Origin of the sequence: Streptomyces sp. NPDC079020 (genome assembly GCF_044542225.1) — a bacterium.
Classification (GTDB): Bacteria; Actinomycetota; Actinomycetes; order Streptomycetales; family Streptomycetaceae; genus Streptomyces.
The window spans coordinates 338947-396617 of sequence record NZ_JBITUB010000005.1 but is presented as its reverse complement, the minus strand read 5'-3'; the positions used below and the strand labels follow the sequence as shown (position 1 = coordinate 396617).

Here is a 57671-nt window from a genome sequence, read left to right as displayed (position 1 = left end):
GCCTTCCAGCGCGGCGATCCGCTGCTCCAGGACGTCCTGGGTGGGGTTGTGGATCCGGGTGTAGATATTGCCGGGCTCGGCGAGCGAGAACAGGTCGGCCGCGTGCTGGGTGTCGCGGAAGACGAACGACGACGTCTGGTAGATCGGCACCGCACGGGCACCCGTGGCCGGGTCGGGGGAGGCACCGGAGTGGATCTGCTTGGTCTCGAACGACCAGGCGGGCCCGGCGTCCTGCCGCTCCTGGTCCTCGGGGGTGTGCCCTGCGGTGACGGAGTCGAGGGGCTGGCTCATGTGTTTCCTCGCACGCTGGTTCAGTGGCTGATCGGCAAGAAGCACGCGCTGGCGACGGGCTGATTACGGACCGTAGAGGCGTTCGCGCGGTCCGGGAAGCGTGTCGGCCGCTTGGCCATGAACCTGCAATGCACAGGCAACACAAGGGCGCCGGAGGCTACTCCTGGGTGAGCATCCCGCTGCGCAGTTTGTGCAGCATGCGGCTGAGCAGCCGCGACACATGCATCTGGGAGATACCGAGTTCCGCGCCGATCTGCGCCTGGGTCAGCTCCTGACCGAAACGCATGTCGATGATGCGCCGCTCACGGTCGTCCAGCTCCCCGAGCAGCGGGGCGAGCGTATGCAGATTCTCCACGTTCTCCATGGCGGGGTCCGGCTCACCCAGCACATCGGCGAAGGTGCGGCCGCCCGCGTTGTGGCGTCCCGACGGCGAGGTGTCGGTCGGCATGTCCAGCGAACCCGCGGTGTAGCCGTTGGAGGCGACGATCCCCTCGGTGACCTCCGTCTCCTCGATCCCCAGGTGCTCGGCCAGTTCGGGCACGGTGGGGTCCCGGTCGAGATCGCCCGCGAGGGATTCCTTCGACTTGGCGAGATCGACCCGCAGCTCCTGAAGGCGCCGGGGCACATGAACGGCCCAGCTGGTGTCCCGGAAGAATCGTTTGATCTCACCGACGATGTACGGGACGGCGAACGAGGTGAACTCGACTTCGCGGGACAGGTCGAACCGGTCGATCGCCTTGATCAGACCGATGGTGCCGACCTGGACGATGTCCTCCATGTCGCCGCTGCCCCGGTTGCGGAACCGTCCCGCGGCGAACCGGACCAGGGACAGATTCATCTCGATGAGCGTGTTGCGCGCGTACTGGTGCTCCTGCGTGCCCTCCTCCAGGACCTGGAGCCGGTCGAAGAAGAGTCTCGACAGTTTGCGCGCGTCCTTCGGGGCGATCCTCCCGGCGTCCTCGATCCACGGGAGCCGGCCCGGGGCGCCCGCCCGTCGCGCCGTGACCGGCAGTTCCGCGGTGCCGGTGACCCCGGTGCCGGTGACCCCGGTACCGGTGGTCCGTGCGGTGTGCGCCGTCATTTCGTCACGCTCCCCTGGTCGTAGGCCATGAGGTGTTAGCGCCTGCCCCGGGGCCTCTCTCCCATGCGCGCGACGAGCGTCGAGCCAGTCAAAAAGGCGGAATTGGCCGAAAGGTGAGGGGTTAGGTCCTGAGTCGCCGTCATGTAGGGGCGAGGGCGAGGGCGAGGGCGAGGGGCGCGGGGGTGAGGCTGAGAGGTGACGCGGCGTGGCGGCCGGGCGGGAAGCGGCGTCGTCGGACGCGCAGAACCGCCCCACCGGTACGGGGGAGCCCGGTGGGGCGGTCGGCACCAGAGTGCCACAGCCGGGCGGCTGTTGGGGACCGACCGGCGCGTATTGACCGGTGGTTGAGTCGATTTCGACGGTTGCCCGGCTCCGTGTACGCGTGTCAACGGTCCAGGTGGACGCGTGCCGGTGTCCGGGGGCACGCGGGTCAGCGGTCCGGGCCTGCGCCGTCCTCCGGGTCCGGCACCGGGACGCGGTGTGCCGGGCGCGCCGTTCCGCGGAACCGGCGAGGGCGAGGAAGCCCGTACCGGCCGCCGGCGGCGCGCGCGACCGGAAGGACCGTTGATTGCGCGCGCGTGAACAGTTCACCGGCCCGGGAATACCGGGCGGCCCCCCTGGCTTCTGGCTGCTGTCGGCGGCCCGCGGGCCGCCGGAAGGCGGGCGGGACGGACCGGAACGAGGAGCTCATGGCCAAGGCGTACATATTCCACCGCTACGGCGGACCCGAGACGGAAGCCTTCGTCGACCTGCCGGTGCCCGTCCCGGGCCCCGGCGAGCTGCTCGTCGCCGTCCGGGCGGCCGGGGTCAACCCCGTCGACTGGAAACGACGGTCCGGCCATCGCAGGCCGGGGAGCGATCCGGCGCCACTGCCGGGTGTGTTCGGCAGCGAGGTGTCGGGGACGGTCGAGGCGGTCGGACCGGACGTCGAGGGCTTCGCCCCCGGGCAGGCCGTCCTCGGCTCCCCGCTGACCGGCGGCTACGCGCAGTACGCGCTGCTGGCGGCCTCCGCCACCGCCCACAAGCCGGACGGGCTGTCGTTCACGGACGCGGCGGTCCTGCCGGTGGCGGCGGCCACCGCGTACGACGGACTGCGCCAGCTCGACCCGGCTCCCGGGGCCACGCTCCTGATCACCGGGGCGGGCGGCGGTGTCGGGGTGGCGGCGGTGCAGCTCGCCCGGCACTCCGGGATCCGGGTCATCGGCACCGCGAGCGAGGCGAAGAAGGCCCTCGTCGAGTCCCTGGGCGCCGTCCATGTGACGTACGGACCGGGAGCCGCCGACCGGATACGGGCGGTGGCTCCCGAGGGCGTCGACGCTGCCTTCGACCTGGCGGGCGGCGAGGCGCTGACCGCCGCCGCGGGCCTCGTGACGGACCGGAAGCGGCTGATCAGCGCCGGGTCGCCCGAGGAGGCCGCGGCGCTCGGTGGCGCCGCCGTGCGCCGGAGCCGAACCGCGGCCGTGCTCGACGAACTGGCGCGCCTCGTCGTCGGCGGCGCCCTGGACACGCAGGTGACCGCCACGTTCCCGCTGGCCGAGGCGGCGCGGGCGCTGCGTACCGTGGAGAGCGGCCACGCACGCGGAAAGACCGTGATCGAGGTGGCCCGATGAGCCGGCCCGCCCCCGTCCCCGGCCACGCTCCCGCCCCCTCCCACGCCGCCACTGAACCCGAGACCGGAAAGGCGCTCCCGCCCGTGCATTCCCCCGGCAGCCATCTGCCCCACCAGCCCCATCCGCCCCACCCTCTGGACAATCCGGTCCGCTCCTCGCTGACCGGCCCGCACGCCCACTTCGCCGAGCGCCGAGGCCGCATCCTGCGCTACCCCGTCGACGTCACCCCGTGGCTCGCCCTCCCGGATGCCCCGGACGACCAGGACTGGGCCGATGTCGCGGCACTCGCCGGCCCCGGCGCGGCGGTCACCCTGACCGCGTTCCGTGAGCCGCCCCCCTCGGACTGGGAGATCGTCTTCCACGCCGAGGGCGTCCAGCTCGTCGACGAGTCCGTGGCCGCGGCACCGGACCCGGAGGCTGTCGCCCTGGGACCGGCGGACGTCCCCGAGATGCTGGACCTGGTGGCGCGCACCCGGCCCGGTCCCTTCCTGCCGCGCACCGTGGAACTCGGCACCTACCTGGGCATCCGCCGCGAGGGCGTCCTCGTCGCGATGGCCGGGGAGCGGCTGCACCCGCCGGGCTGGACCGAGATCAGCGGAGTCTGCACCGACGAGTCCGTGCGCGGTCAGGGACTGGCGGGCCGGCTCGTCCGGGCCGTCGCCCACGGCATCAGGGAGCGGGGCGGGACTCCGTTCCTGCACGCGGCCGCCTCCAACACCAACGCCGTCCGGCTCTACGAGGCACTCGGTTTCCGGCTCCGCCGCCGTACGCAGTTCCTGTCGGCCCTCGTACCCCTGACGGCACCCGGCCTCGGCGCCGACGCGGGCCGGGAGCCGGTGGCGGTCCCGGGCCGGCCGTAGGCCCCGCGCGGACACGAGGACCTTCGGCCCGGGACCCAGGGCCGAAAGTCCCGGGCCGAAGGTCACGAGCGGGACCTTCGGCCCGCTCCCGGGGCCGTAAGCCTCGTGTGCCGACGCCCCGGTCCCGGTCCACTGGATGAAGAACCGTCCTGAGGGCTGTCCTGTCAGGGAGCACAGGGAGAGCCCTCGGTGACGGCCGACCAGGACCGAGGACCGAGCAGGAGGCACACCGTGGCCATGGGGCTGCAGCGAGCGGCGACGACGCGCACGTCAGAGCTGTCGGGAGCGGACGCCGGCGAGGCGGCGGCGGCCGCTCCCCGTGTCGGGAACTGGCCACTGGCCGGCGGGCTGGCACTGCTGACCCTGGCGATCGTGCTCCTGCATGTCTTCTCGGGCGACGACTTCGAGGTCGCCCCGCTGCTCGTGGTCGTCCCCGCGCTGGCCTCCGTGTTCTGCACGGTCCGGCAGACCGTGGGGGTGGCCGTCTGGATCATGGTCGTGGTCGTCGGCTCCCGGCTGGCCTCGGACGGGTCCTTCTGGGACCTGGTGCTCGGCATCGGGTTCACGGTGCTCGCCTGTGCCCTGGGTGTCGGTTCCTGTGCGGCGCGCATCCGGCACGCCACCCAGATCGCCCGGCTGCGCTCCGCGGCCGTCGCGCTCCAGCGCCAGATACTGCGCCCGCTGCCGGTGCTGACCGACCAGATCTTCGCGTACGGGCTCTACGAGCCGATCGAGGAGGACCGGTTCGTCGGCGGTGACATCTACGAGGTCGTCGAGTCGCCGTACGGCACCCGGGTGATCATCGGCGATGTCCAGGGCAAGGGGCTCCCCGCCATCGGCGCGGGATTCGCCGCGCTCGGCGCCTTCCGCGAGGCGGCCATCCGCGAACCCACGCTCACCGGAGTGGTGGCCGCGCTGGAGGACGCGGTCGTGCGGCACAACGAGTTCTCCTCCCAGACCGGCGAGACCGAACGGTTCGTGACCGCGCTGGTGCTCGGCTTCGACGGCGGGGACCGGGTGCAGGCGGTCAACTGCGGCCATCTGCCGCCGCGCCTGCTGCTCAACGGCGAGGCTTCGATGATTCCGCTCCGCCGCACCCACGTCCCCCTCGGCATGGCCGAACTCAGCGAGGAGGAGCGTACGGGGGAGTGGTTCGGCTTTCCGCCCGGCGCGACCCTGCTGGTCGTGACCGATGGCGTGACCGAGGCCCGTGACGCCTCCGGCGCCTTCTATCCGCTGGACGACCGGCTCGGCGCGTGGGCGCGGCGGGGACCGCGCGAGGTCCTGGACGCGCTCCACACCGACCTGGAGAAGTTCTCCGGCGGTGTCCGGCGCGACGACATCGCCGCACTCGCCCTGCGCAGGGCCCCGTCCGACAGTGGGCCCGGCCCGCGCCCCTCCGAGGGGGTCCGCGAAGGCGCCCGCCGGGCCACCGAGCCCCTGCGCGACCGGTAGCAGGCGGGCGCGCGCCCCCGCGGCCGACGCGCCCCGCCCGGTGGCCGACGCGCCCCCGCTCCGTGGCCGGTACGCCGCGCCCGGCGGCCGCGGCACACCTCCGCGACCCCTCGCACAATGTCCTCCTGGGACTACTGTCGCGTGGGGACATTTTCAGGTGTACGGTGCAACTATGAATCCGGAACGGAAGACCCCGGAGAGGCGCAGCCGCAAGGCCCGCCGGACCCGGGACACGCTGGCGCAGGCCGCGTTCGAGCTGGTGCTCGACCGGGGACTGCGGAACGTCACGGTCGAGGAGATCGCGGAAGCCGCGGACGTCGACCGGCGCACGTTCAGCCGGTACTTCACGAGCAAGGAGGACGCCGTCCTTGACTCCGTACGGGGCGACGGCGACCGGATCAACGACGCCCTGCGGGTCCGCCCCGTCGCCGAGTCACCCCTCACCGCCTACCGGCGCGCCGTGCTCGACTGGCTCGGCGACCCGGTGGCGGAACCCTGGCACCGCCGCCCCCGGATCTTCGAGCTGATGGTCGTCGCCGAGCGGGAGCCGACCCTCTACGCGGCCTTCCACCACATCCGGGTGGACGCCCAGGAGGACTCGGTCACCATCCTCGCGGACCGGCTCGGCGTCGACCCCCGGCTGGACATCCGCCCCGCCGTCACGGTCGCCGCGGGGGCGGGCGCGCTGCTCGCGGCCCAGGCGGCCTGGGTACGAGGAGGCCGCCCGGACGCCCTGCCCGAGCTGGTCGTCCAGGCATTCGACGCCCTCACCGCGGACCTGCTCACCCAGCAGCGGGCCGGGGCGGCGCCGCACAGCGGGGCCGGGGCGGCGCCGCACAGCACCACAGAAGGAAAGGCAGCATCATGAGCAACAGCACCCCCACCGACGCGGAGTTCGCCGGCCGCACGGCCCTCATCACCGGCGGCGCGTCCGGCATCGGCCTCGCCCTGGCCCGGCGGCTCGCCGCGAGCGGAGCCGCGGTCGTCGTCGCCGACTACGACGAGGAAGCCGCCCGCAGGGCTGCGGCCGAGCTGGAGAGCACCGGCGCGAAGGCCGCCGCGGTCGCGATGGACGTGACCGACCCGGCCTCGGTCGAGGCGGCCGTGCGCTTCACCGTCGACACGTTCGGCGCACTGCACCTCGCCGTCAACAACGCGGGTATCGGCGGCCCCAGCAACCCCACCGGTGAGTACGCCGTCGAGGACTGGAACCGCGTCGTGGCCACCAACCTCAGCGGTGTCTTCTACTCCATGCGCTACGAACTGCCCGCCATCGTCGCCGCCGGCGGCGGCGCCGTGGTCAACATGTCCTCGATCCTCGGCACCAACGGCTTCGCCGGTTCGCCCGCGTACGTCGCGGCCAAGCACGGCGTCGTCGGCCTCACCAAGACCGCCGCCCTCGAATACGCCGCCCGGAACGTCCGGATCAACGCCGTCGGCCCCGGCTTCATCGACACCCCCCTGCTGCGCAACACCGAGGGCCCGGCCCGCGACCACCTGATCTCGCTGCACCCGGCCGGCCGCCTCGGCACGGCGGAGGAAGTCGCCGAACTCGCTGCCTTCCTCCTCTCCGACAAGGCCTCCTTCATCCACGGCAGCTACCACCTGGTGGACGGCGGCTACTCAGCCTCCTGAACCGCCCGAGTGGCGGACCGGGGGCACGGGGGCGAGAAAGAGAACAAGGAAGACCGAGGAGATCCCATGAAAGCCGTTCAGTACCGTGCAGTCGGTTCCGCTCCCGAGGTCGTGACCGTCCCGGACCCCGAGCCCGGCCCCGGGCAGGTGCTGCTGAAGGTCACCGCCGCGGGCGTCTGCCACTCCGACATCGCGGTGATGAGCTGGCCCGCCGACCAGCTCCCCTTCCCGCTTCCCCTCACCCTCGGCCACGAGGGCGTCGGCACGATCGCCGCACTCGGTGACGGTGTCACCGGCTTCGCGACCGGCGATTCCGTCGCCGTCTACGGCCCCTGGGGCTGCGGTACGTGTGTGAACTGCGCGGCGGGCAAGGAGAACTACTGCCTGCGCGCCAAGGAACTCGGCATCATGCCGCCCGGACTCGGTGCCCCCGGCGCCATGGCCGAGTACATGATCGTCGACGACCCGCGCCACCTGGTGCCGATCGGTGGCCTCGACCCCGTGAAGACGGTGCCGCTCACGGACGCGGGGCTGACCCCGTACCACGCGATCAAGCGCTCCCTGTCCAAGCTGGTGCCCGGTGCCACCGCCGTGGTCATCGGCACCGGCGGCCTCGGACACGTCGCGATCCAGCTGCTGCGCGCCATGACCGCGGTGCGCGTGATCGCGCTCGACGTCACCGAGGACAAGCTCGCCCTGGCCCGCGCGGTCGGCGCCCACGAAGCCGTACTCTCCGACGGGAACGCGGCGGCCACGGTGCTCGAACTCACCGGCGGCCTCGGTGCTCAGGTCGTCCTCGACTTCGTCGGCGCCCCGCCCACCGTGAAGACGGCCGGAGCGGTCGCGCGCGTCGACGGTGACGTCACGATCGTCGGTCTCGGCGGTGGCGCGCTGCCCGTCGGCTTCGGCACGCTGCCCTACGGCACGACGGTGACCTCCCCGTACTGGGGCTCGCGCAAGGAGTTCGTCGAGGTGCTCGACCTCGCCCACGCCGGGTCGGTCGATGTCCATGTGGAGACCTACTCCATCGACGAGGCGCCCCTCGCCTACGAGCGTCTGCACTCCGGCAGGATCAACGGCCGGGCCGTCATCCTCCCCAACGGCTGAGCCCAGGCCCCCGACGACGGGTCCGGCCCCGACCACGGGTCCGGCCCCCGACCACGGGTCCGGCCCCGACCACGGGTCCGGCCCCCACCGCCCGGCCACGACCCGAGCACGCCCACCGCCCACCCGGCACGCGGGCCGCCGCAGCACAACGACGGCCCGCGTTCTCCTGTCCGGCCGCGGTCCTTCCTGTCCGGCCGCCGTGCCGATTCCCGTGCGACCGGCCCCGTACATGGGCGAGACTGGCCCCATGGAGTTCCTCGTACTGATGACCCTTCCCGGACTGGTGATCGGGCTGACCGTGCTCGCCTTCGTCGACCAGGTGCTCCTGCGTGCCGGGCGGGCCGGGGTGCTGCCCTGGCGCAACAGCGCCCGGCAGGGCCAGGTCTCGGCGACCGGCTTCGAACAGCTGCACGCGAGCTTCTCGCCCGGCAAGCAGAGCGAACTGAAGGAGCGCCAGAGCGCACTGCTGATCAAGGACGACGAGGAGGACGGCGCCCCGCCGAACAGGACCACCATCGACCTGACCGGCGGCCGGGCGGTCATCCGTCTCCCCAAGGCGGGCTGACCTCGTTTATTGCCGAGCGGGTCCGTCCGGCTCTCGCTAGACTCGGTTCCATGGGTCTGTACTCGTACTACTTCTTCCGCTGATTCCCGGCCAGGACGCCGCCGCCCGACGCTGAGCGTCGCAGGGTGACCCGCAGGGGCACCGAGGCGTGCCGCAGTCCCCTTCCGCCGTCCGGCATCCACGCACCGCCGCGCGCTCCCGCGCGCCCTCGCGGGCTTGTCCACAGGGAAGAAGCACCCATGTACCCCCAGCGCGACCGCGCCCAGCTGACATTGAAGGACGTCTCCAAGACCTACGGTGACCGCTCGGTACTCGACCAGGTGACGCTCACGGTCCGCCCCGGTGAGAAGACCGGCATCATCGGCGAGAACGGCTCCGGCAAATCCACACTGCTGCGGCTGATGGCGGGGGAGGAGACACCGGACGGCGGCGAGATCACCGTCCGGTTCCCCGGCGGCGTCGGATACCTCGCCCAGACGCTCGTGCGCGCCCCCGGCGACACCGTCCAGGACACCGTCGACGCGGCGCTCGCCGAACTGCGCCACCTGGAACGCCGCATCCGCGCGGCGGAGGAGGCGCTGTCCACCGCACCGGAACCCACGGACGAGGAACTCGCCGCGTACGGCGACCTCCTGACCGCGTACGAGGAACGCGACGGCTACCGGGCGGACGCCCGCACCGACGCTGCCCTGCACGGTCTCGGGCTGGCACACCTCACGCGCGACCGCCCGGTCTCCACGCTCTCCGGCGGGGAGCAGTCCCGGCTGGCGCTGGCCTGTGTGCTGGCCGCCGCCCCCGAACTGCTGCTGCTCGACGAGCCGACCAACCATCTGGACGTCCGGGCCGTCCACTGGCTGGAGGAGCACCTGCGTGCCCACCGCGGGACCGTCGTGGCCATCACGCACGACCGGGCCTTCCTGGAGCGCGTCACCTCCGTGATCCTGGAGGTCGACCGCGATCTGCGCGGCGTCACCCGGTACGGGGACGGCTGGGACGGCTATCGCACGGCGAAGGCCGCGGCCCGGCGCCGCTGGGTCCAGGAGCACCAGGACTACTTGACGGAACTGGCCCGCACCGAGGAACTGGTGAACGCGGCCGGGCAGCGGCTCATGGCCACCGGAAAGGATCCGAAGGAGGGCTACGGCAAACACCGCCGCTCGCACGAGGCCAAACTGTCCGGCCAGGTCAGGGCCGCCCGGACCCGCCTCGAAGCGCTGCGCCGCTCACCCGTGCCCGCCCCGCCCCCGCCGCTGGCCTTCACCGCCGGGCCGGCCCTCGCCACCGACACCGGCGGGCACGGGCCGCAGCCGCTGCTCACCCTGGAGTCCGTCGGTGTCGGAGACCGGCTCCACCTGCCCGCCCTGCGGGTGGAACCCGGTCAACGGCTCCTGGTCACCGGGCCCAACGGCGCCGGGAAGTCCACCCTCCTGCGGGTTCTCGCGGGGGATCTCACCCCGGACACGGGAACGGTCCGGCGGCGGGCCGGGGTCGGCTACCTCCCGCAGGAACTCCCGGTCCGGCCGACCCGGCGTTCGCTGCTGGCGACCTTCGCCGCGGGCCGTCCCGGCTTCCCCGACGAGTACGCGCGGGAACTGCTCGGCCTCGGCCTCTTCCGGCCCGAGGACCTGGCCGTTCCCGTCGCCGCGCTCTCCATCGGCCAGCAGCGCAGGCTGGCGCTGGCCCGGCTGGTCACCCGCCCGGCCGATCTGCTGGTCCTGGACGAGCCGACGAACCACATCGCGCTGAGCCTGGTGGAGGAGTTGGAGGAAGCCCTCGCGCAGTACGGCGGGGCCGTCGTCGTGGTCTCGCACGACCGGGGCTTTCGCGACCGCTTCACCGGGGACGTGCTGGAACTGCGGGCCGGCCGCCCGGTCCGCGGCCCGCAGGAGGCCGGCGGGGCGCGGCGCACGCGACGGGCCCGGGACGCACGAGAGACGGCGGACCTGCGGGAGACCGGCTATCCGCCCGTGGAGTCACGCGTCTCGCGGACATGACCGCGCAGGCGGTCGAGGAAGACCCGCTGGCCCGTGACCAGCCGCTCGGCGGCCTGCTCCGGCGTGCACCAGGCGAACCGGTCCATCTCCGGGAACTCCTGCTGCACGCCGGACCCCCGCGGCCATTCCATCGTGAAGGTCCCCGGTACGGCCGTCGCCGGATCCAGCCCGGCCTCCAGCGCCCATACGGTCACCGTCTTGCCGCTCGGCTGCCGCGCGGAGCCGAGCGGTACCCACTCACCCTGCGGAACCGGTAGCCCCAGTTCCTCCTCGAACTCCCGGCGGGCGGCCGCGGCGGGCTGCTCCTCGGGGCCGTACTCGCCCTTGGGGACCGACCAGGCGGCCGCCTCGCGGCCTGCCCAGAACGGGCCGCCCATATGGCCGATCAGTACCTCGAACTCCGGCCCGTCCCCGGTCTCCGTCACCCGGTAGAGGAGAAGGCCCGCGCTGCGCTTGAGCGTCGACATGCCGTCAAGTGTGCGGCCCCCGACGGCGGGCCGCCACGCCGTCGCGGCGCACCCGGGTGATCATGACCGTCATCCGCCCGCCGCGTGGTGTTCCCCGCGATGTCCCCGTCGTCCCCTGGTGCCTCCCCGTCCGTGCGGCCATGCTGTCCGCCGTCAGTGCTTTCCGCCCGTGCAACCAGCTGCTTCCCAGGAGGACTTGTGGGCCTTGGCATAGTCGGTACCGCTGTGCGGCCGCTCGTGCTGCTCGCGATGGCGACCGCGATGACCGCCGGGGCCATCGCCCCGGCGGCCGCCGATTCGACCCCCGACCCCCGCCCCCGTGACGCCGCCGAAGTCCTCAGACTCGTCGCCCCGCCCGCCGCGAGCGGAGCGGCCGGCGCGGTCCGCTCCGTGGTGGACGGCGACGGCATCGAGACCGCCCGTACGTCCCGGCCGATCGCCCCCGGTGTCCGCCTCAGCTCGTACGACCGGCTGGAGTCCGACAAGTGGCTGCGGGTGGACGCTCTCTCCGTGGACCTCGGCGGTGACGAGGTGCGCGCCGACTACCTCTCCTCGGGCAAGGTCGCCGACCGGCGCCCGGTCTCCGAGCTCGCCGCCCGGCACGATCCGGGACGCGGCCGGCGTACCGTCGCCGCGATCAACGCGGACTTCTTCGACATCAACGAGACCGGTGCTCCGCTCGGTCCCGGCATCAAGGACGGCCGGGCCGTCCACTCCCCGGCACCGGGCATCCACCGGGCGGTCGGCATCGGCCCGCAGAGCGCGGGCCGGGTCCTGGAGCTGTACTTCGAGGGCACGCTGACCCTCCCGTCCGGCGAGCACCCGCTCGCCGCGTTCAACGCCGCGAACGTGCCCGCCCAGGGCGTGGGCGCCTACACCTCGGCCTGGGGCAGCGCGGACCGCCGGCTGACCATCGACGCCGCCGCCCCGGTCGCGGAAGCCGTCGTACGGGAGGGGAAGGTCGTCTCCGTGTCGGACACCCCCGGCACGGGCCCCGTCCCGGACGGAACCACCGTCCTGGTCGGCCGGGAGGCGGGCGCGGCGCTCGTGACCGCGCTGCGTCCGGGCGACCCGGTCGCCCTCGCCTACCGGGCGCGCACGGACGGCGGGCCCGTTCCGCGCACGGCGGTCGGCGGCCGGGAACTCCTCGTCGTCGACGGCACCGCCCAGAACCACGACGGTGAGGGCAACAACACCGCGGCGCCCCGTACCGCCGTCGGCTTCTCCAAGGACGGCCGCACCATGCAGGTCGTCACGGTCGACGGCCGGCAGGCGGACAGCGGTGGCGTCACCCTCACCGAGCTCGGCCTGATGATGCGCCGTGCCGGTTCGTACAGCGCCCTCAACCTGGACGGCGGCGGCTCCTCGACGCTCGTCGCCCGCGAGCCCGGCAGCGACTCGCTCCAGGTGGAGAACAGCCCGTCCGACGGCAGTGAACGCACCGTCCCCAACGGCCTCGCCCTGACCGCCCCCGACGGCAGCGGGAGACTGAAGGGCTTCTGGGTGGAGACCCGGACCCCCGCCGGCGCCGCACCGGGCACCGATCCGGTCAAGGGCGGCCACCCGGACCGGGTCTTCCCCGGCCTGACCCGTTCCCTCACCGCCGCCGGTTACGACGAGACGTACGGCCCCGCCGCGGGAGCACCGCGCTGGGGCACGGGCCCGGCGGCCGGCCGGGTCGACAGCCACGGTCTCTTCACCGCCCGCCGCAGCGGCAGCACCGAGGTGACGGCCCGGCGCGGAGCCGCGCACGGCAGCATCCGGCTGACCGTCCTGGACAAGCTCGCCCGCATCGAGCCGACGACACGGCGCGTCGGTCTCGCGGACGCGAAGGCCACGGGAACGTTCGGCTTCGTCGGGCTGGACGCCCACGGCACCAGTGCCGCCGTCGAGCCGCGCGACATCGAACTCGACTACGACCAGACACTGTTCGACATCCGTGACAACGGCCAGGGATCCTTCGACGTCCGCTCCCGCACCGGCGGCGGAGCCGGCCGGATCACCGCGACCGTCGCGGGCGTCACCACCGTCCTCGCGGTCGGTGTCGGCCTCACCGAACAGGCCGTCGCCGCCTTCGACGACGCCGCGGCCTGGAAGTTCAGCCAGGCGCGCGCCGACGGTTCGCTCGCCGCCACACCGGAGGGCCACACCGGCACCGGACTGAAGCTCACCTACGACTTCACCCGGTCCACCGCGACCCGCGCCGCCTACGCCACCCCGCCCGCGCCGGTCACCGTACCCGGACAGCCCCAGTCGTTCCGGCTGTGGGTCAAGGGCGACGGCAAGGGCGCCTGGCCGACCCTCCACCTCAAGGACGCGGCGGGCTCCGACCAGTTGCTGCGCGGCCCGTACATCACCTGGACCGGATGGCGGCAGATCACCTTCGCCGTTCCGCAGGGTGCCGCGATGCCGCTGAGCGTGCACCGGTTCTATCTGGCCGAGACGGCGGCTGCCCAGCAGTACACCGGCGAGATCGTCATCGACGGCCTGACGGCCCAGGTCCCGCCCACCGTCGACCTGCCCGCACAGCCGGTACCGTCCGACCCGCTGATCGGCCCGGCCGCGGCGGCCGAGCGCCGGGACTGGCGGTTCGCGGTGATGTCGGACGCCCAGTTCGTCGCCCGTGACCCGGACAGCGCGATCGTCGCCCAGGCCCGCCGCACACTGCGCGAGATCAGGGCCGCGCGGCCCGACTTCCTCGTTGTCAACGGGGACCTGGTGGACGAGGGCTCGCCCGCCGACCTCGCCTTCGCACGGCGGATCCTGACCGAGGAACTCGGCGATTCCGTGCCCTGGTACTACGTACCGGGCAATCACGAGGTGATGGGCGGCCGCATCGACAACTTCGTGACCGAATTCGGGCCCGCCCAGCGGACGTTCGACCACAAGGGCACCCGGGTCATCACCCTCGACACCTCCAGCCTCAGCCTGCGCGGCGGAGGCTTCGCCCAGATCGGAAAGCTCCGGGAGCAGCTCGACGCGGCCGCCCGGGACCGCCGGATCGGTTCGGTCATGGTGATCGAGCACGTACCGCCGCGCGACCCCACCCCGCAGCAGGGCAGCAGGCTCGGCGACCGCAAGGAAGCCGCCCTGGTCGAGCAGTGGCTCGCCGGCTTCCGCCGTACGACGGGCAAGGGCGCGGCCTTCATCGGCAGCCACGTGGGCGTCTTCCACGCCTCGCACGTCGACGGAGTCCCGTACCTGATCAACGGAAACTCCGGCAAGGCCCCGGCGGGCCCCGCAGGCGAGGGCGGATTCACCGGCTGGTCCCTCATCGGCGCCGACCGGGTCCAGGCGGGTGAACAGGCGGCGGCCCGCAACAGTCCGTGGCGGGGAGGGCCCGACTGGGTCTCCGTCCAGACCCGGGCACATGTCGACTCCCTCGTCCTCGACGCACCGGCCGTGATCCGCCCGGGGGAGCGGACGAAGGTGGGCGCGAGCGTCGTCCAGAGGGCGCGTTCCGTACCCGTGGCCTTCCCGCTCAGCGCGGACTGGACGGGTTCGCCCAACGTGTACATCGGTGACCCGGACGACGCCCGGAAGCGCCACACGGCCGTCCTCGACCCGGTCACCGGCATTCTCACGGCGTTGCGGCCCGGCACCATCACACTCGCGGTGACGGTCAACGGCACGACGCAGCGGGCCCGCGTCGAGATCGCGGCGACGGCGGCGACGGCGGCGGTGGCAGCGGTACCGGCCGCCTGACAGCCGGCCGGCCCCGGTCCCGTGTCCCCCTCGGGTGGACACGGGACCGGGTCGTATCCGGGGCCGGCCAGCAGCCGGCTCCGGGTCCGGTCCGGGGCCGGCCACCGTGCGGATCAGGCTCTGTTCGGATCAGGCCCCGGGACCACGGCCTCAGGCCCCGGGACCACGGCCTCAGGCCCCGGGACCACGGCCTCAGGCCTTGCGGTATCCGTACGCCTCCGAGGCCGCGGCCTCCACCGCCGCCAGATCCCCGCCCGCCGACGCGGTGACCAGGGCGGCCACGGCGCCCTCGACGAACGGTGCGTCGACCAGACGTGCCCCGGCCGGCAGCTCGTCGCCCTCGGCGAGCATCGACTTCACCGTCAGCACCGCGCTGCCGAGATCGACCAGTACCGCGATCCCGGCCCCGCGGTCGACCGACTCGGCCGCGCGGGCGATCAGTTCGGCGCTCGTCCCGAACCCCCCGCCGGGCAGCCCCCCGGCCGCGGCGACGGGCGCGGTGGCACCCCCCGCCGCGAGCCCCCGTGCCAGCTCGGCGACGGACTCGGCCACCGGCCCGCTGTGCGAGACCAGGACGATCCCGACCTGCTTGCGCGCACTCATGCGCCGCTCCCGTCCGCCGCCCCGCCGGCCCCGGCCGTTCCGGTGGTCCCCCCGGTCCCGGCCGGCTCTTCGGCCTCGACCAGCGCGGCGACCAGCAGTGCGGACGAGGCGGCCCCCGGATCCTCGTGCCCGATGCTGCGCGCGCCGAGATAGCTGGCCCGCCCCTTGCGCGCCTGGAGGGGAACCGTCGCCAGCGCACCGGCCCGCGCCGCGTCCCGGGCCGCCCGGAACGACGAACCCAGGGCGTCGGCGGCGGGCAGCAGCGCGTCGAGCATCGTCTTGTCCCCGGCCTGCGCCCCGCCGAGCTGCCCCACAGCCGCGACACCCGCGGCGAAGGCCTCGGCCAGCTGCCCCGACGTCACCTCGGCCGATTCGCCCAGGGCCTTGCCCGTACGCCGCAGCAGCGTTCCGTACAGCGGCCCGGACGCACCGCCCACGGTGGAGATCAGCTGTCGTCCGGCGAGGGCCAGCACGGCTCCGGGTGTCGCGGGGGCGTCCTTCTCCAGGACCGCCGTCACCGCGGTGAAGCCGCGCTGGAGATTGCTGCCGTGGTCGGCGTCGCCGATCGCCGAGTCCAGTTCGGTCAGACGGTCGGCCTCACGGTCCACGGCAGCCGCCATGGCGGCCATCCAGCGGCGGAAGAATTCGGTGTCGAGCACAAGGTCTCCTGTTCCTCGGGCCGGTCCGGCGCGGGGGATACGGGCGCTGTGTGCGCCGCGGACGGGCGAGGGCGGGCAGTACGGGCGGGAGCGGGACGGCCGGTACGCGGGGTGCCGGGGCTCAACGGCCCCAGCGGAGCGCGGCAGTCTGCACGGGTGCGTCCCAGAGCCGCAGCAGCTCCTCGTCGACCTGGCAGAGCGTCACCGAGCAGCCCGCCATGTCGAGCGAGGTCACGTAGTTCCCCACGAGCGTACGAGCCGCGGGTACACCGCGCTCGGAGAGCACCCGCTGCACCTCGGCATTGAACCCGTACAGCTCCAGCAGCCCGGTCGCCCCCATACCGTTCACGAGCACCAGTACCGGTCCGGTGGGCCGAAGGTCGTCCAGCACCGCGTGCACCGCGAAGTCGGCGATCTCCCCGGAGGTCATCATGGGGCGCCGTTCCCGGCCCGGTTCGCCGTGAATGCCGATGCCCAACTCCAGCTCGCCCGGGGGGAGATCGAACGTGGGGCTGCCCTTCGCCGGAGTGGTGACCGAACTCAGCGCCACCCCGAAGCTCCGGGACCGCGCGTTCACCTGCCGTGCCACCTCCGTCACCCGCTCCAGCGACGCGCCCTCGTCGGCGGCGGCCCCGGCGATCTTCTCGACGAACAGCGTCGCCCCCGTACCCCGCCGCCCGGCCGTGAACGTACTGTCGCTCACCGCCACGTCGTCATCGACGAGAACCTGGGCGACCCGTACGCCCTCGTCCTCGGCGAGTTCGGCGGCCATCTCGAAGTTCAGCACATCACCGGTGTAGTTCTTGACGATGAAGAGGACCCCGGCCCCGCTGTCGACCGCGGCGGCGGCCCGCACCATCTGATCCGGTACGGGCGAGGTGAAAACCGCCCCGGGGCAAGCGGCGGAGAGCATGCCCGGCCCGACGAAACCGGCGTGCAACGGCTCGTGCCCGGACCCGCCGCCGGACACGAGCCCGACCTTCCCGGCCACGGGTGCGTCGCGACGCACGACCACCCGGTTGTCGACATCGACGGTCAGCTCGGGGTGCGCGGCGGCCATGCCCCGGAGCGCGTCGTCGACCACGGTCTCCGGGACGTTGATGAGCATTCTCAACGGTTCCTCCTGGGGTGATTAACAGGCAAGCCGCCGAAGCGAAGGAGTTGCGGGCCACTTGCTCATGGGGTGGGGCATTCGATGGAGTGTGCTTCGGGACAGGCATTCTCTGTTTCCCCAGCTCTCCAGTTGTTGTAACGGGCGCAGAGTACGGTGCAGACTCGGCCGACGATTTCGCCCATCGCTCGCGAGCCGAGGACCAGCAGCTCGCCGTCGCCCGCCGCGGCGACGAGACTGGGTAGCGGGTCCGCCGGGAGCAGGCGAGTGCTGACGGTCAGTCCGGGCGGCGATCACGTAGACGGGCAGTGGTGCGGTCGAGCAGGTCCTGCGCCCGCTCCTCCACGGGCTCGCGGGACACGGATGGCAGGAGCGCGTCGGGCGACGGCTCCTTCACGTGCGCCAGGACGACCTCGGTGCCGCGTAGCGCAGCCTCGTCCGCCGCCCATTCCGCCGCAGCGTTCGCCGTTCCATGCCGCCGAGGCCGGCCACGATGCTCCGCGTCACGACCGGTCACCGCCTCGACCGTTCGGAAGGGCGTCGTCGGTGTTCCATGCGAGACGGGTGGTCGAGACCGATACCACGCCGCCGACCGTCGCGCACAGTTGCTCGACCGTCGGAAGCATGCTCGGCAGCGGCAGCTTGCCGGTGAGTTCCACCCGGCCGTCGCGTACCTCGGCCATCACGACGGAAAGGTCGGGGCGGAGCGTGCCGAAGAGCACGTCGATGATCTCGTGCCGGAGATCCTCGTCCTCACGGAGGAAGACCCCCAGGAGATCGCCAAGACTCACGATGCCCGCCAAACGGTTCTCCTCGTCGGCGACGACGAGCCGTGTGTTCCGCCCATCGGCCCTCCAGGGCGGGGAGTTCGGTGGTGGCCCGCAACAGGCCGGTCTCCGAGACACGCCGAGCAGGCGTCGGTCCTCGTCGATGACAGGGACCGCTGGGACGTCGTGCGTGCGGTGGTCGGACACGGGACGGAGCACCCTGGTCTTCCCGGGCCTCCGGCAGCCCTGGCGCGGGTGGTCAGCCGGTGGTTTCCTGAAGGTGAGGAGGGGCCCTCCCGGAGGGACGCGGAGAAGCGGCTTCGCACCGCGCACGGCGGGATCAGGATCCGTGAGAAGCGGATGGCCCCGCTCTCGTCATGTCCCCCGTCCGGCGCCGTGTCCGGGCCGCTGTCGGTACCGGGCGGACCGCGCCCGGTACCGACCGGCCCTACCCCGACCTTCCGCCCGGTGTGAGCGTGGGAGGAGACCACCTCACGACCCAGAAGGGCGGTGGGCGCGATGGATTCGCCCCTGGTGGTAGGAGCCGACGGGTCCGATGCCAGCCTCGCGGCTGTGGACTGGGCTGTCGACGAAGCGGTACGGCACGGACTTCCTCTGCGTATCGTCCACGCCTCGCTGTGGGAGCGGTATGAGGGAGCCGTACCGACCGGGACCACGGTTCGCCCCTCCGGTCAGGTGCTGGCCGAGAACATCGTCGCCACCGCGGCCGGCCGTGCCCGGCTGCGCGCGCCCGCCATCGAGGTCACTACGGACGTCCTCGCGGAGGACGCGTCCAGCGCGCTGCTCAGTGCGGGCGGGGGCGCCACCGCTGTGGTGGTCGGTTCCCGTGGGCGCGGGGAGCTCGCCGGCCTTCTGCTCGGATCCGTCGGTCTCGTCGTGGCCGCCCGGTCCTCCTGCCCGGTCGTCGTCGTCCGAGGAGACCGGCACGCTCTGGAGGCCCGCCACGGACGCGTCCTCCTCGGCGCCGGTGAGCACGATGTGGACTCGTCGGCCGTGCGGTTCGCTTTCCGCGCGGCGGACGTGCGGCACGCGGAACTCGACGTTGTACGCGCCTGGCGACGCCCGGCTCACGAACCGGTCGACCATCCCCTGCTGACCGACGCCGCGAGCGCTGCTCTGGAGCACCGTCAGCACCGTCAGCACCGTCAGCACCGTCAGCCACTGGGCATCGGCCCGACCCTCGGACGCGTCGTGCACACCCTGATCCATCACGTCCACTGCCCGGTGGGAGATCGTCCCACCAGCCTTCGTCACGCGGGACGAGGAGACATGAACGACGTACTGGTCGGTGTCGACCGCCACGAGCTGTCGGTCCCGGTTGCGCGGGAGGACGGTGGACGCCGCGCTCGTCGTCGTGGGATCCCGCGCGGTCGGCGTGCCCGGTGATCACTGTCCCCCTGCCGAAGCAGCAGGGAGCGACGGCCCCCGGTACGTGGCCGACCGGTCCCTTGCCCGCGCGGACCGTTCGGCCCACCCGGGCGGCCCCGTCCGGCACTCCGCCGTGCGAAGGACCGGCGGAAGAGTGGGCAATGGAGTCGGACCCGGCTCCGAAAACGATCCGCGGGACCACACACGTCCCAGGACCACGGACCAGGAGAGAACGATGACCGGAGGCAAGGCGGAACGCAGGCACAGCCTCTTCCCCGACTTCAACGACCTGTTCAACAGGGAGTTCCCCGGGCTGCCAGGATGGCGGCCCGGCACGGCCGCCCACTCCATCCCGGTGGAGGTGTCCACCGGCGACGGCGTGTGCGTGCTGCGGGCCGAACTGCCCGGGATGGACCTGGAGGACATCACCATCACGGTCGACGACAACCTCGTCACGGTGAGCGCCGAGCGCGGCGAGAGCGAGGAGGACAAGGAGCATTCGGAGTTCCGCTACGGATCGTTCCGCAGGACCGTGCGCCTCCCGGCGACGATCCCCGCAGACGATGTCGACGCCTCGTACGCGGACGGCATTCTCACCGTCCGCGTCCCCATGCCCGACGAGGACACCAAGCGCGCGCGGACCATCCCGGTGAAACGAGGCGACAGCGCCCCACCGGGAGAGACGTCATGACCTCACTCGCGGGCGGTACGGCGACGGCGGGTGCCGGGGGCGCGGCGGGGCCGGTGCCTCTTCCTCGAACGGCAACGGGGTGGAGCCCGCAGGCTCGCGGAGCGCGAAACCACCGCCCGCCGCCAGGACGCCGAGCCAGGGCTGAACCTGCTGGGACTTGTCGGACTGTACGACCCACCGCGTTCCGAGGTGGCGTCGGCCGTGCGCCGCTGTCACGGGGCCGGAGTGCCGGAGCGTGCGGAGATGTTCAGGAGGACGAGAAGGACCAGAGCCGCTCCCGCGAGCACGGGAAGCCGCGTCATTCCGACGCCTTCTCCCCGGGGCGTCGCCCGGCGCCGGTTCGCGCTTCGAGACGGTGCCGTACGGCGGTCGTCAGGGCCGTGAGCCGTGTGGACGCTGTGGGGCGGGGAGCCACCGGACCGTCCCGCAGGCCGAGGCCGCGGAAGACCTGTTTGGAGCCTGGCGCCGTCACCTTGGCCGAGGAGAGCTTCATGACCGGCCGGCCGTCGTACTCGACGAGCTTGTAGGCCGCGTCCAGATACGGGGCGTCGGAGGCCGTGCCGACCTTCGTCCTCACGGCGTACGCGTCGATCGGCGCCCCTCCCGTACGAGGGCGGCGATGCCGTACTCGTACAGACCACCGCTTGCGATGATCTGCACGTCCCGCAGCCCCGCCCCGTCCAGCACGGTACGGGCCCGGCGGGCCAGCGCACCCGGGTCACCGCTGTCCAGGCGGATCGCGCAGCCGGGCCCGAGCCGGAGGTCCCTGAGGACGCGCGCCGCCGTCGAGACGCCTCGGCCGGTGTCGTACGTGTCGACAAGGAAGGTCACCGGGCTGGGGTGGGTGCGGGCGAAGGCATAGAAGGCCCGTTCCTCCGAGTCGAAGGCCTCGATGTACGGGTGGGCCATCGTGCCGGCGGCGGGGATGCCGTACCGGTGCGCGGCGGCCACGTTGCCGGTGCCGGCGAAACCGACCAGCGCGCACAGGCGGGCGGCCTGCATGCCGGCCTCGGGCCCGTGGGTCCGGCGCAGCGAGAAGTCCACCAGCGGCGAGCACACACCGGGCCGCCTGGGAAGCGACGACCGTCTGATGGCAGAGCTGCGACAGCAGGTACGTCTCCACCAGCTGCGCCTGGAGGAGGGGCGGTGACCTCCAGGAGCGGTTCACCGGAGAGGACGAGCCGGCCTTCGGGCACGGCGCGGACCTGTCCGTCGAAGGACAGGCCGTGCAGCGGCGCGAGGTCTTCGCCGGGCCGCTTCAGCGCCTCGGCGAACTCCTGCACGTCGGAGCGGCCCGCGCGGAAGCGGGAGAGGTAGTCGAGAGCTGGTTCGAGGCCGGCGGCGACGAGGAACCCACGGCCCGGTGGAAGGTCACGCACGAAGAGGCTGAAGGTGGCCGGAGCCCGCATGCCCTCCCGCAGGTACGAGAGCGCCATCGTGACCTCGTACAGGTCGGTGGTGGTCACCTGGGACATGCTTCGAGCATGCGCGGCCGGCCGGCGCCTCGCACGGGGACGGCGTGACACGGCTACACCTCGGCGTCGGTGGTGAGCCCGCACCGTACGTCCACCACGCCTTCGACCGCTCGCGCCAGGCGTGCCGCGACGGGGACGAGGGAGCTGTCGCGGACCCGGCCGGACAGGGTCACGACACCGTCCTCGACCTGGACGTCGACCCCGCGGCGAGAGACGGGGAACAGAGGCTCTACGACATCATGGCGGACCTCGGCCGCGAGGTCCTCGTCCCGGCGCAGGAACACCTTCAGGAGGTCGGACCGGCTGACGATCCCCTGGATCGTGCCGCGCGCGTCGATGACCGGCAGCCGTTTCACGCCGTGGGAGGCCATCAGGCGGGCGGCCTGCGGCAGGGAAGCGCCGGGGGCGACGGTGATCGCGGGCGAGCTCATCAGATCCGCCGCCCGCCGGGAGCCGGCCTTCGCCGTGGCGCCGAGCCGCCGCTTCTGTTCGACGAGCCCCAGCCGGTGGTCGTGGAACTCCTCCTTGAGGAGCAGGTCCGCCTCGGAGACCACTCCCACGACACGGCCCTCGCCCCCGACGACCGGTACGGCCGTCACCTTCCACCGCTCCATCGCGGCGACGATCTCCTTGAACTCCGCGCCGGGCCGCACGGCGACGACCTTCTTGGTCATCACATCGGCGACGGTGAACGGCTGGGTGGTCATGGCTCTCTCCTCACCGGGCGTGGGCGACGGACGCGAGTGCTCCAGGAGCCGGTCGTGGTTCTGGGGAGCGAGTTCGTTCAGCAGGGTCCTCGTGGTGCTCACGGTGTCTTCCAGTCCTTCCCTCACAGGCTCCCGTGCGAGTAGCGGGTCCTGGCAGGGCCGCGCAGGTCACACCGAAGGGTCCGAAGGGCCTCGGTCAGCGGACCAGAACGGCCTCTCCGGAGCGGGGCACGACGGCGGTCCAGCCCAGTTCGCGGTCGATGCGGTCGCGCAGGGCCTCGGAGGCGGCCGGCTCACCGTGGACGAGGTAGGTGGTGTGCGGGGCAGGAGCGCCGCGCAGCCAGTCGACGATCTGGCCGGCGTCGGCGTGGGCCGAGAAGTGGGGCACGTCGGCGACCTCGGCCCGTACGGGCACGTACTCGCCGAACATCTTCAGCACCCGTGCCCCGTCCACCAGGTCCCGCGCGCGGGTACCGGCCGCGGCGAAGCCGACCACGACCACGGCGTTGCGCGGGTCGGGCAGGAGCCGGTGCAGGTGGTGCAGGACGCGGCCGCCGGTGGCCATGCCGGCCGAGGAGACGATGACGGCGGGCCCGTGCGCGCTGTTGATGCCGATGGAATCCCGGACCGTCCGTGCCGCCTGGAACGGCTCGGGGCTGAGTGCGGTCTCCCCCCGGGCCAGGATCTCGGGCCGCAGCTCGGCGGAGCGCTCGTGCACCGCGTCCCGGTAGACGTCGAGGGCAGCCAGTGCCATGGGGCTGTCCACGTACACGGGGACCGGCCGGGGCAGGACACCACTCTCGCGCAACAGAGTCAGTTCGTGCAGGACGACCTCGGTGCGGTCGATCGCGAAGGCGGGGATGACGACGGTGCCGTCCCGGGCGACGGTCCGCTCGATCACGGCGGCGAACTCGGATCGCGCGGAGTCCTGGTCGTGCAGCCGGTCGCCGTACGTGGACTCGATCAGCAGTGCGTCGGCACCGGAAAACGGCTCCGGTGGCAGCAGCAGCGGGTGTCCCGGCCGTCCCAGGTCCCCGGAAGCGGCCAAGGTGTGCTCATCCTCCAGGGTCAGGTGTGCCCATGCCGACCCGAGGATGTGCCCGCCGTGGTGGAGCCTCAACCGGGTGCCGGCCATGATCTGCACGTCCTCGCCCACGGGGACCGTGTCGAAGAACGCCAGCGTCTTCTCCACATCCGAGTCGTCGTACAGCGGCTTGGCCGGGCGGTGCTTCGACCAGCCGTGCTCATTGGCGTGCCGGGCGGCCTCCATCTGGAGCCGCGCACTGTCGCGCAGCACGATCCCGGCGAGCCGGGCGGTGTGCGCGCTGGTCAGGATCGGCCCCCGGAAGCCCTGCCGGACCAGCCGGGGCAGATAGCCGCAGTGGTCCAGATGGGCGTGGGTGACGACCACCGCGTGGATGTCGGCGGCGTCCCGGGCGAACCGCTCCCAATTGCGGTGTCGCAGCTTCGCGAAGCCCTGGAAGAGACCGCAGTCGAGGAGGATCCGCGCATGGTCGCTCTCGATGAGGAACTTGCTGCCGGTGACCGTCCCCACGCCGCCCAGGAAGCTCAGCAGGGCAGGTCGCGGGGTGGTGGGAGCGGGATTCGGGGCTGCCTCGGACATGGCCTGCCCTCCTTCGGAGTGTGATCCGGTCTCCACTGATCCGGTCTCCACCCTCGCACCGGACCGGCTGGTGCCCGAGGGCCCGATCGGTCCCTCCTCCGGCCCGATCGGCACATGCGTGGCCGCGGGTTGGCGGCCGAGCCTGATCGAGGAGAACACCCGAACACACGAGAGCAAGGTTCCGTCTGTGAGAGCGATCGGGAGGTGCTTGAGAGGGCGCTTCAGTCGAAGGTGAGCACCTCGGAGACGGGTCGGCGGGGTGTGGCCCGCCCCTTCGGGCCGTAGCCGACGCGGATGATCATGTGGACGAAGCCCGTCGTGGACTCCGGATCGCGCGCGATGGAGCGGAGTTCGGGCCACTCCAGGGGCTGGGACACGAGCGAGGTGGACAGTCCGTCGAGGGTGGCCTGGAGGAGGACCCGCTGCAGTCCCTGGCCGGCCGTCAGCCACTGCCGAGGAGTGTCTTCGGCCGTGCCGAGGAGGGCGATCTGCGGATTCTTCTCGAAGTGTGCCGTAGCGCGGTCCGGGACGCGTCGGGGTGAGTCGAAGTCGCGGACCGGCGAGGTGATGTCGTACTGCCTCGGCCCGAAGGCGTACGACGGGATGCCCTCGGTCTCGGAGCCTTCGCCGGCGGTACCCATGCGCGTCCAGGCGGCTATCTCCGCGCGAACCGCCCCGTCAGCGGCTTCGAACCTCTCGGAGTCGTGGACGATCCCGAGCACGGTGTCGGTGTGCCAGGCCCCTGGTACAACGAGCCGGCAGCCTTCAAGGAGAGCTGCGGCGCGCAGGCCGTCCAGTACCTCGGAGGGGACCCGCTCCTCGGTGAAGGGGAAACGGATGGTGTGGCGTCGTGACAAGGCGGCGTGGAGCGCGGCGAGAGCGGGGTCGGTGTCGTCGGGTGCGCGGAGCTCCACGTCGGCGAAGTGCCACGGGTCGTCCGGGCGGGGCAGTAGTCGGACCATTCCGTGCAGGTCCCTGTGCGCGGCGGCGACGCGCAGCCCGAACAGGGCGGCGCCGCAGCCGAGGTGGAGGGCGCGGTGGTCGGGGTCCTCCTGTGGCATGCGACGAAGCGGGTCGCCGTGCAGCTCGATGACGCCGGTACCCGTCCTGTGGACGAACTTCCAGGGCTGCGCGTTGTGCATCGAGGGAGCCGTGATGGCGTCTTCGACCAGCGACGTCACGAGCGGTCGGGTCAGAGCGGTGGTAGACATGGCTCGTCCTGTCTGCGGGGGGTCACCGGGCGACGGGGTGCGGAGTGCCGGCCGGGGCTGCGGGAGGCGTGTCGTCCGCATGGAAGGCCACCTGGTCCACGACGGCGACGACGCCGTCCACGCTCTCGGCGAGTTGGACGAGCATCAGGGCCTGGCTTCGCCGCCGGACACGGCCGGCGAGCGTCACCACGCCGTCGAGGACGTGCACGTCCACCGCGTCCCCGGGCAGGTTCATGGCGTCCGTGAGGACGTCCTCACGGATGTGGCCGCGTATCTCCGCGTCCGGGCGGAGATAAACGCAGAGCAGATCGCGGCGGGTCACGATGCCCACGAGGCGCTCCTCCTCGTCGACCACCGGGAGGCGCTCGACTCCGCGACGCACCATCAGCCGTGCCGCGTCCGCCACTGTCTCCTCGGCGTGAACCGTGATGGCCGGCCTGGTCATCAGGTCCCGTGCCGTCAGCTCGTCGCGGGCCAGGAGGTCGCTCTCGGAGACGACTCCGACGACGTGGTCGTCCTCGTCCATCACCGGGACGCCGCTGATGTCGTGTTCGGCGAGCAGCTTCGCCACTTCCTTGAACGAGGTCGCGGGGACGGCGGAGACCACGTCGTCCGTCATGAGACCGCCGATCTTCATGTGCTTCATGGCCGTGCCTCCTTCGAGGGACCGGAGCGTGAGGAAGGAGTGCTTCCCGCGTCACTACCCTCCGACGTGCGCGTGGGGGGCGGCGAGGGCCGAATGGTCCACCGTCCTTGGCCTGAGCGGCCCTCGGCCGCGCCGGGGCGGGGTGCCAGGGTGGAGAGAGTCCTTCGGACCGTGAGGAGGAACCATGGACGAACCCACAGCCCGGCCCTGCCCGGCCAGGGCCGTCGTCGGCATCGACGGATCGGCGTCCGCCGACACGGCGGGCGATGTGGGAGGCAGCAGAGGCGGCCCTGCGGGGCGCCATCCTCTGCCTCGTCCACGCGGCGAACACGGACGCCCCGCTGCCGTTCCTCTCCCAGGTGGAGATACCCGCGAGCGGGCGAGCAGGGCGGGAGCCGCTCGACCGCACCAGCACCGGGCCCGGCGACGGCGCCGGGCCCACCGGGTCTGCGGAGGAAGGGGGCTTCCTGGCAGCGGTTCGGGACGGGACCGGTATGGGCTGTGCCCGTACCGCGGCCCAGGGGGCCTGCTGCGCAAAGTGCCTCTGCGGCTTCCCGCACATCCGTGGTGTCGGACCGCGCCGCGCGGCGAAGGCGAGGAGACCGCCCGCGATCGCGCAGGCGTACTCGCGGAGATCGCAGAACGGGTTCGGGAGGAGTTCCCGGAACTGACCGCGCACGCCGACGGTCGGACCGGCCACAGCGTGCCCGGAGTCCTCGTCGGGGCATCGCGCCACGCCGATCCCGTCGTCATCGGTGGCCGAGGGCGCCCGGACACCTCGGCTCCACCATCGGCCGGACCTCGCTCGGCCTGCTGGAGCACGCCCACTGCCCCGTGGAGTTCATCCCTCGGCAGGGGCCCGGACACGGGAGCACGTCATGACACCCACCACGGACCGACGCGCCATCGTGGTCGGCATCGACCCGGTCAGGAACTGGCACCTGGCCCTCTCGTGGGCCGCGGACGAGGCTCATCTGCGGGGATCGGGACTGAGCCTGGTGGTCGCGGTACCACGGCGACAGGACACTCAGCACGTCGATGACACCCCTCGGCGCCTGGCACAGCAGCGGGCCGGCGCGGAAGCGTTGCGTACCGCACTCGCGTGGGTGCGGACCCGGCAGCCGGGTGTCGAGGCCACCACCGCCCTTCTCGACGGGTTCCCGGCGGGCGTCCTGGCCGGCCTGTCGGCCGAGGCGGGCATGGTCGTGCTCGGCTCCCGGCACCTCAGCCGCACCGAGGAGTTCCTGAGCGCCGGCTCCCTCGTCGTCCCGGTCACCGCGAAGGCACACTGCCCGGTGGCCGTCGTGGGCGACGCGGAACATGTCACGCAGGAGAGGCCCTACCTCGTGGTCGGCATCGACGGCAGCGAGGCCTCGCGCGCCGCCCTCGCCTGGGCCTACGAGGAAGCGGACCTCCGGCGTTGCGCGCTGCGCGCCGTTGCCGTCTGGCAGCCGCCCGTCTTCACCCTGCACAGCGGTGACACCCTGTTCCACACAGAGCGACGACTGCTCTCCGAGACGACAGCCGGATGGGCCGAGCAGTACCCCGATGTCCACCGCACCCACGAGGTGCCCATCGGCTCGCCCGTCGAGATGCTGGCCGCTGCCGCGGAACACGCTCTGGCCGTCGTCGTCGGCCGCCGGGGCCGGGGCGGATACACCGGAATGCGTGTCGGTTCCGTCGTCCACGGGCTGCTGCACCGCGCCCACTGCCCGGTGATCACCGTTCCCGCAAGGTGAGCGTGCCATGACGGCGTCAGCGGCCGACCGGGCACCCGTCGCGTCCCGCACCGGTGCGGGACGCGACGGGACACACCGAGGCGGACACACCGAGGCGGAGGCCGTATCCCGACGCGGTCGTCATCGCACTGGTCGTCCTCGTGAACACGACCGTCGGCATGGCGCAGGAGGATCCGGGCCGGCAACGCCGTCGCCGTCCGCTCGGCCCTCACCGCCCCGCACGCGCGCGTCCTGCGCGAAGGCGCCGACCGCGGCCTTCCCGCGTGCTGCCCCGGAGCCGGAGCCGGAGCCGGAGCCGCTGGGCGTGGCAGGTGTGGGTAGCGCTTTCGCCTGTGCGCCGGCCGGTTTCGTGGAGGCTCGCTCCGTACGGACCGCGTGCCACCCGAGGACCTGACGACAGGACCGCAGGCCGTTCCCGGACTACCGTGAAAGTGCGTGTGTCACGTGTGCCGGGAGATCGGGCGGAGGGTGCGATGGGCGGCCGGGAGAACCCGGGATCCGCGGGCCCCAGGATTCCGCGGCTGAAACTGGACGAACTGCTTGAGGAACTCCAGGTACGCATCGACGAGGTGCGGGGTACCCGGGACCGCCTCAACGGCCTGCTCGAAGCCGTGATGTCCGTGGGCAGGGAACTCGACCTGCCCCAGGTGCTGCGTGGCATTGTCGAGGCGGCGGTGACCCTGGTGGACGCCGAGTACGGAGCCCTGGGTGTCATCGGCGACGACGAGAAGCTCTCCGAATTCCTGCCCATCGGCATCGACGACGACCTGCGCGCACGGATCGGTGACCTTCCCTCCGGCCACGGCATCCTCGGCGAACTGATCCGGAACCCCGAGCCGCTGCGCCTGCCCGAGCTGTCGGACCATTGCTCCTCGTACGGCTTCCCACCGCACCACCCGCCGATGCGCACGTTCCTCGGCGTCCCCATCCGAGTCCGCGACGAGGTCTTCGGCAATCTCTACCTCACCGAGAAGCGCGGAGCCGCCGACTTCGACGCGGAGGACGAGGCCGTCGTGACGACCCTGGCCGTCGCGGCCGGCATCGCCATCGAGAACGCCCGCCTCTACGAGGAGGGCAGACTCAGGCAGCGCTGGCTGGCGGCGAGCTCGGACCTCACCAGCGCCCTCCTGTCCGGCGCCGAGGAGTCCGAGGTCCTGGGCGGGATGCTGGAGCAGGCGGTCGACATCGCGGGCGCCGGCATGGGGGTCTTCTACCTGGTCGGGCCCGGCGGTGAACTGCGGGGCTCGCTGGCATGCGGCGACGGGGCCGACGCACACCGGGGCGTCGTGCTCCCGAGCAGCGAGGGAACACTTGCCGCGGCTGCCCTGGCGAGGGACGGTCTGGTCACGGTGGCTGACGTCGAGAGCGACGAGCGGGTCACCGTACAGCCCGAACGCTGGCAGGGCTTCGGCCCGGCGGTCGCGGTCACGGTCGGCACGAAGGAACGGCTCAGCGGCGTACTGGTCCTGACGAGGCGCCGCGGGCGGACGCCGTTCGCGGGCGCCGAGATCGGCGCTCTCCCCGGATTCGCCGGGCAGGCGGCACTGGCCCTCGAACTGGCCGACCGGCGCCGTGACGCCGAGCAGGTGAGTCTCCTGGAGGACCGCGACCGGATCGCCCGCGACCTGCACGACCTCGCGATCCAGCGCCTCTTCGCCACCGGTATGACCTTGCAGAGCGCCCGTCGGTTCGTCGAGCACCCGGAGGCGGTGGACCGGCTGACCCGGGCGATCGACGACCTGGACGCCACAATCAAGATCATCCGGTCGACCATCTTCGGCCTGCGGGAACACGACAGCCCGGAGGCTGCCCCGAAGCTCAGGAACCGCATCGTCAAGACGGTCGACTCGGCCGCCTCGACCCTCGGGCACCCCCCCGCCCTGCGCATGGAGGGCCTGCTCGACACGGACGTGCCGGCCGAAGCGGCCGAGGAAGTGATCGCGGTCATCGGCGAAGCCCTCACCAACGTGGCCCGGCACGCGGCGGCCCGGCACACGGAGGTGGCTGTCATCGCCGAGGACGGCGTGCTGGCGGTGACGGTGAGCGACGACGGCGTCGGCATTCCCCCGGGCGGAGCCCGCAGCGGTCTGCGGAACCTCACCGAACGGGCCGAACGCCTGGGCGGAGACCTGTCGGTCCACACACGACCGGAGCCGACGGGCGGAACGGTACTCGAATGGCGGATCCCCCTGCCGGCCATACAGGACTGAGGGCTACTTCTGCTCGGCGTCGTGCTCGTGCACCTGCGCGGCGATGACCGCGGCCTGCACACGACGCTCCACGCCCAGCTTGCCCAGAAGCCGTGAGATGTGGTTCTTCACCGTCTTCTCCGACAGGTACAGCCGCTTGGCGATCTGCCGATTGGTGAGTCCCTCGCCGATCAGGTCGAGTACGGACCGTTCCCGCTCGGACAGCACCGCGAGGCGCTCGTCCTCCGGCGGCTTCGCCACCTCCGAGCCGCGCAGCGAGTGCAGCAGGCGGGCGGTGGTGGCCGGGTCGAGCATCGACTTCCCGGTGGCCACGGTCCGTACCGCCGACACGAGATCGGAGCCCTGGATCTGCTTCAGCACGTATCCCGCCGCTCCCGCCATGATGGCGTCGATGAGGGCGTCCTCGTCATCGAACGACGTCAGCATCAGACACGCGAGGCCCGGCATGCGGGAGCGCAGCTCCCGACACACGGAGATCCCGTCGCCGTCGGGAAGCCGTACGTCGAGCACAGCCACGTCGGGCCGGAGCGCCGGCCCCCTGGCGAGGGCCTGGTCCGCCGTCGACGCCTCCCCGACCACCCGCATGTCGGGCTCGTCGTCGATCAGATCGCGCAGTCCCCGGCGGACGACCTCGTGATCGTCCACGAGGAAGACATGGGTGAGTGTGCCGGCTTCCGGCAGCTCGGTCATCGCGACCCCTGTGGTCGGTGGATACCTGCCCGCCCCTCATAAGGATTGTCCGTCATGAAACGTCTTCAGGCGTCTTCAGGCGCCTCGTGGGCACTGAGATCCATCCACCGCCAGGAACCTGCACAGCGAGAAGCAACAGCTGTTCGCGGCGCGGTGCGCACAAAGGCGTGCAGCCGTCGGGGAGCCGGACAGCCACATCAGGTCTTCCCGCCGGTCCGCCGTGCCGCTGTTGTTCAGGGCCGGGCGGGGAGCCGGAGCGCGAGGATGGCCAGGTCGTCGTGTCCGTCGCTGGGGTGGTGGTCGGCGAGGGCGTGCACCAGGTCGCCGACCGGCTGTCCGGCGTGGGTGGTGGCCAGTTCGACCAGGGAGTCCAGGCCCTCGTCGATCGAGCGGGCGGGGTGTTCGACCAGGCCGTCGGTGAAGAAGACGACCGTGCTGCCGGGGCGCAGTCTCGTGCGGTGGTCCGGGCGCGGCAGTGTCGCGTCGACGCCCAGCGGCAGGCCCGGTTCGTCGGGCAGGTATGCGGCCTGTCCGTCCGGTGTGATCACCAGGGGAGGGAGATGGCCCGCGGTGCACCAGTCGAGTACGAAGTCCTCCTCGGCGGGCTCGACCCGGCCTGCCAGCACGGTGGTTCCCGGGGAGTCGGAGCAGGTGGAATCCAGTGTGATGTCGAGCTGGTGCAGGACGTCGCTGGGCGGGCTCTGGCGGTCGTAGAACAGGGCGCGGAGCATGTTGCGCATCTGCGCCATGGTGGCGGCGGCGGGCAGGTCGTGGCCGCAGACGTCGCCGATGACGATGCCCAGCGTGCCGTCCGGCAGGCGTATCGCGTCGTACCAGTCGCCGCCCAGGTGGTTGGGCCGGGTGGCGGGGCGGTAGATGGTGGCGGCCGAGTAGGGGCTGAGGTCGGGCAGGACGGGCAGCAGCAGGCGCTGGAAGTTCTCGGCGCTGTCGCGGACCTGTTTGAACAGGTGGGCGCTTTCGATGGCGATGCCGGCCGCGCTGGCCAGTGCCAGGAGGACTTCCTGGTCGCCGTGTTCGAAGGGCCGGCCGTCCAGGCGTTCGGACAGGTAGAGGTCGCCGTAGATCTCGCCGCGGACGCTGATGGCGACGCCGAGGAGGGACCGTATGCGGGGGTGGCCCGGCGGGTAGCCGACGGAGGCGGGATGGGCGGAGATGTCGTCCAGCCGCAAGGGTTCGGGGTTCTGGATGAGGAGGCCCAGGACGCCCTCGCCGCGCGGGAAGTCCACACCGGCCAGCGCCTGCCTCTCCGCGTCGTCCAGTCCTACGGTGATGAACTGCTCCAGGTGCTCGCCCTCCTCGTCGAGCACCCCGAGAGCCCCGTAGCGGGCTTTGCACAGGTGCGTGGCGGTGGTGACGATGCGTTGGAGCACCTCGCCGAGCTCCAGCTCGCCGCTGATGGCGAGCACCGCGTCGAGCAGTCCCTCCAGCCGGTCCCTGGCCGAGGTGAGTGCCTGCAGCTGCCGGGAGATCTGGTCCATCTCGGAGTCCAGGCGCTTGCGCAGGTCGGCGAAGGGAACCGCCTCGTCGCCCCCCTGCCGGCCTTCGCTCACCACGCTCTCCTTCCGGCGCACGCACCGCGCCCTCCCGGCCCGACCCGTCCCCGCCCCCGAACCTGTCCCGGGCCCGCACGGTGCACCCCCTTGTCCCGACCGGTCCCGGTCGTGGGCGAACCGCTTCCACCCTGACACGGGGCGCCCCGGGCGGCCCCTCCAGAGGCACCGAACGCGGCAGGACGGACACGGCGCGCCGGCCGGCGGGCGCGGAAACGGAGGGTGAGGGAGAGGCCGGGCCCTCGGGGGTGCGCACGGCGAGGTGCCTGAGGGGGGACAGTCACTCCCCGATGCGGTGGGCAAGGCACTGCCCCCGGCCCCCGTCCATCCGGATGCATGAGCCGGACGGAGGGCTGACGAGGGGGGCGGGGCGTGTTGCGCCGAAGTGTTGAAAAGGATCTTTATGTTGCGTGATATGAGCCAACAACACTTGCGTTCCCCGGCTGTCAGGCGCCGGCAGAAACGGCTGGGGCGGTGGGCCTCCGGAGGACTCGGGGTTCTGGGCCTGGTCGCGGCCTCGCTGGGACTGCCGGGGCAGACCGCCACCGCCCAACCGGCGGGCGTGCCTCTGGTGGACGAGACATTCACCGGGGCCACCGCCGTGGAGGGGTTCGAGGCGTTCGGACCGGCCTGCCTGACGGGTGCGCCCGAGGGGCCGGCCCCCGGCCCCGGCACCCATCCCCTGACCGGCTGCCCGGAAGGAGCGGTCGGCCCCGTCCCGCCGAACAACGCCGCGCCCAACGGGTACCTGCGGCTGACCGACGCCGCCAACGACCAGTCCTCGGCCGTCCTCTACAACCACGCCCTCCCGGCGAACCAGGGCCTGGTCACGACGTTCGACCAGTGGCAGTACGGAGGGACGACCAACCCTCCGGCCGACGGCATCTCGTTCTTCCTCATCGACGGCGCCGCCTCGCTCACCGCGCCCGGCGCATTCGGCGGCAGCCTCGGCTACGCACAGAAGCTTCCCGACGACGACCCGGACGAGACCTTCCTGCCGGGCGTCAACCGCGGCTACATCGGTGTCGGGCTGGACGTGCTCGGCAACTACTTCGGCGACTGGGAGCACCGCGGCAACGGCTGCGCCACCCGCTCCCCGGCCGGTACGAGCTTCCGCGTTCCGGCACCGGGCGCGAACATGGTGACGGTGCGCGGGCCGGGCGACGGCACCGAGGGCTACTGCTTCCTCGACGCGACCACGAGCAACTTCTCGACCACCGGACCGTGGCCCTCCACGCTGCCGGGACAACTGCAGGGGCCGACCACTTCGGTGCCGCCGGACGCCACGCCCGAGGAGGCCGAGGCGCTGCTGGAGCCGTCGCGCCGCACGGTGACCGTCGAGATCTCACCGTCGCCCGCCCCGGTGCTCACGGTCTCGATCGACTTCCACGACGGCAACGGCACCCAGGAGGTGCTGACGACCCCGGCGCCCCAGCCCGTACCCGCGACCTACAAGTTCGGCTTCGCGGCGTCGACCGGACTGTTCACCGATGTACACCTGCTCCGGAACCTCACCGTCCACCCGGCGGCCGAGCTGCCCCAGCTCAATCTGGTCAAGCAGGTCTCCCAGGACCCGCCGCTGCCGACCCCGCTGACGCCGGGCACAGAGGTTCCGTACGAGTACGTGGTGACCAACAGCGGGGCCGTGCCGCTGACGGACGTGTCCGTGACCGATGACAAGGTCACCGGCATCACGTGTCCGCAGACCACCCTCGCGGTCGGCGAGACGATGACCTGTACCGGCAGCTACACCGTCACGCAGGCGGACGCCACGGCCGGGTCCGTCACCAATTCCGCCACCGCGCAGGGACGGGCCGGGACCACCACGGTCGAATCACCGCCCGACGAGGTCACCCTCCCGGTCCAGTCCGGGCCCGGGATCCGCCTGGAGAAGTCGGCCGACGACACGCAGGTGTACGAGGTCGGCGACGAGGTGTCGTACACGTACACCGTCACCAACACCGGCCCCCAGCAGCTGACGGGCATCGGCGTCACCGACAACCGGGTGACCGACGTGACCTGCGAGGCGACCACCCTCGCCCCGACCGGGCAGTCCGGCGACAGTACGACGTGCACCGGCACGTACACCATCACGGAGCAGGACGCCGTCGCGGGTTCGGTCACGAACACCGCCACCGCGCAGGGACAGGCCGGAACCGTCCAGGTGCAGTCGCCGCCCGACGACGTGACCGTGGTTGTCGCCTCCGAGCTGGGGCTGCGGCTGGAGAAGTCGGCCGATGACACCCGGGTGTACGAGGCGGGCGACGAGGTGACGTACACGTACACCGTCACCAACACCGGTGACACGACGCTGACCGGCATCGGCGTCACCGACAGTCTCGTCGAGGACGTGACCTGCCAGGCCTCGGTGCTGGCCCCGGCTGCCTCCACCACATGCACCGGCACGTACACCGTCACCCAGGCGGACGCCGCACGGGGGACGGTCATCAACGTGGCGGCCGCACAGGGGCAGTCCGGATCCACGCAGGTGGTTTCGGAACCCGACAGCGTCACCCTGCGGGCCAGGGTCGAGTCGGGGCTGGCCTTGGAGAAGACGGTGGACGATTCACGCACCTACCGGGTGGGCGACGAGGTGACGTACACGTACACCGTCACCAACACCGGTGGCACGACGCTGACCGGCATCGACGTCACCGACAACCGGGTGACCGACGTGACCTGCGAGGCGACCACCCTCGCCCCGGCCGGACAGCCCGGCGACAGCACCACGTGCACCGGCACCTACCAGGTCACCCGGGCCGATGCCGCGCGCGGCAGCGTCACCAACACCGCGGTCGCCACGGCCGACGGCGGTGTCCGGTCCAACCAGGACCAGGCCAGCATCTCCGTCAAGAAGAAGCCGTGCCACGGCAAGCACTGCAAGCCGAAGCCCTGCGACGCGTACGGCAAGCACTGCAAGCCGGAACCGTGCGACGCGTACGGCAAGCACTGCAAGCCGGAACCGTGCGACGCGTACGGCAAGCACTGCAAGCCGAAGCCGTGCCAGGACAAGGGCTACTGCCGCTCGACGTGATACGAGCAGCACATCAGTGACCCAGCGGGCACCCGCCATCACCCGATGGCGGGTGCCCGTCCGTCCGACCGCCTCGCCCAGCGGCCCGCCCCGTGTCATCCGTGTCCCCGGACGAACCGGCCGGCACCGCGGCATGTACGGCGTCACTGTGGACCTCGCCCCCGCGCGCCCCCGCCTGCCCATCGGAGCCGCCCGCTACCTCACTCCCGTGACCCCCTGCCGCAGGCCGATGATGTTCGAAAAGGGGGCCGTTGTCAGCGGACTTACGGCTTCCCCCGCTCAGGTGATTCCCCGGTCGGGCGCATCCGCTGTTCGGGGCCGGACCGTCCCGTCCGCCTGGCGTGCTTCCCCCGGGGGGTATCCCATGGATACGGGCTGTCTCCGCCCGCACCCCGCACCCCGCACCCGAGGAGGCTCGGACAGACGTGTCGGACCCCGAGCGCATCGACGTACACCAGCATCTGGTCCCACCGGCCTTCAGCGGTCCGATGGCCGAGCGGGCCGCGGCCCTCGGCTGGCCGGCTCCCGCGTGGGATGTCCGGAGTGCGATCGCGATGATGGACCGCAGGTCGATCGCCACCGGCCTCCTGTCGTTCCCCGCCCCGGTCGCGGCCCCGGACGACCTCGCCGGAGCCCGCACCGGCACCCGGAGCGTGAACGAATACACCGCCGAGGTCGTCAAGGACCGGCCCGATCGCTTCGGCCACTTCGCGGGTCTCCCTCTGCCCGACGTGGACGCCGCGCTCGCCGAGGCGGCCCATGCGCTGGACGAGCTGAACGCGGACGGGCTGATGGTCCTGTCCAACATGCACGGCCGTTACCTCGGCGATCCGGCGTTCGAGCCGCTCTGGGCCGAGTTGGACGCCCGTGCCGCCGTGGTCCTCGTCCACCCCACCGCGCCGCCGGTCGCGCCCGTTTCCGGCCTGCCCGGACCCCTGGTGGACTTCCCCTACGACACGGCCCGCACGGCACTCCACATGGCTCTGAACGGTGTGCCGAGGCGCTACCCCCGGATCAAGATGATCCTGCCCCACGCCGGTGGTCTCCTGCCGTACGCCGCCGACCGCTTCGCCGTCGCCGCCCATCTCCACCCCGACTCCACCCCCGAGGGCCTGCTGGGCGACCTCCGCCGCTTCTACTTCGACACCGCCATGTCCCCCATCGCCGCCCTGCCCTCACTGCTCGCCTTCGCCGCACCCGGACACGTCCTGTACGGCAGCGACTTCCCCATGCTTCCCGAGGAGTGGGGCACCGGCTTCGACAGCGGGCTGGACGAGTATCCGCACTGGGAAGCGGGGCAGCTTCACGCCGTCAACCGTGGCAACGCCGAACTCCTCGTACCGCGGCTTGCCCGTGTCTGACACCGCGGAGCGGTCGTACGGCTCCGGGGGTGTCCGTCATGCCGTGCGAGGCGCGGGGCCGTTCGACGGACGGGCCGGGTCCGGAAACGCGAACGACGCCTCGCCGCAGGACGGGACGGAACCCCGCTGTGCGCAGTGACATGTTCGAGGCGGACGGAGCGCGGCTGTACCACGAGGTGCGCGGCAGCGGGCCCGCCCTGCTGATGATCAGCGGGGCCGGAGGGGACGCCGGGTACTACTCGGGCGTCGCCGAGGAGCTGGCCGACGCCTTCACCGTGATCACCTACGACCGGCGGGGCAACTCCCGCAGCACCGGCCGTTCCGCCGAACCGATGGACCTCGCTCAGCAGGCGGACGACGCACGCCGGCTGATCGAGTCGGTGGCGCGCGGACACGCTCTCGTCTTCGGCAACAGCGGAGGCGCGATCATCGGCCTCACGCTGGCCGCGCTGCACCCCCAGGTGCTCACCGGTCTCATAGCGCACGAGCCGCCGGCCGTGAACGTCCTGGCCGACGGCGACCCCGACCGCGGTTTCTTCGGCGACATGGCCGCGCTGTACGCCGAGGGCGGCGCCCCGGCGGCGGGACGCCGGTTCGCGGAGACGACGCGCGGGGAGGGGACGTACCCCTGGCCCGACGACCTCTGGAAACGGTTCCTGGGGAACCAGGACCATCTGTTCGGCACGGAGTGGCCCGGCTTCGCCGGCTTCCGCCCCGACGGGGCCGCGCCCTTCCCGGTGGTGCTGGGCGCGGGCTCCTTCGACCGGGGTACGTATTACGCGCGGCCCTCCGCCGAGATCGCCCGCCGGATCGGTGTGCCGTGGGCGGAGTTCCCCGGCATCCACATGGAGTTCCTGCGCCGTCCGGAGGTCTTCGCGGCGGCCCTGCGAGCGCTGGCGACACAGATGCTGAGCCCTGAGGGCCGGGTGCCCGCCGCATGGCTGGACGAGCACCCGCCGGGAGCCGGACACGGCGATGAGCATCCTCAGGAGCGGTGATGTGTACGGACGCCGTCCGCTGACGCGGGCGGTACACGACCGGCCGATACCGGGCCGCCCGCCGGACCCGCCCCTTCCGCCGTGGGCCCCGGCCCGTGGCGGGCGTGCTCAGGGCGGCTTCACGTGGTCCGGCGCGGGCGGTCCGAGTTGCCCGGACCGAGAACGTGGCTGTCTTGTGAGAGGGGACGAATGCATCCATGTGTCTTCCCCGCTGTGCGCATGCCGGAGGGGAGGCGGGACATCGGCGACGGAGGAACAGCATGGGGAAGAAGAAGTTCATGGCGGAGGCGGTACGGCTGGCCACGGAGTCGGTGGTGAACGGCTGGGGCGGGCCGTTCGGCGCGGTGATCACCCGGAACGGTGAGATCATCGCCCGCGGCCAGAACCGGGTCCTGCTGACCGGTGACCCCACCGCGCACGGTGAGGTGGAGGCCATCCGCAAGGCGATCCAGGTGCTCAACCCGGAGGCTCCGACCATCGCGGTGGAGTACCGGAACAAGAGCACGCTGAAGCTCATCCGCCGTGAGCCCGATTCGCCCGACCGGGTGCCGAAGCGGGCCCGGATGCTCAAGGGCTGCGAGATCTACACCAGCGGCCAGCCGTGTCCGATGTGCATGAGCGCCATCTACTGGTCACGGTTCGACGCCGTCTACTTCAGCCGTGACCTGAAGGCCACCGAGGAGATCGGCTTCAGCGACGAGTACCAGTACGAGGACTTCAAGAAGCCGATCGGCGAGCGGAGCATCCGTATGGTGCAGAGCTTCCCGGAGCTCGGCAGAAGCGCGTACGACGCGTGGCGGAACAGGCCCGAGAAGCACCCCTACTGAGGCGGGACCGCCGGACTCCGCCCGCCAGGCGCCTTCCGGCGACCGGCTGCGGGACGGCCGCCCTCAGCGGGACGCCCGTCCTAGGATGGGCGCCACGACACGAGGAACGCAGGGGGCCACGACATGACGTCTGATCTTTCCGGGCCGGATGAGACCGGGCGGGCCGCGGGACTGGTGGCGGCGCAGGAGAAGGCCGTCGCGCTGTTCGCCGAGGTGGAGGCGCGCGGACTGGTCGCGCCCGGTACCGGGGAGCGGGAGGCGAGCGACCGTATCCGGGACCTGGCCAACGACATGTTCGGCACCACCAGGCACTGGCACAAGCGGATCATCCGTTCCGGCCCGAACACGCTGCTCCCCTACCGGGACAACCCGCCCGACCGTGTCATCGGCGAGGACGACGTGGCCTTCGCGGACTTCGGCCCGATCTTCGAGGAGTACGAGGCGGACTTCGGCCGCACCTATGTCTTCGGCGACGATCCGGACAAGCGCCGGCTGCTGGTGGATCTGCCCCGCGTGTTCGACGCGGGGCGCGCGGTGTTCACGGGGGATCCGGACATCACCGGCCGGCAGCTGTACACCGAGGTCGAGGGGCTGGCGAAAGAGGCCGGCTGGGAGATCGGCATCTGGCACACCGGGCATCTCGTGGGGGAGTTCCCGCACGAGACGAACGACGGTGCCAAGGCGCGGTCCTACATCACCCCGGACAACACGGGGCCGCTGCGGGGGACCGACCGCGCGGGGCGGGTCCGCCACTGGATTCTGGAGCTGCACTTCGTGGACAGGCGGCGGGGATTCGGCGGCTTCTACGAACAGCTGCTGGACCTGGCCTGACCGCCACGCGGCCGGGGCGGGGAGGCGGACCGGCCCCCCCGGCCGGTCCGGGCGCCGGCCGGGTGTCCGCCGGACCCGGCCGGCGCCCGCAGCTCAGGGTCTTGTGCTCCCGAGGGCCACGGAACCCTGCACGGCCACGAAAACCCTGCAGGCCGCCGGAAACCTGACTCCGGCGCCGTCACCCCTCAGAGGGCCCACCAGCAGTACAGCCGGTGACCGGCCGGCCGCGCCCGACCGGCCAGTTCCGCCAGCTGCACCGCCACGTGGGCCGCCGTCTCGGAGGCTATGCCCGATGCGAGCAGCTCATCCGTACCGGCCCAGGGACCGGCCGCTTCGCGCAGGGAGTCGTGCGTGGCCGAGGCCAGCGCCTCCTGAAGGGTGTCGGACACGCTCATGATGAACGCGCTTTCCGCCTCGGGGGACGAGAGCAGCTTCCCGGAGCGAGGATGCCCGGCCGCCTCGTCGTAGGTGCAGCCCGTGAGGATCGACTCAAGCCGCGGCATCACCACGACCGGGTCGAGGCCCTTCAGCGACACCACGTCGAAGACCGAGGGATCCGGTCCGCCTGGTTCGTCGAGAACGCTGACGGCCGCGTCGTCATCGGAGGCCGAGAAATAGTCACACATCACCATGCCGTGATCGTCGCACCCAGGACTGACAGTCCCCGGGGTGCCCGGACCGCCCCGGTGCGCCCCAGCACGTGCCGCGTCCCGGCACCGCTTGAATGATCAAAGTGGCATGGGGTTACCATATGAGCGCCGCCTAGCTCGAAAGATAAACCTGTGACTGTCAATGACGACTCGTTCACCAACTGGAAGACCCGCGAGGAGATCGCGGAGTCGATGATCCCGATCATCGGGAAGCTGCACCGGGAGCAGGACGTCACCGTCCTCCTCCACAGCCGCTCCTTGGTGAACAAGTCGGTGGTCAGCATCCTCAAGACGCACCGGTTCGCCCGGCAGATCGCCGGTGAGGAGCTCTCGGTCACCGAGACGCTGCCGTTCCTCCAGGCCCTCACCACGCTCGATCTCGGCCCTTCGCAGATCGACATCGGCATGCTCGCCGCGACGTACCGGACCGACGGACGCGGTCTCTCGGTGGCGGAGTTCACCGCCGAGGTCGTCGCCGGCGCCACGGGTGACAACAAGATCGACCGCCGTGAGCCGCGTGATGTCGTCCTCTACGGATTCGGCCGTATCGGGCGCCTTCTCGCCCGTCTGCTCATCGAGAAGACCGGCTCCGGCAACGGTCTGAGGCTGCGGGCCATCGTCGTCCGCAGGGGCGTCGGCCAGGACATCGTCAAGCGCGCCTCGCTGCTGCGCCGCGACTCCATCCACGGCCAGTTCCACGGCACGATCACCGTCGACGAGGCGACCAGCACGATCGTCGCCAACGGCAACGAGATCAAGGTGATCTACTCCGACGACCCGACGGCGGTCGACTACACGGCGTACGGCATCAAGGACGCCATCCTCATCGACAACACCGGCAAGTGGCGCGACCGCGAGGGCCTGTCGAAGCACCTGCGCCCGGGTATCGCCAAGGTCGTCCTGACCGCGCCGGGCAAGGGCGACGTCCCCAACATCGTCCACGGCGTCAACCACGACACGATCAAGCCGGACGAGCAGATCATCTCCTGCGCCTCGTGCACCACCAACGCGATCGTGCCGCCGCTGAAGGCGATGGCGGACGAGTACGGCGTCCTGCGCGGCCATGTGGAGACCATCCACTCGTACACCAACGACCAGAACCTGCTGGACAACTACCACTCGGGCGACCGCCGCGGCCGCTCGGCGGCGCTCAACATGGTCATCACCGAGACCGGTGCCGCCTCCGCCGTGGCCAAGGCACTGCCCGCGCTCAAGGCGCCGATCACCGGCAGTTCGATCCGCGTGCCCGTGCCGGATGTCTCGATCGCGATCCTGAGCCTGCGGCTGGCACGCGAGACCACCCGCGAGGAGGTCCTCGACCACCTCCGCGACGTCTCGCTCACCTCGCCGCTGAAGCGCCAGATCGACTTCATCAGCGCCCCCGACGCGGTTTCGAGCGACTTCATCGGCTCGCGCCACGCCTCGATCGTCGACGCGGGCGCCACCAAGGTCGATGGCGACAACGCGATCCTCTACCTCTGGTACGACAACGAGTTCGGCTACTCCTGCCAGGTCATCCGGGTCGTCCAGCACGTCTCCGGAGTGGAGTACCCGACCTACCCGGCCCCGGCGGTCTGATCCCGGCCGGCCGGTCCGATCCACGTCCGGACAGGAGTCTCCTGTCCGGACGAGCGGGCGCGGCGGTGGTGGTGCGGCAAGGATTCCGAGAGGTGTCCCGGTGCCGCTCCGCCACCGCCGCGCCCGTGGTCGTTTCCCCTGACTGAACAGCCTCGTGAACATTCGCGGGACCGGGCGGGGGCGGACATGCTCGCGCCATCCGCCGATGGGTCCAACACGGACTTGGCGAGGTGGGCCGGTCATCCGGAACGCCCCTGGCACAACAGCACTCTGGAAGATGTCGCACCCCCGGGACGCAGCTACTTTGCTAAGTGACGGAAAGTGAAGGAAGTGCCTTCCGGCATGAAATGTGAAGATCGCCAGGGGTGAGTATCACGAGGTCACCGAGGCACGGTGGCGGACCTTCCTGCCACCGCTCGGCGTGGTGACCGTGCCGATGGATTCTGGGGGTAGGGATGCGTCAATTCGCTGTGCGGGCCGAGCGCGGAACGGTCGGCTTCTTGCCGGTGCGAGCCCTGATCAACACGGGTGTCACGGCCACGTGGCCCCGGCAGGCGCGCGCCGGTCTGAGGCTGATCGCCCCCGAGGACCCCGCGTGTGCCGCGAACGAGGGCGACGGGAGCCGTGCCGACGGGGTCCGGCCCCACGGGACGAGACGGTTCCCGCACCGGGACCGGGTGGTCCACAGCCTCCGGGAGATCGGGCTGGCGTGGCTCGACCAGATGGGCCCCTGCCATGTCGATGTGGTCGACGCGGACCTGCTCGACGAGGGGAGCCGGCTGTTCTTCGCGATCCTCGATGAACTGGGGGAGGGGATGATCACCCTCCACCGGCCGACGGACCCCGGCGCGGGGCCGGAGGATCTGATCCCCACGGCCGCCAGCCCCCGCGAGCGGCAGATCGAGCTCCTCGCGTCCTCGGCCGGCCGGCTGAGCGGTCAGGAGGCGGACTTCCTGTACCGCCAGGCGGTCGCCTACCTGGGCACCGGGGACGGCTGGACCGCGGAGCGCATCCTGCGAACGGTCCAGCGGCACCGCCCGACCCCCGCCGGCCGGGCCAAACTGCAGGTTGCCCGCGCCATGCTCGGCCACCCCCCGGATGGGGGCCACCCTTCCGGCGGCCGGGCGCCGGTGCGGCGTCCGGCCGGCGACGACACCCCCGGCCGCGGACCGCTCCGGCTGACCGCGGGATGGGAGCTGCTGGAGCGCTGGTCGCACACGGCCTGTCAGATCCACCGGAACGCGGTGCACAAGGCCCTCTTCGCCATTGCCGACAGATCGGTGTTCCGGGCGTACGAGACCGCCGACGTTCCCGGGCGGCCTCTGGAATTCTCCGTCCTGGTGCGGGACGGGCTCGTTCTCAAGATCCGCATTCGCGACCTGGACACCTTCGAGATCACCCATGTCGGTGCCGGGGGCGAGGCACCTGGAAGGGAGGGAGGAACCCTCCGGGCGGCTTGAAACGTTTCCCGTGCGGGCCGGTGTCGAACCCCCAACACCGGCCCGAACAACAGTGCTTGACAGGGTGCAGGGCCTGTGAAAATGTCGTGGGCACTTGCGACACCTGGCTTCCTTTTCGAGAAATCGGGGAGATTTTGATGGCGCCACTGGAAGTGTCCGGAATAGACGTTTCCTCGCGGGTCCGGGCCCGTGACATTCAGATGGCGGGCGTCGCAGACATACGCCGTCATGTGCTGATGATTTCCGGTGCGATCGACACCGTCGACCACGATGTCTCCGTCTGTGTGAATCTCCCCGAGCCGGGGCGCTGGCAGATCATCAAATCCGAGACCAACCTGACGGACCGTACGTGGGTGGCCATGCAGGCGGCCACCGACGAGGACTCCGTGTTCGTCGACGACGCCGACACCCTGGTGATGTCCCGTCAGTTCTCCAAGTCCTTCATCACCCCCGACCAGCGTCGGCTCACGTTCTACGGCGGCGAAGTGCGCCCCGGCGAAGCCGTGGTGAAGATGTACTCCCTGGAGACCACGGGCCGGCGGCCCACCTACGCGTACTCCCGGTACAGCCCGATCGCCACGGACAGCCCGGAGATGAGCGCCAGCACGCTGGAGCAGCTGGTCGCCGAGGGAATGCCCCAACGCCCGGTCATCGAGGTCATCGTCCCGGTGACGGTCATCGGGTGATCACTTTCGTCCCCGCGTCCCACCTGCTGGACTCGCCCCGTGGGCGCGACTGGCCGCCCGCCCCGAACAGCACACCCACCGCCCCGCCACCCGCCGAAGCGGACGTGGTCATCGTCGGTGCCGGCCCCGCGGGACTCGCCGTCGCCTCCGCCCTCTGGCACCTGGGTGTACGCGATGTCGCTCTTCTCGACCGGGGAGGCCGGCCGTGCGGCCGCTTCTTCGACCGCGTCGACGTCCTGGGGCAGCGGGTCCTGCGCTCGCCCTACGAGCACCACCCCGGAGTCGAGGGCTACCGCGACTGCGAACTGCTCGACTTCGCCCGCCTCCACTGGTCGCGGCTCACGCCCGTCGAGCGCCGCGAGATCCGTATGGCCCAGGCGGGGCACCGCTCCGTCGTGCCCGTCGATGTCTTCGAGGCCTACTGCGAGCACGTCGCCTCCCTGCACCATGTGGACGAGCGCACCTGGCGGGCCTCCGTCCGTGAAGTCCGGCCCACCGCGGACAGCGTCACCGTCCGCGGCGACGGTTTCGCGGTCACCGCCGCGTACACCGTCCTGTGCCTCGGTGAGGAGCGCCGCCCCGCGCCCTGCGACTGGTGGGACGGCGAAGCCACTCCCCGCAATGTCAGCTACTGGGACGAGCCGGTTCCCGGGGACGCCCAGCGCCTGGTCGTCATCGGTTCCGGCCTCAGCGCGGCCCACCTCATCACCAACGCCCTCAATGACGGCAAGCGCGTGCACTGGGTTCTGCGCGCGTCCGAGGAGCGCTACCAATGCGCCGACGTCAACGCCTCGTTCTTCCGTGCCGAGGGCCGGGCCCGCTTCGACGGGACGAGCTGGGAGGACCGCCGGATCCTGATGGGCGGACAGCGCCGGGCGTCGGTCATGTTCGAGTTCCGCCCCCTGCTGCAACGCGCGGAGGCCGACGGCCGGTTGACCGTACACCGGGGCCGTTCCGTCACCGCCGTGGCACCCGGACGGGCCGGCCGCGCCGTCGTCCGGCTCACCGGCGGTGAACAGGTCATCGGCGACCATGTCGTGCTGGCCCTCGGCACCACCGTCTCCAACGGTGAACAGCTCCTGCCCGGCGGAATTCCCTCGCCCCGCGACGGCTGGCCCGACCTGGACGAGCAGACCCTGGCCTACCGCAACGCGCCGCGGGTGTTCGCCGTGGGCGCGGCGGCCGGAATGGTGCTGGGCCCGGCCGCCCGCAACATCGACGGCCACCGTGTCGCGACCGCCCGGGTGGCCACCGCCGTCGCCGCCCACCTGGAGGCGTCTGCGGGCCCGCGCCGTACCGGGGACAGAGTGGTCGCCCGTGTCTGACCGCGACAGCCTCGAACACCGTGGCGGCGCCCACGAGTACGCCGAGCACCGCGACGGCCGCGACAGCCACGGGGACGACTACGATCCCCGGTTCTCCCTGTCCTCGGTCGATGACCCCGCGCTCACCGAGACGGGCGTCATGCTGATGGGCCTGGACGCCGAACGGCTCCTGGCGGGCCTCGGGATGGCCGCACTCACGGACGATCCCGCCCAGGTGGCCCTGGCCGTCGACCGCGTCCGGCACGGTGCCGCCGCCTTCCCCGGTTTCGACGGCCTCCTCGAAACCGGGGTCCGCCGCTGGCGCTCCGCGCGTGTGGCCCTCGCCGCCGCCGGCTCGGGGCCACCGGCACCCGCCTCCCTCCGCAGGGCCTGGGACGAGGCGCTGCGCATACTCGCGTACTGCGACCTCGGCGACGCGGGCTCCGCCACCACCGCCCACCTCGCCGCCTGCTGGCTCCGCCAGGAGGAGATCGACCGGTGCGCCCGCCGCCCGGCGTCCGCAGGGAGTTGACCGTCCGATGTCCTATCTGCGCTCCCAGCCCGCGGACGCCGCGCTGCTCGATGTCTTCCGCGCCTATCCGCACACCGCGCGCCCGCTGCTCGACCTGCACGAACAGATCCTGCGCGAGCCCTCCCCCTTCACCATCGCCGAGCGGGAACTGATGGCCGCCTATGTCTCGGGCCTGAACGACTGCGCCTACTGCCACGGCATCCACACCGCGACCGCGGAGGCGTTCGGTGTGCCCGCCGGACTTCTCACGGCCGCCCTCACCGACCTCGACACCGCGCCCGTCGATGGCCGGCTCAGACCGGTGCTCCGTTATCTGGAAACCCTCACCCGCGAGCCGTCCCGGCTCACCCAGCAGCACGCCGAAGCGGTCTACGCCGCGGGCTGGGACGAGCGGGCCCTCCATGACGCCGTCATGGTCGGCGCCCTGTTCAACTTCATGAACCGCATGGTCGAGGGGCTCGGGATCTCCGCCGGCCCCGGCTATGTCCCCACCTCCGCCGCCCGGCTCCACCAGCACGGCTACGCGGCCCTCACCCGTACACCCCCCGCCTGAGACATCCGCTCACCGGACACGCACGCGCGGGGACGAAGGCCCAAGAGGGCTCGGGGACAGGCGCGTCGGGCTGCGACGCCGCGACCGGTGCCGATCGTTCCCGTGGCAGAGGTCGGCCGGCCGCTTCCGGTGACAAGGGAAGCGCCCGGGGCGCTCCTTGGGGCAGGACCGGGGAAGGCCCCGTCGCTCTCCGGGGGCGCTCAGCTCCCGGGGCGCTCCGACCGCTGCCCGGCGGGCCCCGTCCGGGCCAGGGTGCCGACGCGTTTGACGGTACGCATGACGGGCGCGCTTTCCACCGCGTCGACGCCGTCGAGGGTTCCGATGCGGTCGGTCAGATAGCTGTAGAGGTGCTCGTCGTCCGGGCAGAGGAGGGCGGCGAGAAGGTTGGTCCGCCCGGTGGTCGCCGCCGCGTACACCACCTCGGGATGGTCCGCCAGGGCGGCTCCGACGGCCGCCAGCCGCGAGGGCCGCACCGACATCCACAGAGCCGTGCGGACCTGGTTGCCGAGAGCGCGTTCGTCCAGGTCCAGGGCGAAGAAGAGGGCCCCCGACTCACGCAGGTGCGCGATACGGCGGCGTACCGTCGACTCGTGGCAGCGCGCCTCCGCCGCCAGCGCGGCGTACGGCGTGCGTCCGTCCCGGGCCAGCGCGGCGAGCAGGACGTGGTCCAGAGCGGTGAGCACGACCGGCGGCGACTGGGTGTCGGGCGACGGATACGGGGGAGTGAGCGCCGCAGCCGCCTCCCGGCTCAGCACGGACGCCGGGCCGGCCCAGCCGGTCGGACCTCCCTTGAAGAGCCGCAGCATGCGGTGCGCGGAGACCGAGGTGACCCGGCGGCTCGCCGGAATCGTGTTCATCAGCAGCGTGTCCCGGTCCTGGTCGCTGTGGACCGCGAGATGGCTGATGATCTCCGTTCCGCCGGAGGCGAGCTGGACCCACCGGGTGTCCGCCCGCTCGGCCAGCGCCCGCGCGAGGCCGAGCGAGGCACTGGGTACACAGATCAGCCGCAGGATCCACACGGACTGTCCGACGGGCCGGGGATTGAGCCGGCCGACGACACGCAGCCCGGCCGTCTCGTGCAGGCGGGCGTAGTGACGGGCGACCATCTGGTCCGATACGCCCAGTGCCGAGGCGATCCGGCGCAGCGGCGCGCGCCCGTCGATCTCCAGTGCGTGAATGAGCTGCAGATCGAGGCTTTCCATGGATCGCGACTCTAGTCCGCGCAGAATCCGGCACGGCGCTCCGCACTTGTTGAGCGTGGTCGTGGTCCGCCGGGATTCTCGGTGTGCAGGCACATCGCGCGCTCACCATCCACGCGGAGCCGCATCCCCGCGGCATCGCTCCACGCGCGGCTGCCGACTGCACGCAAGAGACGGAAGAGGGAAGAGGAGGACGGGAGACAACAGGCGCACTGCCCGGCTCCCGACGGCACATGACCGCATTCAAGGATCTTCGGCACTACATCGACCGCATGACCGAAATACTCGGGGAGGACGAGGTCCTCAGGATCGATGGCGCGGACCGCGATCTGGACATCGGAGGCATCACCGAACTGATGGCGGAGCAGGAAGGCCCCGCCCTGATGTTCGACAGCATTCCCGGCTTCCCGGCGGGGTACCGGGTCTTCACGAATTTCATGGGCACGGCCGCCCGCACGGCGGTGGCCCTCGGCCTTCCCGCCGACACGCCCAAGCTCGACATCGTGCGGGCGTGGAAGGACCTGAGCAAGCGGATCGAGCCCGTCCCGCCGGTGGACGTCACCACGGGACCGGTCCTGGAGAACATCCTGACCGGCGACGACGTGGACCTCGGCATCTTCCCCGCGCCGCGCTGGCACGACGGGGACGGCGGCCGCTACATCGGTACCGCCTGCATGGTCATCACCCGCGATCCCGACAGCGGCTGGGTCAACGTCGGCACCTACCGGGCCTGTGTCCAGGGCAAGGACCGGCTCTCCCTGTGGATGCTCGGCAACCGGCACGCCAGGGCCATCGCGGAGAAGTACTGGGAGCGCGGCCGGAGCTGCCCGATCGCGGTGGTGGTGGGCCAGGACCCGATCCTCTCGACCGCCGCGGCGATCGCCGCACCCTCCGGAATGTCGGAGTACGACCTCGCCGGCGGGCTGCGCGGCCAGGGGGTCGAGATCCTGTACCCGCAGGGCAGCGAACTGCCGGTCCCGGCGCACGCGGAGATCGTCATCGAGGGCGAACTGCCGTCGCCCGACGAGGAGTCCGTGCTGGAGGGCCCCTTCGGGGAGTGGACCGGTTACTACACGCACTCGGGCCAGGAGACCGTCGTCCGTGTCACACGGATCCTGCACCGGGACGATCCGATCATCCTCGGTGCCCCGCCGATGCTCCCGACCGTGCCCGCCGGGGACCAGGCCGTCCCGCTGTACTCGGCCTCGGTGACCTGGGACCACCTGGAAGCCTCCGGAGTGCAGAACGTCCAGGGGGTGTGGGGTTACGCGCGCCAGCTGATGATGGTCGTCTCCATCAAGCAGACCGGGGCGGGCGACGCCATGCACGCGCTGCTCGCGGCAGCCGGACGCAGGCGCACGGGTGGCATGGAACGGTACTTCGTCGTGGTCGACGAGGACATCGATGTCACCGATATCCATCACGTCCTGTGGGCGATGTTCACCCGGGTCGATCCGTCCGAGTCCCTCCAGGTGCTGCGCGCCCCCACCACCGACATCGACCCGAGGCTGTCGCCCGGCAAGCGGGCCGCGGGTGACCTCGCGATGGGCATCGTACTGATCGACGCGACCAAGCCGTTCGCCTGGAAGGACCGCTATCCGGCGGCCAACCGGTTCGACGAGCCGGCCCGCCAGGAACTGCGTGCGCGCTGGAAGGGCCTCCTGCCGCTGTAGGGCGCCGGCCCCGCAGTACCCGCACCCGGCAATCCCGGCACCTCGGGGAGGTCCGGGGAGAACGGCCGGTACGGGCCATCTCCCCGGGCCTGCCCGGAAACCGGCGCAGCCGGTCCGGCCCCCTCACCTTGACTCGCCCCACCGCATCAGGAGCCCGTTGTGATCACTGCCCCTCCCACCCGCCTCGTCGTCGGAGTCACCGGCGCCACCGGGGCCCCGCTCGCCGTCCGGCTGTTGGAGATCCTGAGGGAGGTACCGGAGGTGGAGACCCATCTCGTACTGAGCACCTGGGCCCGCTCGACCATCGAGGTGGAGACATCGCGCACGAGCCGCCAGATCGCCGAACTCGCCGACGTGACCCACAAGTTCGGCGATCAGGGCGCCACGATCTCCTCCGGCTCGTATCCGGCCGCGGGGATGGTCATCGTCCCGTGCAGCATGAAGACGCTCGCCTCGGTCCGGCACGGGCTCGCCGACAACCTCATCTCCCGTGCGGCCGATGTGATGCTCAAGGAGCGGCGTCCGCTGGTCCTCGTGCCCCGGGAGACTCCGCTGAGCGAGATCCATCTGGAGAGCATGCTCGCCCTCTCCCGCATGGGAGCCCGCATCGTCCCGCCGATGCCGGCGTTCTACGGCGCTCCGGGCAGCATCGGTGACCTCGTGGACCACATCGCCATGCGGATTCTCGACCAACTGCCCCTTCCCCCGGCCGTCGCGGACGTCGCGGAGCGCTGGCGGGGCCTCTCCGATGCCCGTCGCGGGCGCCGTGCGGTGTCCACTCCCTGACCCGTATTTGGTCCAGACCTATTGACCGAAGGTCTGGACCACTTTACGGTTTGGCAGGGTCACGACATGGGTGGGCCGGGTGCGAACCCTTCGCGCCGGGCGGCGGCAGGCCCTGGCTGGAGAGGACACGGATGATGGGTCGGACGTCACGTCTGCTGGGCATCGGCCTGGCAACGGCATTCGCCGTGCAGATGCTGGTCGCGGCGGCACCGCCGAGCGCGCCGCAGGAGGAGACCTGCGCGGTGAAGTCGAAGCCCGCGGGCAAGGTGCTCCAGGGCTACTGGGAGAACTGGGACGGTGCGGCGAACGGGGTGCACCCGCCGCTCGGCTGGATCCCGGTCACCGACTCCCGTATCACGGCACACGGTTACAACGTCATCAACGCCGCCTTCCCCGTCATCCGCTCGGACGGCACCGTCCTGTGGGAGGACGGGATGGACTCGACGGTCAAGGTGGCGACCCCGGCGGAGATGTGCCAGGCCAAGGCATCGGGCCTGACCACCCTCATGTCGATCGGCGGTGCGACGGCCGGGATCGATCTCAGTTCCACCGCGGTCGCCGACCGTTTCGTCGAGACGGTGGTGCCGATCCTGAAGAAGTACAACTTCGACGGCATCGACATCGACATCGAGACGGGTCTCGTCGGCACCGGAAACATCAAACAGCTGTCGCCCTCGCAGTCCAACCTGATCCGGATCATCGACGGCGTGCTCGCGCGGATGCCGTCGAACTTCGGCCTGACGATGGCTCCCGAAACGGCCTACGTCACCGGCGGCAGCGTGGTCTACGGCTCGATCTGGGGCGCGTACCTGCCGATCATCAAGAAGTACGCGGACAACGGCCGCCTCTGGTGGCTGAACATGCAGTACTACAACGGCAGCATGTACGGCTGCTCCGGTGACTCCTACTCCGCCGGAACGGTCCAGGGCTTCACCGCCCAGACGGACTGCCTCAACGCCGGGCTCGTCATCCAGGGCACCACGATCAAGGTGCCCTACGACAAGCAGGTGCCCGGACTGCCCGCGCAGCCGGGCGCCGGAGGCGGCCATATGCCGACCGGCCTCGTCTCCCAGGCCTGGAACCGCTACAACGGCTCGCTGAAGGGCCTGATGACCTGGTCCCTCAACTGGGACGGTTCGAGGGGCTGGACCTTCGGTGACAACGTGAAGTCCCTGCAAGGGCGTTGAGCCACCCGGCGCACCGGACGGCATCCGCCGCGTCCGGTGCGCCGTGCTCCTCGCCGTCGGTCCACGGCGTGAACCGGTCGTGGCGGCCGGGTCCGTCGGAGCCGGGGCAGCGGATCGGGTACATATCGTGGTGCCCGTCCGACCCGGGTGATGGCACACCCGTGCGGACCGACCGACGACAACGAGGAGAACCGATGGTGCACGAACGGGCCGGGCAGCCGGCACAGCCGGGAGACCTGGTCGACGTGGCACGGCTGGTGACGGCCTATTACGCCCTTCACCCCGACCCGGCGGAACCGGCCCAGCGCGTCGCCTTCGGCACCTCGGGACACCGCGGCTCCTCCCTCGCGGCAGCCTTCAACGAGGACCACATCGCCGCCACCACCCAGGCGATCTGCGAGTACCGGGCCCTGCGGGGCACCGACGGCCCGCTCTTCCTCGGCGCCGACACCCACGCGCTGTCCGAGCCCGCCCGGGTCACCGCGCTGGAAGTGCTCGCCGCCAACGGGGCGGTCACCCTGATCGACTCCGGTGACGGCTACACGCCCACCCCCGCCGTCTCGCACGCCATCCTGACGTACAACCGGGGCCGCAGCGGTGGTCTCGCCGACGGCATCGTGGTCACCCCGTCGCACAACCCGCCCGCCGACGGCGGTTTCAAGTACAACCCGCCGAACGGCGGCCCGGCCGGCTCGGACGCCACCTCGTGGATCCAGGACCGCGCCAACGCCCTGATCGAGGGCGGCCTCAAGGAGGTCCGCCGCATCCCGTACGCGCGGGCGCTGTCCGCGGGGACCACCGGGCGCCACGACTTCCTGACCGGATACACCGACGACCTGCCGTCCGTACTCGATCTGGACGCCGTACGGGACGCCGGGATCCGGATCGGCGCCGACCCGCTCGGCGGCGCCTCGGTCGCGTACTGGGGCCGGATCGCCGAACGCCACCGGCTCGACCTCACCGTGGTCAATCCGCTCGCCGACCCGACCTGGCAGTTCATGACGCTGGACTGGGACGGCAGGATCCGGATGGACTGCTCGTCGCCGCACGCCATGGCCTCGCTGATCGCGCAGCGCGACGCCTACACGATCTCCACCGGGAACGACGCCGACGCCGACCGGCACGGCATCGTCACCCCGGACGGCGGTCTGATGAACCCCAACCACTATCTGGCCGTTGCCATCCGCTATCTCTGCACGCACCGCGACGGATGGCCCGCCGGTACGGGCATCGGCAAGACACTGGTCTCCTCCTCCATGATCGACCGGGTCGCGCACGACCTGGGCCGTCCGCTGGTGGAGGTCCCGGTGGGCTTCAAGTGGTTCGTCGACGGGCTCTTCGACGGAACCCTGGGCTTCGGCGGCGAGGAGTCCGCGGGCGCCTCGTTCCTGCGCCGCGACGGGCGGGTCTGGACGACCGACAAGGACGGCATCCTGCTCGCCCTGCTGGCCTCCGAGATCACCGCCGTCACCGGATCCACCCCGTCCCAGCACTACGGCGAGCTCACGGCCCGCTTCGGCGACCCGGCCTACGCCCGTGTCGACGCGCCCGCGACACGGGAGGAGAAGGCGGTACTGGCCCGGCTCTCCCCGGACCAGGTCACGGCCGGCACCCTGGCCGGGGAGCCCATCACCGCGGTCCTCACCGAGGCCCCGGGCAACGGCGCCGCCATCGGCGGACTCAAGGTCTGCACGGACAGCGCCTGGTTCGCGGCCCGGCCCTCCGGCACCGAGGACGTCTACAAGGTGTACGCGGAGAGCTTCCAGGGCCCCGGTCATCTGAGCCGGGTGCAGGACGAGGCGCGGGCACTGGTCTCCGCCGCACTGGGCGGCGCCGGCTGATCCAGGGGTGCCGCCCACCGGACCGTGCCCGTCGTTCAGGCGCCGGGCACGGTCCGGTGCACCTGACGGAGGAACGTGGCGTTGTCCGGGGTGCGGCGGAGCCTGTCCAGCAGCACCTCCAGGGTGGCCTGCCCGTCCCCCCTGGAGTGGAGGGCGCGGCGCAGTCCCCGTACGGCCGTCAGCGTGGCGGCGGGCAGCAGGAGTTCGTCCCGGCGGGTGCCGGAGGGGGCGATGTCCACGGCGGGGAAGACGCGCTTGTCCGCGAGCGAACGGTCCAGGCGCAGCTCCATGTTGCCGGTGCCCTTGAGCTCCTCGAAGAAGTAGTCGTCCGCCCGGGAACCCGTCTCGACCAGCGCGGTCGCCAGGATGGTGAGCGAACCGCCCTCCTCGGCCAGGCGCGCGGCGCCGAACAGCTTCTTGGGGCCGCCCAGGGCCGCCGCGTCGACACCCCCGCTCAGGGTGCGGCCGCCCGCACCCGCCGCGTTGTTGTGCGCCCGGCACAGCCGGGTGAGGGAGTCCAGCAGGATCACGACGTCCCGGCCCTGCTCGACGAGGCGTTTGGCCCGCTCCACGGCCAGAGCGGCGAGAGCGACGTGCTCCCGGGCCGGCCGGTCGAAGGTCGAGGCGTACACCTCGCCCCGTACCGAGCGGCGCATGTCCGTGACCTCCTCCGGGCGTTCGTCGAGAAGTACCACCATGAGATGGCACTCGGGATGATTGGCGGCGACGGCCGCGGCGAGCTGCTGCAGCAGCACCGTCTTCCCCGTCCTGGGCGGGGCGACGATCAGCCCGCGCTGGCCCTTGCCGACGGGGGCGAACAGGTCGATGACGCGCATCGCCGCCGGGCCGGCCGGGGTTTCCAGCCGCAGGCGGTCGCGGGGATGGAGCGGGGTGAGGTCACGGAAGTGGGGACGGCCGGGCAGGGTCCGGGGATCACGGCCGTCGACCAGGCCGACCGTGGCCAGGACGCGGGGCCGCTCGCAGGTGCCGTCGACGGCATCGCCCCTGCGCAGGCCGTACCGGCGGATCAGCGCGGGCGGCACCTGGACGTCTCCGGGGGAGGTGTGGCCGCCGCTGACGCGGAGCGTGCCGTGCCCGTTGTCCGTGATCTCCAGGAGACCGGCGGTCCGCAGAGGCCGGTCATCGTCGTGGGCTACGGGGCGTTCGAGTGTGGTGGTCATGAGAGGGGGGCCTTTCGCGGACATGGCGCAGGGGAGGTCCGGCGAAGGAGGGCGGCGGAATCACGCCCCGTACCAGGGGTACCGAAGGGGTACCACCGGGTACACGGGCGACGGAGCGCCCGGACCGGACAGAGGAATGGTGCGAGAAAGCTGGATCGCCGGTCGGTGAGGACAGGTGTCGCAGCGTGAGAAAGAGGGATCGGCACCGGCGCCCTCAAGAGGGGGCGTACACAAATGCCACTCGCACTGTATCACTCATGCCCGAGAGCTGGACAGGGGCAGGCGGAAGAAAAGAAGAACGGGCCGGCGGCGGGACACCCTCGCCCGGGTGACCCCGCCGTCCGCGGTCAGGCCGGGCGGAACGCGCCGAGAATCTGCTCGGCGGCGAGAGTGGCCGTCAACTCGCCCTCTCTTACCCGGCGTTCGAGATCCGGGGCGAGCGCCCGTACCGCCGGGTGGGCGCGCAGGCTGTCCAGCAGCTCGTCGCGGACCATCGTCCAGGTCCAGTCCACCTGCTGCTCGCTGCGCTTGTCCGCGAGCCGCCCGGTGGATTCGAGGAGCGTACGGTGCTGCTCCAGCCGCTCCCACAGGGTGTCGAGACCGCTCGACTCCCGCGCGCTGCAGGTGAGGACCGGGGGAGTCCAGGCGGCATCGGCCGGGTGCATCAGCCGCAGCGCGCCCGCGAGTTCACGTGCCGCCGCGCGGGCGTCGCGCTCGTGCGGTCCGTCGGCCTTGTTGACCGCGATGGCGTCCGCCAGCTCCAGCACCCCCTTCTTGATGCCCTGGAGCTGATCGCCGGTGCGGGCCAGGGTGAGCAGCAGGAACGTGTCGACCATGTTGGCGACGGCCGTCTCGGACTGCCCGACGCCGACCGTCTCCACCAGCACCACGTCGTAGCCCGCCGCCTCCATCACCACCATGGACTCACGGGTCGCCCGCGCCACCCCGCCCAGCGTCCCCGCCGTGGGCGAGGGACGGACGAACGCGTTCGGGTCCACGGCCAGCCGTTCCATCCTGGTCTTGTCGCCCAGGATGGAACCGCCCGTCCGGCTGGACGACGGGTCCACGGCGAGCACCGCGACCCGGTGCCCGAGCCCCGTGAGCATGGTGCCGAGCGCGTCGATGAAGGTGGACTTGCCCACGCCGGGCACCCCGCTGACGCCGATGCGCCGGGCCCGCCCGGAGTGCGGCAGCAGCTCGCCGAGCAGCCGCTGGGCCAGCGCCCGGTGGTCGGGACGGGTCGACTCGACCAGGGTGATGGCGCGGGCGATGAACGCCCGCTTCCCGTCCAGCACCCCGGCGGCGTAGGCGTCGGTATCGATCTTCACAGCCATCCGGTCAGCGGCTCACAGCTCGTGGCCGAGCGCGGCGGCGAGCCGCGTGACCAGGTCGTGGGCGGCGTCGGGGATCACCGTGCCCGGGGGGAACACCGAGGCGGCGCCCGCCTCGTGCAGGGCCTCGATGTCCTGCGGCGGAATCACCCCGCCCACCACGATCATGATGTCCTCGCGGCCCTCGGCGGCCAGTTCCTCACGCAGCGCCGGTACGAGCGTGAGGTGCCCGGCCGCCAGCGAGGAGACGCCCACGATGTGCACGTCCGCCTCGACCGCCTGCCGGGCCACCTCGCCCGGCGTCTGGAACAGCGGGCCGACATCGACGTCGAAGCCGAGGTCGGCGAAGGCCGTCGCGATCACCTTCTGGCCGCGGTCGTGGCCGTCCTGGCCCATCTTGGCGACCAGGATGCGGGGACGGCGGCCCTCCGCCTCCTCGAAGCCGCCGACCAGCTTGCGGGTGCGGTCCACCGAAGGGGACTCTCCTGCCTCTTTGCGGTACACCCCGGAGATGGTACGGATCTGGCCCGCGTGCCTGCCGTACACCTTCTCCAGCGCGTCCGAGATCTCCCCGACCGTGGCCATGGCGCGCGCGGCGTCGACCGCCAGCGCCAGCAGATTGCCCTCCAGCCCCGGCCCCGGGTTCCGTCCGGCCGCGTCCGTCAGCGCGCGCAGCGCGTCCTGGCAGGCGCTCTCGTCGCGCTCCTCGCGCAGCCGCCGCAGCTTCTCGATCTGCTGGGCGCGGACGGAGGAGTTGTCGACCTTGAGCACATCGATCTGCTCGTCGCTCTCCACCCGGTACTTGTTGACGCCGATGACGGGCTGGCGCCCGGAGTCGATCCGGGCCTGGGTGCGGGCCGCGGCCTCCTCGACCCGGAGCTTCGGGATGCCCGCGTCGATGGCCTTCGCCATCCCGCCGGCCGCCTCGACCTCCTCGATGTGCTGCCAGGCCCGCCGCGCCAGATCGTGCGTCAGCTTCTCCACGTACGCACTGCCGCCCCACGGATCGATGACCCGGCAGGTGCCGGACTCCTGCTGGAGCAGCAGCTGGGTGTTGCGGGCGATCCGGGCCGAGAAGTCCGTCGGCAGGGCCAGCGCCTCGTCCAGGGCGTTCGTGTGGAGGGACTGGGTGTGGCCCTGGGTGGCGGCCATCGCCTCCACACAGGTCCTGGTGACGTTGTTGAACACGTCCTGGGCGGTGAGGGACCAGCCCGAGGTCTGCGAATGGGTGCGCAGCGAAAGGGACTTCGTGTTCTTCGGCTCGAACTCCTTGACCAGCTTGGCCCAGAGCAGCCGGGCGGCCCGCAGCTTGGCGATCTCCATGAAGAAGTTCATGCCGATCGCCCAGAAGAAGGAGAGCCTGGGCGCGAACGCGTCCACGTCGAGCCCCGCCTCCCGGCCCGCCCGCAGGTACTCCACGCCGTCGGCCAGGGTGTAGGCCAGCTCCAGATCGGCCGTGGCCCCGGCCTCCTGGATGTGGTAGCCGGAGATGGAGATCGAGTTGTAGCGCGGCATCTTCTGCGAGGTGAACGCGAAGATGTCGGAGATGATCCGCATCGAGGGGGCGGGCGGATAGATGTAGGTGTTGCGGACCATGAACTCCTTGAGGATGTCGTTCTGAATGGTCCCGGCCAGCTTCTCGGGCGGTACGCCCTGTTCCTCGGCGGCCACGATGTACAGCGCCAGCACGGGGAGCACCGCGCCGTTCATCGTCATCGACACCGACATCCTGTCCAGCGGGATGCCGTCGAAGAGCTGTCGCATGTCGTAGATCGAGTCGATGGCCACCCCGGCCATGCCGACATCGCCCGTCACCCGGGGGTGGTCGCTGTCGTAGCCCCGGTGGGTGGGCAGGTCGAAGGCAACCGACAGCCCCTTCTGCCCGGCCGCGAGGTTGCGCCGGTAGAAGGCGTTGGACTCCTCGGCCGTGGAGAAACCCGCGTACTGCCGGATGGTCCAGGGCTGGTTCACGTACATCGTCGGGTACGGGCCGCGCAGATACGGGGCGATGCCCGGGTACGTCCCGAGGAAGTCCAGCCCTTCGAGGTCCTGCCCGGTGTAGAGCGGCTTGACCGTGATGCCCTCGGGGGTCTCCCACAGCAGATCCTGCTCACTGCCGCCGCTCGACTCCTTCACCGCCGCACGCCACTGGTCGGCGCCGCCCTCGGGGGCCGCCGGGGACGCGAGCGGCACGGCGGAGAAGTCCGGTACCGGGCCCACGGGGGCCCCGGAGGACGTCCCACGGGTCCCGGGGGCCTTCGCGGGGGTCGTCCCGGAGGTCGTCTCGGGGGTCTGCATCACGCCACTCCCATGCGGTCGAGTACGGAGGAGAGGACGGCGATCGCGTCGCAGCCGGCGAACACATAGGAGTCGACACCGGAATACTCACCGGGCCGCCCCGCGAGGAACACCTGTCCGGCACCCGCGGACCGGAGCGCCGAGGCCACCGCCTCCGCGTGCTCGGCGTACAGCGGATCGGAGGAGCACAGACAAGCGGCCGTCGCCCCACTGGCGGTGAAGGCGCCGGCGGCCGACGACGCGTCCACCGATGCCGGGTCGTGCACCGCCTCGATCCCGCCGGCCAGGAAGAGGTTGGACGCGAAGGACGCCCGCGCCGTGTGCGCGGCGGCGGGTCCCAGCGCGGCGATGAACACCTTGGGACGGGCTCCCGTGGCCGCGAGGTGCGCGTCCGACCGGGCCCGCAGCGTCTCGAACGCCTCGTCACGGCGGACGACGGGCAGCCCGCCCGGCGCACCGGAGGGGGTGGGCGCGGGCTCGCGTTCCACCGGCCGCTCC

48 protein-coding genes and 1 pseudogene (2 of these 49 only partly in view) are annotated in these 57671 nt (G+C 71.7%); 28 read left to right on the top strand and 21 right to left on the bottom strand.

Annotation, left to right across the window (positions count from 1 at the left end; translation table 11 throughout):
* Together ACIGJO_RS13530 and ACIGJO_RS13525 are read right to left on the bottom strand one after the other, a co-directional pair.
* Positions 1-291, bottom strand: partial view of a bifunctional o-acetylhomoserine/o-acetylserine sulfhydrylase gene (locus tag ACIGJO_RS13530; protein ID WP_399956694.1) — the 5' portion only. It extends 1071 nt beyond the left edge of the window; 291 of the gene's 1362 nt are visible here — the first part of the coding sequence; its start codon is at positions 289-291; the stop codon falls past the left edge of the window.
* Positions 292-448: 157 nt separating this feature from the next.
* Positions 449-1372, bottom strand: a complete 924-nt coding sequence (locus ACIGJO_RS13525) for an RNA polymerase sigma factor SigF (protein ID WP_399956691.1) — start codon at positions 1370-1372, stop codon at positions 449-451.
* A gap of 689 nt (positions 1373-2061) precedes the next feature.
* On the opposite strand from ACIGJO_RS13525, the gene ACIGJO_RS13520 reads away from it, so the two are divergent.
* From ACIGJO_RS13520 to abc-f, 8 genes are all read left to right on the top strand, one after another.
* Entirely contained in the window at positions 2062-2982 is a 921-nt protein-coding gene (locus tag ACIGJO_RS13520; protein ID WP_399956689.1) for an NADP-dependent oxidoreductase, read from the top strand.
* Entirely contained in the window at positions 2979-3842 is an 864-nt protein-coding gene (locus ACIGJO_RS13515; RefSeq protein WP_399956686.1) for a GNAT family N-acetyltransferase, read from the top strand. The genes ACIGJO_RS13520 and ACIGJO_RS13515 overlap by 4 nt, the downstream gene beginning before the upstream one ends.
* 237 nt (positions 3843-4079) lie before the next feature.
* On the top strand, positions 4080-5297 hold the full coding sequence (locus ACIGJO_RS13510; protein WP_399956683.1) for a PP2C family protein-serine/threonine phosphatase: 1218 nt from the start codon (positions 4080-4082) through the stop codon (positions 5295-5297).
* A 172-nt stretch (positions 5298-5469) separates the two neighbouring features.
* The gene (locus tag ACIGJO_RS13505) at positions 5470-6165 is read left to right on the top strand and encodes a TetR family transcriptional regulator (protein ID WP_399956680.1); all 696 of its coding nucleotides are present in this window, start codon (positions 5470-5472) and stop codon (positions 6163-6165) included.
* Entirely contained in the window at positions 6162-6932 is a 771-nt protein-coding gene (locus ACIGJO_RS13500; protein ID WP_399956677.1) for an SDR family NAD(P)-dependent oxidoreductase, read from the top strand. Before ACIGJO_RS13505 ends, ACIGJO_RS13500 begins: the two co-directional genes overlap by 4 nt.
* A 66-nt stretch (positions 6933-6998) precedes the next feature.
* Positions 6999-8039 (top strand): NAD(P)-dependent alcohol dehydrogenase, encoded by a 1041-nt coding sequence (locus ACIGJO_RS13495; protein ID WP_399956674.1) that lies wholly within the window; start codon positions 6999-7001, stop codon positions 8037-8039.
* Between the two features lie 247 nt (positions 8040-8286).
* Positions 8287-8604, top strand: coding sequence for a DUF6191 domain-containing protein (locus tag ACIGJO_RS13490; RefSeq protein ID WP_399956671.1), 318 nt, complete (start codon positions 8287-8289; stop codon positions 8602-8604).
* A 239-nt stretch (positions 8605-8843) separates the two neighbouring features.
* Positions 8844-10598: a ribosomal protection-like ABC-F family protein gene (abc-f, locus tag ACIGJO_RS13485; protein WP_399956668.1), complete on the top strand. Its 1755-nt coding sequence runs from the start codon at positions 8844-8846 to the stop codon at positions 10596-10598.
* Here the strand turns inward: abc-f and ACIGJO_RS13480 are convergent.
* Complete coding sequence (locus tag ACIGJO_RS13480) at positions 10562-11065, bottom strand: NUDIX domain-containing protein (RefSeq protein ID WP_399956665.1); 504 nt, start codon at positions 11063-11065, stop codon at positions 10562-10564. The two genes, abc-f and ACIGJO_RS13480, sit on opposite strands and share 37 nt — an antisense overlap.
* A 249-nt stretch (positions 11066-11314) precedes the next feature.
* Between ACIGJO_RS13480 and ACIGJO_RS13475 the strand changes: the two genes are divergently transcribed.
* Positions 11315-14770 carry a phosphodiester glycosidase family protein gene (locus ACIGJO_RS13475; RefSeq protein ID WP_399956956.1) on the top strand — a complete coding sequence of 1152 codons (3456 nt, stop codon included), beginning with the start codon at positions 11315-11317 and terminating at the stop codon, positions 14768-14770.
* Between the two features lie 192 nt (positions 14771-14962).
* On the opposite strand, the gene ACIGJO_RS13470 is transcribed toward ACIGJO_RS13475, so the two are convergent.
* The 5 genes from ACIGJO_RS13470 to ACIGJO_RS13450 form a co-directional block, all read right to left on the bottom strand.
* On the bottom strand, positions 14963-15373 hold the full coding sequence (locus ACIGJO_RS13470; RefSeq protein WP_399956662.1) for a PTS-dependent dihydroxyacetone kinase phosphotransferase subunit DhaM: 411 nt from the start codon (positions 15371-15373) through the stop codon (positions 14963-14965).
* Complete coding sequence (gene dhaL, locus ACIGJO_RS13465) at positions 15370-16032, bottom strand: dihydroxyacetone kinase subunit DhaL (protein WP_399956659.1); 663 nt, start codon at positions 16030-16032, stop codon at positions 15370-15372. Before dhaL ends, ACIGJO_RS13470 begins: the two co-directional genes overlap by 4 nt.
* Positions 16033-16153: 121 nt before the next feature.
* Positions 16154-17140, bottom strand: coding sequence for a dihydroxyacetone kinase subunit DhaK (gene dhaK / locus ACIGJO_RS13460; RefSeq protein ID WP_399956655.1), 987 nt, complete (start codon positions 17138-17140; stop codon positions 16154-16156).
* A gap of 280 nt (positions 17141-17420) precedes the next feature.
* Positions 17421-17660, bottom strand: coding sequence for a universal stress protein (locus tag ACIGJO_RS13455; protein ID WP_399956652.1), 240 nt, complete (start codon positions 17658-17660; stop codon positions 17421-17423).
* Entirely contained in the window at positions 17647-18048 is a 402-nt protein-coding gene (locus tag ACIGJO_RS13450) for a hypothetical protein (RefSeq protein ID WP_399956953.1), read from the bottom strand. The genes ACIGJO_RS13455 and ACIGJO_RS13450 overlap by 14 nt, the downstream gene beginning before the upstream one ends.
* Positions 18049-18429: 381 nt before the next feature.
* On the opposite strand from ACIGJO_RS13450, the gene ACIGJO_RS13445 reads away from it, so the two are divergent.
* Entirely contained in the window at positions 18430-19317 is an 888-nt protein-coding gene (locus ACIGJO_RS13445; protein ID WP_399956649.1) for a universal stress protein, read from the top strand.
* Between the two features lie 217 nt (positions 19318-19534).
* The gene (locus ACIGJO_RS13440) at positions 19535-19990 is read left to right on the top strand and encodes an Hsp20/alpha crystallin family protein (protein WP_399956646.1); all 456 of its coding nucleotides are present in this window, start codon (positions 19535-19537) and stop codon (positions 19988-19990) included.
* Positions 19991-20288: 298 nt separating this feature from the next.
* On the opposite strand, the pseudogene ACIGJO_RS13435 reads toward ACIGJO_RS13440, so the two are convergent.
* From ACIGJO_RS13435 to ACIGJO_RS13415, 5 genes and pseudogenes are all read right to left on the bottom strand, one after another.
* A pseudogene (locus tag ACIGJO_RS13435) lies at positions 20289-21465 on the bottom strand (nicotinate phosphoribosyltransferase).
* A 53-nt stretch (positions 21466-21518) separates the two neighbouring features.
* On the bottom strand, positions 21519-22172 hold the full coding sequence (locus ACIGJO_RS13430) for a CBS domain-containing protein (protein ID WP_399956950.1): 654 nt from the start codon (positions 22170-22172) through the stop codon (positions 21519-21521).
* Positions 22173-22368: 196 nt separating this feature from the next.
* A complete protein-coding gene (locus ACIGJO_RS13425) occupies positions 22369-23796 on the bottom strand; it encodes an MBL fold metallo-hydrolase RNA specificity domain-containing protein (protein WP_399956643.1) in 1428 nt (475 codons plus the stop codon).
* A 221-nt stretch (positions 23797-24017) separates the two neighbouring features.
* On the bottom strand, positions 24018-25007 hold the full coding sequence (locus tag ACIGJO_RS13420; RefSeq protein WP_399956640.1) for an Acg family FMN-binding oxidoreductase: 990 nt from the start codon (positions 25005-25007) through the stop codon (positions 24018-24020).
* Positions 25008-25029: 22 nt separating this feature from the next.
* Positions 25030-25653, bottom strand: coding sequence for a CBS domain-containing protein (locus ACIGJO_RS13415; RefSeq protein WP_399956637.1), 624 nt, complete (start codon positions 25651-25653; stop codon positions 25030-25032).
* A gap of 878 nt (positions 25654-26531) precedes the next feature.
* On the opposite strand from ACIGJO_RS13415, the gene ACIGJO_RS13410 reads away from it, so the two are divergent.
* Positions 26532-27392: a universal stress protein gene (locus tag ACIGJO_RS13410; RefSeq protein ID WP_399956634.1), complete on the top strand. Its 861-nt coding sequence runs from the start codon at positions 26532-26534 to the stop codon at positions 27390-27392.
* Between the two features lie 473 nt (positions 27393-27865).
* On the top strand, positions 27866-29602 hold the full coding sequence (locus tag ACIGJO_RS13405; protein WP_399956632.1) for a GAF domain-containing sensor histidine kinase: 1737 nt from the start codon (positions 27866-27868) through the stop codon (positions 29600-29602).
* 3 nt (positions 29603-29605) lie between these two features.
* On the opposite strand, the gene ACIGJO_RS13400 is transcribed toward ACIGJO_RS13405, so the two are convergent.
* Both ACIGJO_RS13400 and ACIGJO_RS13395 read right to left on the bottom strand, forming a co-directional pair.
* Positions 29606-30292, bottom strand: a complete 687-nt coding sequence (locus ACIGJO_RS13400; RefSeq protein ID WP_399956629.1) for a response regulator — start codon at positions 30290-30292, stop codon at positions 29606-29608.
* Between the two features lie 233 nt (positions 30293-30525).
* Positions 30526-31866: a PP2C family protein-serine/threonine phosphatase gene (locus ACIGJO_RS13395; RefSeq protein WP_399956626.1), complete on the bottom strand. Its 1341-nt coding sequence runs from the start codon at positions 31864-31866 to the stop codon at positions 30526-30528.
* 412 nt (positions 31867-32278) lie between these two features.
* Between ACIGJO_RS13395 and ACIGJO_RS13390 the strand changes: the two genes are divergently transcribed.
* The 5 genes from ACIGJO_RS13390 (at position 32279) to ACIGJO_RS13370 (ending at position 38914) form a co-directional block, all read left to right on the top strand.
* On the top strand, positions 32279-34897 hold the full coding sequence (locus ACIGJO_RS13390) for a hypothetical protein (protein ID WP_399956623.1): 2619 nt from the start codon (positions 32279-32281) through the stop codon (positions 34895-34897).
* A 425-nt stretch (positions 34898-35322) separates the two neighbouring features.
* Entirely contained in the window at positions 35323-36258 is a 936-nt protein-coding gene (locus ACIGJO_RS13385; RefSeq protein WP_399956620.1) for an amidohydrolase family protein, read from the top strand.
* A gap of 128 nt (positions 36259-36386) precedes the next feature.
* On the top strand, positions 36387-37256 hold the full coding sequence (locus ACIGJO_RS13380) for an alpha/beta fold hydrolase (RefSeq protein ID WP_399956617.1): 870 nt from the start codon (positions 36387-36389) through the stop codon (positions 37254-37256).
* 260 nt (positions 37257-37516) lie between these two features.
* Positions 37517-38083, top strand: a complete 567-nt coding sequence (locus tag ACIGJO_RS13375; RefSeq protein WP_399956614.1) for a nucleoside deaminase — start codon at positions 37517-37519, stop codon at positions 38081-38083.
* A 123-nt stretch (positions 38084-38206) separates the two neighbouring features.
* On the top strand, positions 38207-38914 hold the full coding sequence (locus ACIGJO_RS13370; protein WP_399956611.1) for a M24 family metallopeptidase: 708 nt from the start codon (positions 38207-38209) through the stop codon (positions 38912-38914).
* Positions 38915-39099: 185 nt separating this feature from the next.
* Here the strand turns inward: ACIGJO_RS13370 and ACIGJO_RS13365 are convergent, their stop codons facing one another.
* Positions 39100-39546 (bottom strand): hypothetical protein, encoded by a 447-nt coding sequence (locus ACIGJO_RS13365; RefSeq protein WP_399956608.1) that lies wholly within the window; start codon positions 39544-39546, stop codon positions 39100-39102.
* 150 nt (positions 39547-39696) lie between these two features.
* Here ACIGJO_RS13365 and ACIGJO_RS13360 point away from each other — a divergent pair, with 150 nt between their 5' ends.
* From ACIGJO_RS13360 to ACIGJO_RS13335, 6 genes are all read left to right on the top strand, one after another.
* On the top strand, positions 39697-41142 hold the full coding sequence (locus ACIGJO_RS13360; RefSeq protein ID WP_399956605.1) for a glyceraldehyde-3-phosphate dehydrogenase: 1446 nt from the start codon (positions 39697-39699) through the stop codon (positions 41140-41142).
* Positions 41143-41648: 506 nt separating this feature from the next.
* Positions 41649-42602, top strand: coding sequence for a DUF6235 family protein (locus ACIGJO_RS13355; RefSeq protein ID WP_399956947.1), 954 nt, complete (start codon positions 41649-41651; stop codon positions 42600-42602).
* A 137-nt stretch (positions 42603-42739) separates the two neighbouring features.
* On the top strand, positions 42740-43288 hold the full coding sequence (locus ACIGJO_RS13350) for a DUF6423 family protein (RefSeq protein WP_399956602.1): 549 nt from the start codon (positions 42740-42742) through the stop codon (positions 43286-43288).
* A complete protein-coding gene (locus ACIGJO_RS13345) occupies positions 43285-44613 on the top strand; it encodes an FAD-dependent oxidoreductase (protein ID WP_399956599.1) in 1329 nt (442 codons plus the stop codon). Before ACIGJO_RS13350 ends, ACIGJO_RS13345 begins: the two co-directional genes overlap by 4 nt.
* A complete protein-coding gene (locus ACIGJO_RS13340; protein WP_399956596.1) occupies positions 44606-45124 on the top strand; it encodes a DUF6187 family protein in 519 nt (172 codons plus the stop codon). Before ACIGJO_RS13345 ends, ACIGJO_RS13340 begins: the two co-directional genes overlap by 8 nt.
* A gap of 7 nt (positions 45125-45131) precedes the next feature.
* Positions 45132-45677, top strand: coding sequence for a carboxymuconolactone decarboxylase family protein (locus tag ACIGJO_RS13335; protein WP_399956594.1), 546 nt, complete (start codon positions 45132-45134; stop codon positions 45675-45677).
* Between the two features lie 200 nt (positions 45678-45877).
* On the opposite strand, the gene ACIGJO_RS13330 is transcribed toward ACIGJO_RS13335, so the two are convergent.
* Positions 45878-46879: an Lrp/AsnC family transcriptional regulator gene (locus ACIGJO_RS13330; protein WP_399956591.1), complete on the bottom strand. Its 1002-nt coding sequence runs from the start codon at positions 46877-46879 to the stop codon at positions 45878-45880.
* A gap of 230 nt (positions 46880-47109) precedes the next feature.
* Between ACIGJO_RS13330 and ACIGJO_RS13325 the strand changes: the two genes are divergently transcribed.
* The 4 genes from ACIGJO_RS13325 (at position 47110) to pgm (ending at position 52363) form a co-directional block, all read left to right on the top strand.
* Positions 47110-48549: a UbiD family decarboxylase gene (locus tag ACIGJO_RS13325; RefSeq protein WP_399956588.1), complete on the top strand. Its 1440-nt coding sequence runs from the start codon at positions 47110-47112 to the stop codon at positions 48547-48549.
* A 159-nt stretch (positions 48550-48708) separates the two neighbouring features.
* Positions 48709-49335 (top strand): UbiX family flavin prenyltransferase, encoded by a 627-nt coding sequence (locus tag ACIGJO_RS13320; protein WP_399956585.1) that lies wholly within the window; start codon positions 48709-48711, stop codon positions 49333-49335.
* A gap of 134 nt (positions 49336-49469) precedes the next feature.
* A complete protein-coding gene (locus tag ACIGJO_RS13315; RefSeq protein WP_399956582.1) occupies positions 49470-50522 on the top strand; it encodes a chitinase in 1053 nt (350 codons plus the stop codon).
* Between the two features lie 194 nt (positions 50523-50716).
* Positions 50717-52363 carry a phosphoglucomutase (alpha-D-glucose-1,6-bisphosphate-dependent) gene (gene pgm, locus ACIGJO_RS13310; RefSeq protein ID WP_399956579.1) on the top strand — a complete coding sequence of 549 codons (1647 nt, stop codon included), beginning with the start codon at positions 50717-50719 and terminating at the stop codon, positions 52361-52363.
* Positions 52364-52398: 35 nt separating this feature from the next.
* On the opposite strand, the gene rho is transcribed toward pgm, so the two are convergent.
* The 4 genes from rho to ACIGJO_RS13290 form a co-directional block, all read right to left on the bottom strand.
* Positions 52399-53544 carry a transcription termination factor Rho gene (gene rho / locus ACIGJO_RS13305; protein ID WP_399956576.1) on the bottom strand — a complete coding sequence of 382 codons (1146 nt, stop codon included), beginning with the start codon at positions 53542-53544 and terminating at the stop codon, positions 52399-52401.
* Positions 53545-53891: 347 nt separating this feature from the next.
* Entirely contained in the window at positions 53892-54878 is a 987-nt protein-coding gene (meaB, locus tag ACIGJO_RS13300) for a methylmalonyl Co-A mutase-associated GTPase MeaB (RefSeq protein ID WP_399956573.1), read from the bottom strand.
* Between the two features lie 12 nt (positions 54879-54890).
* On the bottom strand, positions 54891-57173 hold the full coding sequence (gene scpA / locus ACIGJO_RS13295; RefSeq protein WP_399956570.1) for a methylmalonyl-CoA mutase: 2283 nt from the start codon (positions 57171-57173) through the stop codon (positions 54891-54893).
* A protein-coding gene (locus tag ACIGJO_RS13290) for a methylmalonyl-CoA mutase family protein (protein WP_399956567.1) crosses the window boundary here: on the bottom strand, positions 57173-57671 show its 3' end. The gene runs 1361 nt beyond the window's last position; only the last 499 of its 1860 coding nucleotides appear in the window; its start codon lies off the right edge, out of view; its stop codon occupies positions 57173-57175. Before ACIGJO_RS13290 ends, scpA begins: the two co-directional genes overlap by 1 nt.

Excerpts from the sequence above, each read along its gene's own strand:
- ACIGJO_RS13525 (WP_399956691.1), bottom strand. The coding sequence starts at position 1,372 with ATGACGGCGCACACCGCACGGACCACCGGTACCGGGGTCACCGGCACC.
- ACIGJO_RS13520 (WP_399956689.1), top strand. The coding sequence starts at position 2,062 with ATGGCCAAGGCGTACATATTCCACCGCTACGGCGGACCCGAGACGGAA.
- ACIGJO_RS13515 (WP_399956686.1), top strand. The coding sequence starts at position 2,979 with ATGAGCCGGCCCGCCCCCGTCCCCGGCCACGCTCCCGCCCCCTCCCAC.
- ACIGJO_RS13510 (WP_399956683.1), top strand. The coding sequence starts at position 4,080 with ATGGGGCTGCAGCGAGCGGCGACGACGCGCACGTCAGAGCTGTCGGGA.
- ACIGJO_RS13505 (WP_399956680.1), top strand. The coding sequence starts at position 5,470 with ATGAATCCGGAACGGAAGACCCCGGAGAGGCGCAGCCGCAAGGCCCGC.
- ACIGJO_RS13500 (WP_399956677.1), top strand. The coding sequence starts at position 6,162 with ATGAGCAACAGCACCCCCACCGACGCGGAGTTCGCCGGCCGCACGGCC.
- ACIGJO_RS13495 (WP_399956674.1), top strand. The coding sequence starts at position 6,999 with ATGAAAGCCGTTCAGTACCGTGCAGTCGGTTCCGCTCCCGAGGTCGTG.
- ACIGJO_RS13490 (WP_399956671.1), top strand. The coding sequence starts at position 8,287 with ATGGAGTTCCTCGTACTGATGACCCTTCCCGGACTGGTGATCGGGCTG.
- abc-f (WP_399956668.1), top strand. The coding sequence starts at position 8,844 with ATGTACCCCCAGCGCGACCGCGCCCAGCTGACATTGAAGGACGTCTCC.
- ACIGJO_RS13480 (WP_399956665.1), bottom strand. The coding sequence starts at position 11,065 with ATGTCGACGCTCAAGCGCAGCGCGGGCCTTCTCCTCTACCGGGTGACG.
- ACIGJO_RS13475 (WP_399956956.1), top strand. The coding sequence starts at position 11,315 with ATGGCGACCGCGATGACCGCCGGGGCCATCGCCCCGGCGGCCGCCGAT.
- ACIGJO_RS13470 (WP_399956662.1), bottom strand. The coding sequence starts at position 15,373 with ATGAGTGCGCGCAAGCAGGTCGGGATCGTCCTGGTCTCGCACAGCGGG.
- dhaK (WP_399956655.1), bottom strand. The coding sequence starts at position 17,140 with ATGCTCATCAACGTCCCGGAGACCGTGGTCGACGACGCGCTCCGGGGC.
- ACIGJO_RS13445 (WP_399956649.1), top strand. The coding sequence starts at position 18,430 with ATGGATTCGCCCCTGGTGGTAGGAGCCGACGGGTCCGATGCCAGCCTC.
- ACIGJO_RS13440 (WP_399956646.1), top strand. The coding sequence starts at position 19,535 with ATGACCGGAGGCAAGGCGGAACGCAGGCACAGCCTCTTCCCCGACTTC.
- ACIGJO_RS13430 (WP_399956950.1), bottom strand. The coding sequence starts at position 22,172 with ATGACCACCCAGCCGTTCACCGTCGCCGATGTGATGACCAAGAAGGTC.
- ACIGJO_RS13425 (WP_399956643.1), bottom strand. The coding sequence starts at position 23,796 with ATGTCCGAGGCAGCCCCGAATCCCGCTCCCACCACCCCGCGACCTGCC.
- ACIGJO_RS13420 (WP_399956640.1), bottom strand. The coding sequence starts at position 25,007 with ATGTCTACCACCGCTCTGACCCGACCGCTCGTGACGTCGCTGGTCGAA.
- ACIGJO_RS13415 (WP_399956637.1), bottom strand. The coding sequence starts at position 25,653 with ATGAAGCACATGAAGATCGGCGGTCTCATGACGGACGACGTGGTCTCC.
- ACIGJO_RS13410 (WP_399956634.1), top strand. The coding sequence starts at position 26,532 with ATGACACCCACCACGGACCGACGCGCCATCGTGGTCGGCATCGACCCG.
- ACIGJO_RS13405 (WP_399956632.1), top strand. The coding sequence starts at position 27,866 with ATGGGCGGCCGGGAGAACCCGGGATCCGCGGGCCCCAGGATTCCGCGG.
- ACIGJO_RS13400 (WP_399956629.1), bottom strand. The coding sequence starts at position 30,292 with ATGACCGAGCTGCCGGAAGCCGGCACACTCACCCATGTCTTCCTCGTG.
- ACIGJO_RS13390 (WP_399956623.1), top strand. The coding sequence starts at position 32,279 with ATGAGCCAACAACACTTGCGTTCCCCGGCTGTCAGGCGCCGGCAGAAA.
- ACIGJO_RS13375 (WP_399956614.1), top strand. The coding sequence starts at position 37,517 with ATGGGGAAGAAGAAGTTCATGGCGGAGGCGGTACGGCTGGCCACGGAG.
- ACIGJO_RS13370 (WP_399956611.1), top strand. The coding sequence starts at position 38,207 with ATGACGTCTGATCTTTCCGGGCCGGATGAGACCGGGCGGGCCGCGGGA.
- ACIGJO_RS13365 (WP_399956608.1), bottom strand. The coding sequence starts at position 39,546 with ATGGTGATGTGTGACTATTTCTCGGCCTCCGATGACGACGCGGCCGTC.
- ACIGJO_RS13350 (WP_399956602.1), top strand. The coding sequence starts at position 42,740 with ATGGCGCCACTGGAAGTGTCCGGAATAGACGTTTCCTCGCGGGTCCGG.
- ACIGJO_RS13335 (WP_399956594.1), top strand. The coding sequence starts at position 45,132 with ATGTCCTATCTGCGCTCCCAGCCCGCGGACGCCGCGCTGCTCGATGTC.
- ACIGJO_RS13330 (WP_399956591.1), bottom strand. The coding sequence starts at position 46,879 with ATGGAAAGCCTCGATCTGCAGCTCATTCACGCACTGGAGATCGACGGG.
- ACIGJO_RS13325 (WP_399956588.1), top strand. The coding sequence starts at position 47,110 with ATGACCGCATTCAAGGATCTTCGGCACTACATCGACCGCATGACCGAA.
- ACIGJO_RS13315 (WP_399956582.1), top strand. The coding sequence starts at position 49,470 with ATGGGTCGGACGTCACGTCTGCTGGGCATCGGCCTGGCAACGGCATTC.
- pgm (WP_399956579.1), top strand. The coding sequence starts at position 50,717 with ATGGTGCACGAACGGGCCGGGCAGCCGGCACAGCCGGGAGACCTGGTC.
- rho (WP_399956576.1), bottom strand. The coding sequence starts at position 53,544 with ATGACCACCACACTCGAACGCCCCGTAGCCCACGACGATGACCGGCCT.
- meaB (WP_399956573.1), bottom strand. The coding sequence starts at position 54,878 with ATGGCTGTGAAGATCGATACCGACGCCTACGCCGCCGGGGTGCTGGAC.
- scpA (WP_399956570.1), bottom strand. The coding sequence starts at position 57,173 with ATGCAGACCCCCGAGACGACCTCCGGGACGACCCCCGCGAAGGCCCCC.